Consider the following 52,651-nt stretch of genomic DNA (forward strand, 5'->3'; position numbering starts at 1 on the left):
GGCAGACAGATAAAGGACGTTCATGCCGGGTTTGCGGGCGCGCAGCTCCCATGCGATGGCGTGCATCAAGTGGGTTTTACCCAGACCTACGCCTCCGTATAGAAACAGGGGATTGAACGTGACGGGCCCACCTTCAGCTACACGGCGGGCAGCGGCGTGAGCGAGTTCATTGGGTTTGCCGACAACAAAGCTGTCAAAGGTAAATCGCTTGTCCAGCGCCGCGGCGGCCAATCCGGATGAAGAGGATTGGGCGGCAGGGGCTGTGGGCGCAGGCATAGGTTTGTCCAGTGCAGTTGGGCGGGATTGGGAGTTGGCGGCCACAGAAAAGCTGAGGCGGCGCACAGTGTCATATTCGGATTTCAATTCGTGCAAAATTAGATCTGAAAAGTTCTGGCTGACATAGTTACCCATGAAATTGGTCGGCACATCAAAGGTGACGATCCCGTCGCTCAATCCCCGAAATTCAAGCGGTTCGATCCACGTAGTATAATTGTTTTGACCTACAGTCTTAAGCAGCCGTTTTCTCAGCTGTCCCCATTCTTGTTGTGTCATATGCGCACTATAACCTTTCCGCCACCTCTGTCCGGCGATCATCGGCTCGCCGGGAATGCCCATCCCATGTTGTCACTCGAGGCAAACCGATTTGATTGCGCTGTATTGCTACAGCACATCGGTCCGGTTGGAATTTACAGTCTTTGCCCGCAACAGACCTCGATTTTTCGAGTGTCTTTCACGTGCCTCCTGCACACCAATCCATTTTCGACAGGTTCAGCAGCAGCACCACAGTGTGCACCAAAACACGAGGTATCCTCACAAAAGTCTATCCCCGATCCAGTCACAAGTGCACTGCAGTGTACACCCGTTTCCGGCCTGTTCCCCCAAGGCGATTCCTGATCGCATCTTCGGTGGTATCAAGTTCGCTCGCGGCCCGTCTACTTAACTTGATACTTGACTCGGGCTTTATCGAAAAAGAATCTGTCCGTGCCTTGTTTTCATAGGGAAAACGAAAAAGGCGCCGCAAATCGCGACGCCCCGTGTTTGCATGTGTGGGTTGCGTTAGCCCAGTGCTTTGACCCGAGCCGACAGCCGAGACATTTTGCGGGACACAGTGTTTTTGTGATAAACACCCTTTGTCACACCGCGCATCAATTCAGGCTGGGCAGCCTTGAGCGCAGCACCGGCTGCATCTTTGTCACCCGAGGCGATCGCCTCTTCGACATTGCGCAGGTAGGTGCGGATGCGCGACCGGCGCGCCTTGTTTACTGCAAAGCGTTTTTCGTTTTGACGGGCCCGCTTTTTGGCCTGAGGCGAATTTGCCATTTTATCTCGTCCCTATATAGGTGCGGTAGTTTCAGAAGAGGCGTCTTTAGGCGCGACTCGGATGCCTGTCAAGCAGGGCAGAGGACGCTCTGCCTCCGTCAACATTCACCCGCGGCATTTTTCACAAAAAAGCAACAGGGTCGCTTTGGCGGTATTACTTGTCGCGGAACTGTGCGGTGCGTTTTTCAAGGAAGGCTTCCATGCCTTCTTTTTGGTCTTCTGTCGCAAAGAGCGAGTGGAACACACGCCGTTCGAACACCAGACCTTCGCGCAACGGCACTTCGAAGGATTTGTTCACAGCCTCTTTGATTGCCATGGTCGAGATCATCGACTTTTCCGCGATCTTGTGGGCTGCGCCCATTGCTTCTTCCATGAGCTTTTTGGGTGGAACCACACGGCTGACCAAACCGGATCTTTCGGCTTCGGCCGCATCCATAAAGCGGCCTGTCAGGTTCATATCCATCGCCTTGGCTTTGCCCACGGCCTTGGTCAGCCTCTGCGTTCCGCCAATCCCCGCCATAACACCAAGGTTTACTTCGGGCTGACCGAACTTGGCAGTTTCAGACGCGATGATGAAATCGCACATCATTGCCAATTCGCACCCGCCGCCCAGCGCATAGCCTGACACCGCAGCGATGATCGGTTTGCGTACGCGGTTGATGGCGTCAATCTCGGGGCCAAACAGATCTTCGGTAAAGACTTCGACGTAGGTCTTGTCCTTCATCATCGCGATGTCGGCGCCAGCAGCGAACGCTTTTTCTGAACCCGTTAGAACGATGCACCGTACTTTACTGTCGGTCTGGGCCGCGGCCATCGCATCTGCCAGTTCTGTCATCAATTGATCGTTGATGGCATTCAGCGCGTCAGGCCTGTTCAGGGTGACTTTCGCGATGTGGTCTTCGACTTCGACGATGATCGTCTCGTAGGCCATAAGGATCTATCCAGTTGTTGCCGTTGAGAGGGGAGCAATACCATGGGTGGCTCGTGTTTCAAGCTAAGTTTGGCAAGACTTGCAGTAGAAAGAGGACCGACCTGACTGCACGATCCGCTGGATCGCACTGTTGCAATCCTGGGTGCGGCAGGGCTCGTTTTCGCGTCCATACACATCGAAACGATGCTGAAAATATCCAAGCTCTCCATCGGCTTGGCGGAAATCACGCAGGGAAGAACCGCCTGCCTCAATCGCCTCGCTCAGCACGTCCCGGATGATCGGAACAAGGGCGGCGACACGCGGTTTCGCGATCCGGCCCGCCTTGCGCGTCGGAGAGATGCCGCCACGGAACAAAGCCTCGCAGACATAGATATTGCCTAATCCCGCGACGATTCTCTGATCGAGGAGCGCGGATTTGATGGGTGAGTTCTTGCCATCGAAGGCGTCGATCAGGTGGGCCTCGTTGAATGCGTTACCCAGTGGTTCTGGCCCAAGAATGCTCAGCAGTTTGTGTTGATCTGCAGTCGCCGTATCCATGAGGTCCATCGCCCCGAACCGGCGCGGGTCGTTGAAGGTGATGCGTGCGCCATTGTCCATGTGCAAAACCACATGGTCGTGTTTTTCGGCCTGTGGGTGTTCGTGTGCGAATTGACCCAATGGGTCGCCCGATACCAGCATCCGCCCAGACATGCCCAAATGGATCAGCAGCGTTTCACCCCCGCTGAGGTCCGCAAGGATGTATTTCGAGCGCCGCCGCAGGCCCAGAACAGTCTGCCCTGTCAGCCGCTCTGCCATACCATCGGGGAACGGCCAGCGCAGATCGGGCCGGTTCACGTCAGCTTGGGCGATGACAGCTCCGGTCATGGCGGGTGCGAGGCCACGGCGGACCGTTTCGACTTCGGGCAGTTCGGGCATGCTAGATTTAATCCATTGTCAGGCGCCCACAGATAGTGCGCCCGAACTGGGGGTGCAATCACTGCCCGTTGGTATCCAGTCGTGCGATGATCAGCGCTTTGAACGCGTCATGTCCTTCGATGAATCGAGGTACAGAAATCTTGCGGTTCTTTGTGAAGTACAATGTGTACCCGTCTCGGGTCGTTTTGGCAGCCGTTAGATCCCAAAGGTCAAACTGTCGTTGGGTGAGCAGCGCGGATGTGCAGGACATGTCGTCAACATCGATCTCAAGCCGGAAAATCCACATATACGCGCCGGCCCAGATCAAAAACCCCACCATGATCAGGTAGTAAATTGCCGGGGTCTGTCCGGCCAGATGCGTTCCTGTTTCCAGATAGACTATGAAGCCGATGACAAACGGAATCAGCGCCAGATATCCGTATCGCCACCCAACAGTCGCACGAAAAACCAGAGTGTCGTCCACCTGCTGAGGTGTTTTGCGCCCAACTGAAAAGACGTTGCCAATCGCCTCTTCGGGATTGCCAATGGGCGACCAGAAACCAACGAGCGCGTTCAAAAGCCGCATCAGCATCGTTCGGTCTTCGCGAATGTCGTGCGGTCCGGTCAGTTTTCTTGCCAGGCGCCTGCTCAACAGGAACACTCCCAAAGATGTGGCGAGTACCAACAACGTAACGAGATTCATGCCTGCGACCTTTGCGCTGATTTGTCTGTTTGTCTCTTGTCCCCCGAGTCTTTAAGCACAAATGCGACACAACTGAGACGGACCCGGATCATTCGCATGACTGAAGCCTCTGAAAAGAAAACCCATTTTGGTTTCTCTGAAGTGCCCGAGGGTGAAAAGGCAGGCCGCGTGCAGGGCGTCTTCAACTCTGTTGCCTCCAAATATGACATCATGAACGATGTGATGAGCGTCGGCATCCACCGCATCTGGAAAGAGGCGATGATGGATTGGCTGGCGCCGCGCGCTGGGCAAAAGCTGCTGGATGTGGCTGGCGGGACCGGGGATATCTCGTTCAAGTTCCTCAAACGTGCGGGCCACGGACATGCAACGGTTCTGGACCTGACCGAACCGATGCTGGTGGAAGGACGCAAGCGCGCCGAAGCGGACCAGATGGCCGACAGCCTCGACTGGGTTGTGGGTGATGCGATGGCACTGCCGTTCGAAGACAACAGCTTTGATGTTTACACAATCAGCTTTGGCATCCGGAACGTCACTCGTCCTCAGGAAGCGTTGACTGAGGCCTATCGCGTGCTGAAACCGGGTGGCCGCCTCATGGTGCTTGAGTTCAGCCAACTGCCCAACGAGGGCATGCAAAAACTATATGATCTTTACAGCTTCAATGTCATTCCACGCATGGGACAGATGATTGCGAACGACCGCGACAGCTATCAGTACCTTGTGGAGTCCATCCGGAATTTCCCCGATCAAGAAACGTTTCTGGGAATGGTCCGCGCAGCCGGATTCGAACAGGCCAAGTACCGCAACATGACCATGGGCGTGGCCTGCCTTCATTCGGGGTGGAAAATCTAAACGATGCGCGGCCCTCACAACATCATACGGCTGATCCGCACTGGCGCGACGTTGGAACGTACGGGTGCGATGAATGTCGTGTTGGACGCGTTTGAGGCGCCGCCAGCGCTGCGGTTTGTCGCCAAGGCGCTGGGCAAGCCGTTTCAGTGGCTGGGTTATCAGGGTGACCCAAGCATGCCGCCCGCGACCCGCGCGCTTACCGCGCTTGGACCAGCCTACATCAAATTCGGTCAGGTATTGTCGACGCGGCCGGACGTGGTTGGGGATGAACTCGCCGTGCAATTGCGCGTCTTGCAAGACAAGCTGCCGCCCTTTCCTGTGGGGCAGGCCAAGGCCGAAGTGGAAAAGGAGTTGGGTCAACCGATTGACACGATCTTTTCCGTTTTCAGCGAACCGGTTGCCGCCGCTTCCATCGCGCAGGTGCACAAGGCTGAACTGGCCGATGGCGGGGACAGCGTCGCGGTCAAAGTGCTGCGGCCCGGCATCGAAAAAGCGTTCAAAAAGGATGTAGACGCGTTCTACTTCGCGGCGCGAATCGTAGAAATCTTTGCCCCGGGCGGGCGCAGACTGCGCCCGATTGAGGTGATCGAGCATTTTGACGGTGTGGTGCAGGGCGAACTGGATTTGCGTCTGGAATCCTCGGCTGCCGGGGAATTTGCCGCCAACACCAAGGATGATACTGGATTCGCTCTGCCCAAAATCAGATGGGAATATTCGGCCCGCCGCGTCATGACCTTGGAATGGGCAGACGGCGTGCCAATGGGCGAAAACGAAGCCATTGATGCCGCCGGCCACGACCGTGTCGATCTGTCTGAACGAGTGCTGAAGCTGTTCTTGCTGCACGCCCTGCGCGACGGGTATTTCCACGCTGATATGCATCAGGGCAACCTCAAGGTCGCACCCAACGGTGACATCATTGCCTATGATTTCGGGATCATGGGGCACATCGATGAATACACGCGCCGGGTCTATGCTGAAATCCTGTTTGGGTTTATACGCAAAGACTACAAACGCGTCGCCGAGGTGCACTTTGAGGCTGGGTACGTGCCTGCTGACAAGGATGTCGACGAATTCGCCCGCGCACTTCGTGCTGTCGGCGAGCCAATCTTTGGCATGGACGCCTCCAAAATCTCCATGGGCCGTTTGCTGAGCTACTTGTTCGAAGTCACTGAACGGTTCGGTATGGAGACACGAACTGAACTGATCCTTCTGCAACGCACCATGGTTGTGGTCGAAGGGGTCGCACGTTCGCTCAACCCTAACATCAACATCTGGCAAGTCGCATCCCCGATTGTGACCGACTACATCCAGAAATCGATTGGGCCCAAGGCGATTGTCACCGACCTTTATAAAACCGCGCGTGTCCTGACCCGCTTTGGCCCACGCCTGCCCGGATTGGTCGAGGCTGCGCTGATCGCACAATCCAACCCCCAACCGGAAAAACGGCGTGGCTTCTGGCGATGGATTGCGCTTGCAGGCTTGGTTGGCTTGTTGGCAGGCGGTGGTGTGGCACTGTTGATCGAAGCGCTGGCCTAGACTTCATATTGTCAGAAAATCTGTGGGGTCTGAGGTCGAACCTTAGGGCGTTCGATCCTCAGCTCATGCGCTCAATAGCAAGTGCGATGCCCTGACCGCCGCCGATACACATAGTGATCAGAGCCTTCGAACCGCCGATGCGCTCCAACTCATAAAGCGCTTTGATCGTGATGATTGCGCCTGTTGCCCCGACCGGATGGCCCAGCGCTATGGCGCCACCATTCGGGTTCACGCGGGCGGGATCGAGGCCAAGGTCTTTGGACACAGCGAGAGCTTGCGCTGCAAAGGCTTCGTTTGACTCCACAACGTCGAAGTCTTCTGCCGACAGGCCCGTACGCTCAAGCAGGTTGCGCACCGCTGGGATAGGGCCAATCCCCATCACCTCGGGTCGTACCCCGGCATGGGCATAGCCAAGCACCCGGGCGCGGGGCTTGAGTCCGGCCTTTTGCGCCGCCTCAGCCGTGGCAAGCACAACAGCGCCTGCACCATCATTTATGCCTGAAGCATTGCCTGCGGTGACGGAACCATCTTTCTGAAAGACGGGTCGCAATCCGCCCAGCGCCTCAAGGCTCGTGGCCTTTGGATGTTCATCGACTTCAAAGGCAACTGTGTCGCGTTTCACGCGCACCTGCACAGGCGTGATCTGGCTATCGAAACGCCCGTCAGCAATGGCCGCTGCTGCGCGTTCCTGGCTTTGCATAGCAAAGGCGTCCTGATCTGCGCGGGTTATCTGGTGTTCTGCGGCCACGTTTTCCGCCGTGACCCCCATATGCCCCGTTCCAAAGGGACAGTTGAGCGCGCCCAGCATCATATCAAGCGTGCGCACATCCCCCATCTTGGCGCCCCAGCGCTGGTCCGGAATGATAAACGGCGAGCGGGACATATTTTCGGCCCCACCGGCAAGGCCAAATTCCGCATCGCCCAGTATCAGTGACTGAATGACAGACACAATTGCCTGCACGCCTGACCCACATAGACGGTTCACATTCATCGCGGGTACGCTGTCGGGCACCCCGGCCTGCATTGCAGCGACGCGGCTGAGATACATGTCGCGCGGTTCGGTGTTGATGACATGGCCAAAGGCAACATGACCGATCTGGCCGCCGTCTACGCCTGAGCGTTCAAGCGCAGCTTTCGCGGCCACGGTGCCAAGGTCAATTGGCGTGGTCCCGGCAAGGGCGCCACCGAATGTGCCGATGGCCGTGCGTGCGCCGTCCAGAATGACGATGTCTTGGGTCATGGTGATCCTCCTGAGTTGGGGCCATGATGACGATGCGCACAGGGCAAAGGAACCCCCACACCTTGACACCGACGCAACGGCACGGGCATCTCTCTGTTATGACGGATGAAACCGACGCTATCTTATCCCTGTTGCCTGCCCGCCTGAAAGAGGCGCGGCGTGTTCAAGGTCTGTCTTTGGACGCGGTCGCTAAATTGTCTGGCGTCAGCCGGTCTATGGTCAGTCAGATTGAACGAGGCGAGTCTTCGCCTACCATCGCGACACTCTGGAACCTGACAAAGGCATTGCAGGTGGATTTTGCCGGATTGCTCGAAGAGCAGGGCAGCGCGTTTATCGAAGTGTTGCGCGCGGCTGACGTGCCGCAGATCGAAGCCCGCGGCACCGGGTGCGCCATTCGCATTCTCAGCGCCCCGGAAGACGCAGGCATGCACGAAGTCTACGAGCTACGCTTTGCGGATGGCGGTGTGCTGGACAGTCAGGCCCACAGACGTGGGGCCCGCGAACATTTGACGGTGATCGAAGGTGTGGTTGATGTCATGTCAGGAGAGTCTTCTGAACGAATTTCAGCAGGTGATACGGCGCGATATGCAGCGGATGTCGCGCATCGGATCAGTGCTGTGGGTGCGGCCAGGGCTTTTTTGATCGTGAAGAATGCCTAAGTATAGAAGATGTAGGCGGCTTTGATTGCAAAGGAGTTTACCCATGGCTGACGACCCAAACGGACTGGTTTTTCTTGACTTCAACGACCCGGATGCTGGCTTGCTCGCTTATGCGATTTACGGCGGCGATCTCGAACCGGAGTCGGTTCAACCCATATGGGATTGCATCGACGCAGCTCGGGAAAATGGCACCAAACTGCGCATTTATTGTGAATTACACGCTATGCCCAAACCGAACCTAAGCGTGATCGGCGACAAGCTGAAGCGACTGGGAACGATCTGGACACACATTGAACGCATGGCGATCGTCGGGGATCAGGCCTGGCTTGAATACTACGAAAAGATTGTCGATCCGATCACCCGTTTCGACGTTCGCTGGTTTCCGGTTGCCGATGCAGAAGAGGCGCGTGCCTGGGCGTCTGCGCCGCCCGCCATAGCCGCCGATCCGTAATCACGGATTTTTGTGCGGTAAGGTAGAATTCCTCTATTTAGGAATCATATCCGATATGTTAGAGATGCGGTAAAGGAGCCGCACCATGACCTCTGCCTTTCTCTCTCAGATCACTGACACGCTTGCCCAGATCGAAGCAGACGGGATGACCAAGCGCGAGCGCATGATCACCTCGCCCCAAGGGGGAACAATTTCGGTTGGGGATCGCGATGTTCTGAACCTCTGCGCCAATAACTATCTGGGTCTGGCCGATCACCCAGACCTTGTGGCAGCAGCGGGTGGCGCGATGCGAAGCCATGGGTTTGGCATGGCCTCTGTCCGGTTCATTTGCGGCACACAGGACCTGCACCGGCAACTGGAACAAAGGCTCGCTGGTTTTCTGGGCAAGGACGATGCCATCTTGTTTGCGGCCTGTTTTGACGCGAACGGAGGGCTGTTTGAACCTCTGCTGGGTCCCGAAGATGCGATCATATCGGATGCATTGAATCACGCGTCGATCATTGACGGCATCCGTTTGTGCAAGGCGCAGCGGTATCGGTACGCCAACAGCGACATGGACGACTTAGAGACACAATTGAAAGCCGCCCGCGCCGCTGGTGCGCGTCACATCATGATCGCTACGGACGGGGTGTTTTCAATGGATGGGTATCTGGCGAAGTTGCCTGAGATTACCGAACTCGCGGCGCGCTATGACGCTCTGGTCATGGTGGATGACTGCCACGCGACCGGGTTCATGGGACCAAAAGGAGCAGGCACCCCAGCCCATGCCAATGTCGATGTCGATATTCTGACGGGAACGCTGGGCAAGGCGTTGGGTGGCTCTATCGGTGGCTACATTGCAGGGCCACAACCTGTGATCGACTTGCTGCGCCAGCGTGCGCGACCCTATCTGTTCTCCAATTCATTGCCTCCGTCCATCGTTGCTGCCGGGATCGAAGCAATCCGGCTGGTCGAAGAGGGCGACGCGCTGCGCGCGCAATTGTTTGATAATGCGACCTACTGGCGGACTGGCCTGACCGACCTTGGGTTTGACCTGTTGCCCGGTGAACATCCCATTATTCCCGTGATGCTGGGTGAGGCTCAGGTGGCGCAGGACATGGCGGCGCGGTTGTTTGAGGAAGGCGTTTACGTGTCCGGCTTTTTCTTTCCTGTGGTGCCGCGTGGGCAGGCCCGCATTCGCACGCAGATGAACGCCGCGCTCACGCAAGACGACTTGGATCGGGGGCTTGCTGCCTTTGAAGTGGCAGGCCAAGCGGTTGGTGTCCTGTCATGACCAACGAAATGATCGCTCTCGAAAAAAGCCATCCGCGCGAAGGGTTGTGGCAAGTGACTGCTCCCGTACCTGAGATTGGTAGGGATGACGTGCTGATCCGGGTAAACAAGACCGGGATATGTGGCACTGATATTCACATCTGGAACTGGGATGAGTGGGCGGCAGGCACCGTACCGACTCCGTTGATCACCGGGCACGAATTTGCCGGAGAGATCGTAGAAATCGGCTCTGACGTTCAGGATTTGGTCCTTGGCCAACGCTGTTCCGGCGAAGGACATTTGATTGGCAAGACGTCGCGCCAGTCACGTGCGGGCAAATTCCACCTTGATCCTGCAACACGGGGGATTGGGGTGAACGAACAGGGCGCGTTTGCAGAATACTTGCGCCTGCCTGCCTTTAACGTGGTGCCTTTGCCGGACGAGATCAGTGACGATGTTGGGGCGATCCTCGACCCGCTTGGAAACGCTGTACATACCGCTCTTAGCTTTGACTTGGTGGGCGAAGACGTCGTGGTCACCGGTGCGGGACCCATCGGGATTATGGCCGCTGCCGTCGCCAGACATGTGGGCGCGCGCAACGTGGTGATCACCGATGTGAACCCTGATCGCCTTGCACTGGCCGCACGAGTGGCAGATGTGGTCCCAGTGAACGTCACTGATACAGATCTTGCCAGCATCATGCCGGGCTTGAAGATGAAACAGGGCTTTGACGTCGGGCTTGAGATGTCGGGCAATCAGGTTGCGCTGGATCAGATGGTCGAAGCGATGACAATGGGTGGGCGCATCGCGATGCTGGGCATCCCGCCGGGCAAAAGCCCGGTGGATTGGAGCCGCATCGTGTTCAAAGCCCTTACGATCAAGGGGGTCTACGGGCGCGAGATTTTCGAGACGTGGTACAAGATGATTGCAATGCTGCAAAACGGTCTGGATGTGTCGGGCGTGATCACGCACCGTTTCGCCGCGCGCGATTTTGCAAAAGGGTTTGCGGCGATGAAGTCAGGATCGTCAGGCAAGGTCGTGTTGGACTGGACCTAAGCGACGGCAGCGACACTGTTTATGGGTTGGCGGCCCTGTTCGGTCAGTATCCACGCGTCTTTGCCCTCGAACACGGCCGCTGTCAGCGGTTCACCATATCCGGCTGCGGTATCTAGATTGACCCGATTGCCATAGTGAGTTGCCTTTCGCACCGGCGTGTGGCCGTGCACGACAAGCTTGGGATGCGCGCCGGTAAAATCATGAAACTCGTTGCGTATCCACAGCATGTCTTCTTCGGTCTGTTTCTTGAGAGGGACGCCCGGGCGGATGCCCGCATGGACGAACAGAAGATCGCCCACAGTGTGGGACAGTTTTAGTCCTTCTAGAAAGGCCACATGCTCTTTGGGTACCGCTGCGTGCGCATCGGCCTGTACGTCCTTTTCCCGCCTCTGGGGCCCCGCATCGACACCGTAGGAGCCAAGCGTTGTATCTCCTCCAAGGCGCGGGTGCAGCCAGTAAAGATCAACCAGCATATAGGGATCATGAAGAGGCGGGCGCTGCATAAACCATTCAAACATGCGGTCATGATTGCCTTTGAGGAAAGTCCAGTTCCGCTTGGCCTGTTGCCCCGCCACTAGAGTTTCCAGAACGCCCTTACTGTCTGGCCCGCGATCCGCATAATCACCCAAGAATACCACTTGTGCGTCGATACCCCCATCATCTTCGATCAGATCAAGGACGCGGTGCAGTTCTTCGGTTTGTCCGTGGATATCGCCAATGGCGTAAATGGGGTCTGACATAATATTCCGGCAGCAAAATTGGATTGCTCACCGCCTACCGGGATTCGGTGGCAGATGTAAGGCGAAGGCATGGTCACAATTGAGTTGTCGTGGGCGTTGCCGCGAAATTAGGCAGTCCTTGCGCCGCAAAAGGACCTGAAAATATTGGCCTAACGCAAGCTGCGTTGAAACGTGAGGCAGAGGTGTCCCCCGCCTCACGCGCTTGCCGTTATCCCGCGACGTCGAAGGCCAGCGGTTTGACTTGGGTGAACATGCCAGTGTTTTCGAGTGTTTGAAGTACATCGTTCGGGATTGGATTGTCCACATACAGCAAGGCAATCGCCTCGCCTCCGACGGAGTTCCGCCCAAGGGTAAAGTTCGCGATATTGACGCCGTTCTTGCCCATCGTGTTGCCAAGCAGACCGATGATACCGGGCACGTCCTCGTTTGTTGTGTAAAGCATGTTTTGCCCGATCTCGGCGTCGATGTTGATGCCTTTGATCTGGATAAAGCGCGGCTTACCATCCGAGAACACGGTGCCCGCAACGGAGCGTTCGCGTTTGGAGGTCACCACGGTCACTTTGATGTAGCCATCAAACGTGCCGGATTTGTCCTGATTGGTGGTCGAGATCTTGATCCCGCGTTCTTTGGCGACAACCGGCGCGCTGACCATGTTCACGTCCGGGTTGGCCCGTTTCATGATGCCTGCGATCACGCCACAATTAAGGGCCTCGAGGTTCATCTCGGATACGACACCGTCATAAAGGATGTTGATCGCCTTGATCGGCTCGTCTGTCATCTGGCCGACAAAGCTGCCCAAGTGGCCTGCAAGTTTGACCCACGGACCCATCACTTTGGCCTCTTCGGCTGTTACGGATGGCATGTTCAATGCATTTTCAACGGCGCCCGTCAGCAAATAGTTCGCCATTTGATCGGCCACCTGAAGGGCAACGTTTTCCTGTGCCTCGGTCGTCGCTGCGCCCAAGTGCGGTGTCACGACGACGTTGGGCAAGTTGAACAGCGCGTTTTCCTTGGCGGGTTCTTCGGCGAACACGTCGAAGGCGGCACCCGCGACGTGGCCGGATTTAAGGGCTTCGGCTAACGCGGCTTCATCCACCAGACCACCGCGTGCGCAGTTGATGATCCGCACGCCGGGCTTCATCATCGCGATGCGTTCCGCGGTGATCATGTTGGCGGTCTGCTCGGTCTTGGGCACGTGCAAGGTGATAAAATCGGCGCGGGCAATCAGGTCGTCCAGTTCGACCTTTTCAACGCCCATCTTGTTCGCCTTGTCGGTGCTCAGGAACGGATCAAAGGCCAGCACTTTCATCTTGAGGCCACGGGCGCGATCGCACACGATTCCGCCGATATTGCCTGCACCGATCACACCCAGCGTTTTTCCGGTCAGTTCGGTGCCCATGAACTTCGACTTTTCCCATTTGCCCGCGTGGGTCGATGCAGAGGCTTCGGGGATTTGACGCGCCACGGCGAACATCATCGCGATGGCGTGTTCCGCGGTCGTGATCATGTTGCCAAAGGGTGTGTTCATGACGATCACCCCTTTTTTAGAGGCGGCTTCCTTGTCGATGTTGTCGGTGCCGATACCTGCGCGTCCGATGACTTTCAGGTTGGTCGCGTTTTTGAGGATCGTCGGCGTCACGCGTGTCGCTGAGCGGATGGCGAGGCCGTCATATTGACCGATGATTTCGGCCAGTTTGTCCTTGTCTTTGCCAAGGTCGGGTTGGAAATCCACCTCGATCCCGCGGTCCTTAAAGATTTGGATGGCGGCAGAGGAGAGTTTGTCAGAGATGAGTACTTTGGGAGCCATGTTGTTGGTCCTTTGATGTCGGGGTGGGCGGACGACACGTCCGCCTTACAGGTGTCGGGAAGGGGTAAGGTTCAGGTTTACTGCGCTGCGATTTCAGCCTGGAAGGCCCAGTCGAGCCAGGGCAGCATGGCCTCGATGTCCGAGGTTTCGACGGTGCCACCACACCAGATGCGCAGGCCCGGAGGGGCGTCACGATAGGCGCTGATGTCGAGGGCCACGTCTTCGTCTGCAAGCCGTTTGGCCACAGCCTTGGCAAATGCAGCACCGTCCTTGATCCGGTCGTCAGTGAATTTGAGGCACACGGACGTTGTCGATTGCGTTGCCGGGTCAGCGGCAAGGTTTGCGATCCAATCATGTGTCTCTACAAAGGCGGAAATGGCAGCAGCATTGGCACTCGCTCGTGTGATCAGACCCTGCAGACCACCAACCGAACGCGCCCATTCCAGCGAGAACAGGTAATCTTCAACCGCCAGCATGGAGGGCGTATTGATCGTCTCTCCGACAAAGATGCCTTCGATCAGCTTGCGACCTTTGGTGAGGCGGAAGATTTTTGGCATGGGCCATGGCGGCGTGTAATTTTCCAACCGCTCAACGGCGCGAGGTGACAAAATCAGCATCCCATGCGCGGCCTCGCCACCCAGCACTTTTTGCCAGCTGAACGTCGTCACATCCAGTTTGTCCCAAGGCAGGTCCATCGCGAATGCAGCAGAAGTTGCATCGCAAAGGGTCAGCCCAGCGCGATCCGCCGGGATGGCGTCGCCGTTTGGCATGCGCACGCCCGATGTCGTACCGTTCCACGTAAAACAAACATCGTTGTCGTAGTTCAGCGCGGCCATATCTACGATCTCGCCATATTCGGCGGTGTGAACGGTGTGATCGATCTTGAGCTGTTTGGCCACGTCGGTGACCCAACCTGCACCAAAGCTTTCCCATGCGACCATTTCTGCGGGCCGTTCGCCCAGCAGTGACCACATCGCCATTTCGTAAGCGCCGGTGTCGGAGGCAGGCACGATCCCGATACGGTAATCGTCCGGCACCCCAAGAATCTCACGGGTGTCTTCGATCGCCTTTTTCAGCTTGGCCTTACCAACGGCGGCACGGTGCGAGCGACCAAGGGGGGCGTCGGCCAAAGCGGTCAGGTCATGTGTGGGGGGTTTGGCACATGGGCCAGAAGAAAAGCGCGGATTTGCCGGGCGCGCGCCCGGTTGTGTCATAGTCATTTCTGCTATCCTTACAGATAATCGCCCTTCGTTGGGGAAGGGTGTCCCACCGCCGGACATACGCATCCCCAGTAAAAACAGCAATAGGCAAAGGTGTTTGCTTTGTAGGTAAATGCAGCCTTTTGCAGAACGATGCGGGAACGCATCTTTCCTATTGGCACAAATCTGACACAAGGAAATCTGGTTTCGTTCCGCTACGCCGAGCCGTAGATTTGGGCGGCAAGCCTCATGCAATCGGCCCAATTCTAGCAAGTCAGATGACGTCATGAGCGGCATGGCGTTGATCTGGGCCGCGAATGTCAAAGGACTGAAGCCTGCCGCCAAGATTGTTCTGATCCAACTGGCGGATTTCCACAACAAAGAATCTGGCCAGTGCAATCCAAGCGCAAAACGGTTGGCGAGTGAATGCGAGATGGGCCGCGCAACGCTGTTTCGGCACATGACGACGTTGGAGGAATGCGGGCTTGTCACGCGCCATGGGGCAGGTCTGGAACAACGTCATTGAGCGAGCGGGCATCGAAAAGCTCTCGCCCCACTGTTGCCGCCACGGATTTGCTACGTCGATGCTGCAGGCAGGCATAGATCCGAAGACTGTTGCGGTACGCGGCGGCTGGAAAGACGTTGGAACAGTTATGAAATTCTATTCCCACGCAATGGACGATCCGACCGTAACGGATGTGCTTTTTGGCACAAAATAGACACAAGTTCAAGTTGTCAAGCAATCAAGTAACTGTAAATAAAGGAAAAAATAACAATGACTCGGACCCTTCGTTGGGGAAGGGTGTCCCACGGACGCATCTACTGGCGTCGCCGGGGTGGTGCAAGCGGGGATTGGGGGCTATAGCCCGCCCCGGGCGTTTATTTGCGACAGGCCCGTCGCCTTTCGGAAACTCGGCTCATGTTCGTTTGCACCCTTTTGACTGATCCTGCCGCTCCGTCTTTGGACCCTGCATTGGTCGACAGTTTGCGCAATGCCTGGGGTGGCGGTGACGCTCAGTGGTTGGCACCGGATGAGGCGGCAGCGTTTTCTCTGACGTCTATTCCGGACAATCGGTGGGATGTCTGGGCGGATGTTCAGGGTCTGGGTGTTGATCTGGTGATCTTGCCGCTGGCAGGGCGGCGCAAGGCCATGCTGCTGGCGGATATGGACAGCACGATGATCCAGCAGGAGTGCATTGACGAATTGGCGGATGTTGCTGGCGTGGGCGCACGGGTCAAGGACATCACCGCGCGTGCGATGAACGGCGAGCTGGACTTTGAGGCTGCCATTCGCGAGCGCGTCGGGTTGCTGAAAGACCTGCCCGAGACTGTGATTGGAGAAGTGTTGGCCACGCGCATCAGTTACATGCCGGGGGGTGCAACCTTGCTTGCCACGATGAAGGCGCATGGGGCCTATGCCGCCCTTGTTTCGGGTGGATTCACGGCCTTTACCGCCTCTGTTGCGGACGCGTTGGGTTTTGATGAGAACCGGGCAAATACATTGTTGGCGGATGGTGGCGTTTTGACCGGAGAGGTCGGGACGCCAATCCTTGGGCAACAGGCCAAGGTGGATGCGCTGAATGAGATTACGGGTCGCCTTGGGCTGGAAGCGTCGGATGTGCTTGCCGTCGGTGACGGCGCCAACGACCTTGGCATGTTGCAGCGCGCCGGAATGGGTGTGGCCTTGCACGCCAAGCCAAGCGTGGCGGCCCAATGTGATGTGCGCATCAACTTTGGCGATCTGACGGCCCTGTTGTACTTGCAAGGCTATGCCCGGTCTGAATTTGTGAGCGTTTGAGGGGGCTCTGCCCCCGTCCTTCGGACTCCCCCGGGATTTTTTAAATCAGAGAAGTGGTGGACCTACGCGCTGTGGGGCCGCCGGGTAATGTGATATACTGCACATATTCAACACGGAGAGGGAGCCTTGTTATGCCGAAATTCGTTTTTGCCTATCACGGGGGCGGGATGCCCGAGACGCCGGAAGAGGGTGCGCGGATGATGGCCGCGTGGAATGACTGGTATGCTGCGATGGGGGACGCCGTCGTGGACGGGGGTGCACCGGTTGGTCAGTCCATGACAGTGTCGCAGGGCGGCGTGACAGGGGATGGGGGCGCCAACCCACTGTCCGGATATACAGTCGTCCAAGCCGATACGATCGACGCCGCCTGTGAGATGGCCAACGGATGTCCGATGATTGCCGATGGGTCCGGCACGGTCGAAGTGGCCCCTGTGATCGAAATGTAAGGCGAACACGTCGCCCACCACTACAGCAATGCCGGGGCCGCTCGCAGGTATCCGGTTTCAAGCCCGTCCCAGTTTTTGATCACGCCGTTTGTGTAGGCCAGTGCCTCTGGGTGGTTGGGATCTAGCGCGCCGAGTTTCACGAGGATTTGCGCCATAGCGCATTCGCTGGCCCGTGTCGCACCATCGGTGATCTTGAGCGCGACGCCCAGTTTTTGTTCGGGGAGGATGGCGATAAAGTACCCTTCGGCCCCAGTTTTTATCGCAACCTTTCCGCCCGCCGCGCGCATCAGGCGGGTACAAGCGCGCCCTTCTCCTGCCACCAAATCCGGATGCAGCGCCATGGCGTTGCGCAATTGGCCTTGGGGGCTGTCGTCGCTGGCGGCAGCATATGTTGCCATCGCACGGGCCATGCCGTGCATCGTGCAGGCAAAGTTCGGGGCAGAGCAGCCGTCGATACCGTGGCCGGCGGACGACTCCTGCGTCATTCGCTCGAACGCTTCGAGGCAGGCGGTTTGCACTGGATGATCCAGTGCGACGTAGTTTGGGCCTGCCCCCACATGCTTGGCCAAGGTGAGAAACCCCGCATGTTTGCCTGAGCAGTTGTTGTGAATGCGGCAGGGTTGTTCATGGGCCCGGATCATCGCAACCCGCAGATCGGGGTCGCGTGAAGTTTGAGGTCCGCAACAGAAATCATCATCGTTGCGCCCGATATGATCCAGCCAGGCGCCAACTTTTTCGACGTGGATTGGCGCACCCTTATGGGAGGCGCAGGCCAGTGCCAGATGTTCCGTGTTCAGGTCAAAAGCCTTTGCCGCGCCGCTTTCGATCAGAGGCAGCGCCTGTAGCATTTTGGAAGATGAGCGCGGCAGCACGATCGCCTCGGGCACACCCCAAGCATGTACGATCTGACCTGTCTCGTCACAGACGACGGCGTGGCCCTGATGGGCGCTTTCAAGAAAGGGTCCTCGCCACACTTCGGCCAGTGTGACAGCGCCATGGGCTGGATGCGTCATAATTTCCCTCACATCTGCGCGAAAACCTGCCAATTGCCCATTCCCGCGTCGCGCGTTTCGCGCTAATGTGCCACTTGTCGAGAAGAATTGCCGCCCTTGCAAGAGAATGCGCCGAAAATGGCGCGCCATGAGGAGCGGTGCAGTGATTGAGGTTTGGACAGCTTGGAGGCTGTAACAATGGGATTAAAGTTTAAGATCGCAGTTGGACTGGGCGCGCTGTCGCTTTTGGCCAGTGGTGCAATGGCCCAAGAGCAAAGCACGAACCGTGTGGCCGCCAAAACGGATTGGAGCGTCTTTGTCGAAGACGACCCAACAGAATGCTGGGGCGTGGCCACTCCGAAAGAGACGGTGAACACACGTGAAGGCCGGGTTGTCGCCGCGACGCGTGGGCAGATTTTGCTGATGGTGTTTTACCGCCCCAGTGCTGAGGCCAAGGGGCAGGTTGCCTTTACCGGCGGCTATCCGTTTCGGTCAGGATCCACGGTCAACATCAACATTTCGGGCAACGAGTTCGAATTGTTCACCGACGGCGAATGGGCCTGGCCGGCAACTCCGGCAGATGACAGCAAGATTGTGACTGCTATGAAGCGTGGCTCAGACGCCGTTGTGACGGGTGTTTCGAGCCGGGGAACAACGACGAAGGACACGTTTTCCTTGCTTGGCTTTACCGCAGCCGTTGAGGATGCCGAAGGCCGCTGCGGCGGCTAAGTCTTATCTGGCAAATCAAAAACAGGTGAGGGGTTGTGCGGATTTGCACGACCCCTTTCCTCTTTTGGAGAGTTGGGAACTGATCAGTCCCATATTAGGTGGTCTGCCATACAACCCCAAAAGGAATCTGACATGGTTACCACCACAGTTCATACACTCGACACTGCCCCTGAAGCGTCAAAGCCACTTCTGGAAAACTCGATCAAAGCCTTTGGACGCCTGCCCAGCCTGCATGGCGTGATGGCGACAAGCCCTGGTTTGCTGGAAGGCTATCAGCATCTGCACCGCCTCGCGATCCACGGCACCGCCTTTACCCCAGAAGAGCGCACCGTCGTTTGGATGACTGTCAACGTGGTCAACCGTTGTCACTACTGTGTGCCTGCCCACACTGGTATCGCGAAGATGGAAAAGATTGATGAAAGCATCGTGAATGCATTGCGTGATGAGACGCCGCTGCCTGAAAAGCTAGAAGCGTTGCGCACGTTCACTTTGGCCCTTCGCGACACCCATGGCCGCCCCGGAGCGGATGCAATTGCTGCCTTTGAGGCGGCTGGTTACGGCGAGCGGGCGATCCTCGACACGGTTCTGATCTATGGTCAGAAGGTGCTATCCAACTTTACCAACGCTTTGTTTGACGCGCCCACAGACGCGGCCTTTGTCCCGTTTGCATGGGAGCCCAAAGCCGTCGCGGCTGAATAAGAGGTCAAAGGGGCACTGCCGCCGCCCTACGGCTCCTGCGCAGTACTTCTCGCCAACAGAAGGCGCGGGCGAATCCTTTTGATCGCCCGCGCTTTTCCTATATAGGGGCACATCACCTTATCTGTTTGGACCTTTGCCATGGCTGACGCGCCGATTACGCAAGACGTATTGACGATCCCCCGGAAGTTGCCGGAGGGACCTGTGAACCTTGTTGGTTTGACCCGTGCGGCCATGCGTGAGGCGTTGATCGCCCACGGAACCCCAGAAAAGCAGGCCAAGATGCGAGTGGGCCAGATCTGGCAGTGGATTTACCAGTGGGGTGTTCGCGATTTTGATGTGATGACGAACTTGTCCAAAGCCTATCGCGCCGAACTGGCCGAAAAGTTTGTGATCGAGATTCCTGAAGTTGTTTCCAAACAGGTCAGCGAGGATGGCACGCGCAAGTGGTTGGTTCGCATTGCGGGCGGTCACGAGGTCGAGGTCGTCTATATCCCTGAAGAAGGGCGCGGGACCTTGTGTATTTCTTCTCAGGTGGGCTGCACGCTGACCTGTTCATTCTGCCACACTGGTACCCAAAAACTGGTGCGCAACCTGACGGCCGGAGAGATTATCGGGCAGGTCATGATGGCGCGCGACGATCTGGAGGAGTGGCCCGTTCCGGGCGCGCCCAAAGATGAGACCCGCCTTTTGTCCAACATCGTGCTGATGGGCATGGGTGAGCCGCTCTATAACTTTGAAAACGTACGCGATGCGATGAAGATCGCGATGGACGAAGAAGGCATTCAGCTCAGCCGTCGCCGCATCACTTTGTCGACCAGCGGAGTCGTGCCCGAGATCGAACGCACCGCAAATGAAATCGGCTGTCAGTTGGCCGTGTCCTTCCACGCGACCACGGACGAAGTGCGCGACAAACTGGTGCCCATCAACAAGCGTTGGAACATCGAGACATTGCTTGAGGCCTTGCGGGCCTATCCGCGTGGCCGCAACTCGGAACGCATCACGTTCGAATATGTGATGCTGCATGGGGTGAATGACAGCGACGAAGACGCCCACCGTCTGATCAAGCTGATTGAGGGCATCCCGGCCAAGATCAACCTGATCCCGTTCAATGAATGGCCGGGCGCGCCTTATACCCGCAGTTCGAACAACCGCATCCGCGCCTTTGCCGACATCATCTACAAGGCCGGTTATGCCAGCCCGATCCGCAAACCTCGGGGCGAAGACATCATGGCAGCTTGTGGTCAGTTGAAGTCTGCGACTGAACGCGCGCGCAAAAGCCGTGCGCAAATTGCGGCAGATGCAGGCCTGGGTTGAATCCGTTCAGATAGCGGCCACAATTGGTCCTAACAATTTCCAGATCGTGAACGATTGTCGCCATTCTACGTCGCGATGATCATCACATAGAATTTAAGAATCTGGAGAAAACCCATGTCGATCATTGTTGACCAAGACCAATTTGCAGAAGCGCAAATACTTGATTTTGTCATAGGCGAACGGAACAAGGCATTGTCGCGTCGCGAATGGAAACACCGTCTGGCCGGTTTTGGCTATAGCATCCGCGAAACGGAAGCCGGTGATATTGTCGAGACCATGCTGAACCGCGTCAAAGTGTGCGTTCTCCCGACCGAGGCATTGGCCTAAAGCATCAAGCCTCGGCGCTTTTGCTAGGCATCTCGTTTGGAACCTGAAGTGACCCACGTCCCAGAACACGCATCAGCTTGATCGTTCTGTGAGTTGGTAGATCGAGTTTCTGTACCCGCGCCGCGTCCACGATAACAGTCGAACCGGACCATGCTGACGGCGCGCCGGGCAGGAAAATAACGACCTTGGTGCCTTCGCGCTCGATCTCGAATGCGATTTGCTCATAGTCGTCGAACCGCACAACAACCGGGAGCAGCATGGCTGCCAAGTCTTCCTTTTTGGAGACACTGCCGAGTACGCCTTTGGCAACGGCATAGCCGGGAATTGTATCGGTCAGCAAACCATCAACCACTCCAACTTTTCCAGAAAGGAATGCGGTTTTTGCCAGCAAGCCTGCAACATAGCAGACGGCCAAGATTACAATGATTGCAAGGAAGTTGACGAACGCGACGCCCGCAACTCTGCTGATCGGAATGATCTGGTCGATTGGTTCCGCCACAACCATGCTGAGCTGAAAAATCTTGGCAAGAAGGATCGATATCACAGCGACTGGAATAAGAAATATGATGCCGCCAAGCATGGTCGTTTTCATTGTACGTTTCTCCGTATGTATTGCGCCCACCGATTTTAATCGGGTGAGATATTAGCGCCCCGGCACTTCGCCGCGTTTCTCGGTTGGACCCCAAGTGTCGATGATATCGATTGCCTGTTCGGCCGTTTCAACAAAGCGGAACAAGTCCAGATCGTCCGCCGATATGGTGCCAGCATCGGACAGGGCGTCCCAATTGATAATCCCCTCCCAGAACGCGCGGCCAAACAGCAGGAAAGGCACACGTTCCATGCGCCCGGTCTGGATCAGGGTCAGGGATTCAAAGAGTTCGTCCAGCGTCCCAAACCCGCCAGGAAACACACAGATTGCACGGGCACGCATCAAAAAGTGCATCTTGCGAATGGCAAAGTAGTGAAAGTTGAACGCAAGATCGGGTGTGACGAATGAATTCGGCGCCTGTTCGAATGGCAGAACGATATTCAGTCCTATGGAACGTCCACCAGCGTCGTACGCACCGCGATTGCCCGCCTCCATCACGCCGGGGCCGCCCCCTGTCACGATGATGTTTTCGGTTCCACCAGTGGCCACGGATTTTTCTGTCATCAGGCGCGCAAATGTACGCGCCTCGTCATAAAAGTGCGACAGATCTGCGAGCGTTTTTGTCCGTGCTGAATCCTTATCAACGGGGTCCGGGATGCGCGCACCGCCAAACATGACGATGGTCGATTCCACGCCTGCTTCGTTCATCATCAGTTCAGGTTTGAGCAACTCAAGCTGTAACCGGACGGGGCGCAATTCTTCGCGACACATGAATTCCTCGTCCGCGAAGGCGAGCGCATAGGCGGGCGAACGGGTTTGGGGCGTGTCTGGAACCCCTTCGGCGGCCGTACGATCTGTATGGGCGTCCCGAAACGGGCTGTGTCGGTCGTCTTTCATCAAGGCGTGCTCCTGTGGCCAGTATGCAGCGTAACTGGCGAACACGGGCTTGCCCAGATGTGATTGCAAGGTGCCTCGGATTGTTGTCTAAGCGCCGCGACCATTTGGGGAGACAACGCGATGTCCAACGCACAGCTTGAAACCGCAATCGAAGCCGCCTGGGAGGCGCGTGATACCATCACGCCTGCCACCACCGGAGAAACGCGCGAGGCGATCGAAGATACGTTGAACGCGCTGGACAGCGGTCAGCTGCGTGTGGCGGAGCGCCAAGACAACGGCGATTGGCACGTGAACCAGTGGGCCAAGAAGGCCGTGCTGCTGGGATTCCGCATCAAGGACATGGAACAGCAGGATGGCGGCCCGCAGGGCGGCGGCTGGTGGGACAAGGTCGATTCCAAATTCAAAGGCTGGGGCGATAACCAGTGGCGGACCGCTGGTTTCCGGGCTGTTCCCAACTGCGTTGTGCGCAAATCCGCCTTTATCGCGCCCGGCGTGGTGCTGATGCCATCATTCGTGAACCTCGGCGCTTATGTCGACAGCGGCACCATGGTCGATACATGGGCCACGGTCGGTTCCTGCGCGCAGATCGGAAAGAATGTTCACCTGTCAGGCGGCGTTGGCATTGGCGGCGTGCTAGAGCCAATGCAGGCGGGACCAACCATTATTGAAGACAACTGCTTTATCGGTGCGCGCTCCGAAGTGGTTGAAGGCTGCATCGTGCGCGAAGGGTCCGTTCTGGGCATGGGCGTTTTCATTGGGCAGTCGACCAAGATCGTAGATCGCGAGACCGGCGAATTCACTTATGGCGAAGTGCCCGCGGGATCGGTTGTTGTCGCAGGGTCCATGCCGTCCAAGAACGGTGTGAATCTGTACTGCGCGGTGATCGTCAAAAAGGTCGACGCGCAGACCCGCTCCAAAACATCCATCAACGAGTTGCTGCGTGACTGACACGGGTAAAAAGCCCAAGAAACCGTCGCGCCAGCAGGTCTATACCCTTGTGGTTCAGATCGGCCGCAAGACAGGCGACGGTCTGCCCGAAGGCGCGACCAGCGCGGCATTGATGTGTTTTGCCAGCGGCGTGGACGAGGCCGAGGCGGTGCGCGAAACCGTGGCCCTGCTCAAACAGGCAGACACCGCCCCTTTGGATGTGACGGGGTACGGCACTTTGGCTGATCGAGAGGCCGAGGGCCACGAGATTGGAGCGGATGAGCGCGAACTGATGCAGCGCGCTCTGGACGAAAATTCGGTCATCGTGGCTCAAATGACCCCGTTCTTTGGGGATGAACCTGATACGGACTAGGCGGCGCGCTGATCCAGCAAAGTGATCGCTTCGAACGGGCGCAGCACCTGATGGTATGGTTTGGCGTGTTCTGGCAGCAGACGGCTTGGCGCATCGTGTAAAACACTTGCGGCCAACCGCGGTTCATCCCGTCTGATCCGCCCGATATAGAGACTTTCTACCGCGCATCCGGCTGCTATCAGGACTTCATGCCCCGGCAGGACAACTTGGACGTAATCCACGAGTGCTCCGCTGGCGGCCCAAGTCGCGGCATAGCCGTTGACCACGTGACGTGCGGGGACAAGCACCGCCTCTTGCCCGAACATGTATTCCACTTCGGATCCGCGCAAAACCAGCTGTTGCTCCGGTGCAACGATGATGTCTTGGGTCAAGCCAAAGTAGGGCGCGCGCAGGTGCACAGGCGCAAAACTGCCCCGTGCGGGCACCCGAGTGCGCACCGCGTTCAATACTGGGACGATGGCACCAGTGTCTGTGATCACTGTGTCCCCACGTTGTAGACGTCCCGCGTCCTTGTATCCGCCGGGCGTCGCGATAGGCGTTGCAGGATGCAATGTCGGCATGGGTCCAATTGGGGTGATTTTGGTGGACACCCCGGCAAAGACCACATCTCGGGACAGAGTCCGTTCTGCCATGCCCAGCATCAAATCACGCGCGTCTTCGGTAAGCTGAGGGTGCGCCGCATGCACCGTGTTGGTAACCGTCTGCCCACCCTGGGGTTTCTCAAGTGCCAGACGACCCCAATTTATGCGCGTGTCCCATGAATAGGTCACACGCAAAGTATATGCCCGACCATCGCCCGACCATTTTAGTGCCGAATGGATCAAGTCATCCTTGTGGCGGTGCACCATAGCGACTCCGCCACCCGGAAGCGCGCTGAACATCAGGGCGCGTGGCCATGGAGAATGGTGTGTGATCCCGAAAAGGTCGTGCGGCCGTGTCTGTCCGGGGACATGTGTTTCAAACATAAACGTCCCGCGTTCAAGGCGTTTGGGCAGGTTCGCTTCGGTATGATCAAGGTCCAACCCCGACCGGGAAAAACGGCCGTCTTGATGGTCTGTCAGCCCGATCCAGCTCATGCGGCGGCCTGTGCTGAGCGCCACAACGTCGCCTCATACCCTTTGAGCATGCGGCGTGCCGCGGGGCTATAACCGTCGCCTGTATGTGGGTCTAATTCAGGGAAAATGGCGCAGATTTCATCAACCGCCTCAGCTTCCATACTTTTGACAGTCTGCGGCCCTGGCAGAAAGCTTTCGGTCGCAAGCCCATCTGAGTACACCACCTGATGCTTATCGAACATCAGATGGACGTAAGTGACTTCTCCGCCGTTACGGCGGATGACTGAATGATCGTTCACCAGGTCTTTGGCGGCGATAAGCACCTCTGCCTCGCCAAACAGCAATTCGGACAGGCTGTCGCGGATCAGTACACGGTGCAGCGGTGACACCATGACATCGCTATGGCCCCCAAATGTACCAGCTCGGATCAGGATGGGCGCAAAGTCACCTACAGCGGCAACCGTACGTGTGCCGACCCACCGCAAGGCTTGTGGGCCATCGTCCTGCGTCAGCACCAGATCGTCGGGCCGCAGATCCTCGACGAGGACATCACCGCACGGCGTGGCAATGCGAGTTCCGGCCACGAAACAGGGAATGGACGTGGCGTTGACGAACCCTGTGTCGGTGTTCACCCCATCCGAAATGGCATAGGTGAAGTTGAAATCCTCATCGTCGCCATCGCCCTCGATGGTCAGTTCACCGTTCTCGCCGACAATGACCTTCTGTCCGGTGGGCAATATGACTTCGCTGTTGAGGCTTACTGGTTGGCCGTTGACATGGGTAATAGTCAGTGTCGAATTTGACGGGCTGAGATCGTTATCAAGGACGTTGATGGTGTTGGACCCGTCCGGGTTCACGCTCACAGTGTCCGTTATGGCAACCAGTTCTGTTTGAACGGAATTGGCTGCGATCAGCAAGTTCGAGTCGAAAGAGCTGTCACCAACATCGGCAATGCCCAACCGGATCGTATTCAACTCTCCGGGTTTCACGACCATCGTCAGGCTGAGCGTTACGGTAAACCCGTCCATCTCTGTGTTGAAACCGTCGTTGGTGTTGTCGACATAGAGGTTTTCGTTTGTGGTGTTGTTGACGTTGCCCGGGTCGATGTCGCCATTGCCGACTTCCATCTCGACCAATTGCCCGTTGACCCAAACCCCGACAAGGTCCTGAAAGATCGAATTCTGGAACTCGGGGAATTCATCCGAACTGAACGTGAATTGCATGGTCATCACGTCGTGATCGGGTATGAAGTCGACGTCGAGATAGGACGCATCGTAGGTGCGCACGCCAGCTGCCGCGTTGAAATCACTGTTGTTGTTTTGGCCGCGGGTGTTTGTAGAGGTGAAATTTGACTGGTTCGCCTCGCCGGAGGAGTTGGTGTAGTCCTCAGCATCGCCAGTAGACAGAATAACGCCGGTTCTTCCCGGTGTTGCGCCCAAGGCGTCATCATTGTCCACGTCGAAGATACCAGCGCTGTCGACATCACCAGTGTAGGACGCAGACTCGACCGATACGCCATTCCCGAAAATGGCGTTTGCCATATCTTCAGCGCTGGTGCCTTCGCGCACGGTTGTTACGGGGATTTCTATTGCTGAAACCATGTTCTGCCTGCTTCAAGACCGAACGCAGAACAGACGCAGCGCACGCGGTTTTTTCGCGTGTCATATCGTGCAGATTTTGCACTTTGGTGTGGTCACACGTTGGCGACCGAACTGCTGTTACCCTGCCTCGGGCTGTATTATTATCCTTGGAGCCTAGCACAGGAGTTAACCTGTTGTTAACTGTCTTGTCATGCCAAGGCCCCGGAAACGCGACCTTTTCGCCACAACCTAAGGTAGGAAGTGCCAATGTCAGATATTGATCCGGTCGCGCTGACAGCCGATCTTGTGCGCTGTCCGTCCGTAACCCCTGCAGATGGTGGGGCGTTGGATGTTTTGCACGAACTGCTGAAGGCCGCAGGTTTCGAGTGCGCTTGGGCCGACAAGGGCGGTATCCGCAACTTGTTTGCCCGATGGGGCCCCAAGAGACACGCCCGCAGTCTCGGATTTAACGGTCATACAGATGTCGTGCCGGTGGGTGACGCGGCCGCTTGGTCCATGGATCCGTTTGGGGCAGTGGTACAGGACGGCATCATGTATGGGCGGGGCACGACGGATATGAAATCCGGCGTGGCTGCATTTGCTGCTGCCGCGGTGGATTTTGTCACGAACACGCCCCCAGACGGGGCCGTTATCCTTGCCATCACGGGGGATGAGGAAGGCGATGCAATCGACGGTACAACCGCGTTGTTAGATCACATGCGTGATGCGGACGAGGCGATGAGCGACTGTCTGGTGGGAGAGCCCACATGCCCCGAAACTATGGGCGAGATGATGAAGATCGGGCGGCGTGGCTCGATGACGGCGTGGTTTACGGTGACCGGCGTGCAGGGCCATTCGGCCTATCCGCATCGAGCTAACAATCCTTTGCCCCCTCTGATCCGGCTGATGGATCAACTTGCCAGCCACGAGTTGGATCAAGGCACCGATCATTTTGATGCGTCGACCTTGGCGATCGTCACCGTGGACACGGGCAATCCGGCGACCAACGTGATCCCAGCCGAGGCTCGCGCTGCCGTGAACATCCGTTTCAATGATCTCCATAGTGGGAACAGTCTTTCGGCTTGGCTCAATGCACAGGCCGATGCGATCGCGACCCAATATGGCGTCCAAGTTGACGTGCGCATCAAAGTGTCGGGCGAGAGCTTTTTGACACCACCCGGCCCATTGTCCGATCTTGTGGCGCGTGCGGTTGAGGACGAGACAGGCGTCGTTCCAGTCCTCAGCACCAGCGGCGGGACGTCAGACGCTCGTTTTGTCAAAAACCATTGCCCGGTCGTTGAATTTGGTCTTGTTGGCCAGTCGATGCACAAGGTTGATGAACATGTTCGTGTCGACCATATCCACCAGCTCAAGGTGATCTATGGGCGCATTTTGCGAGACTACTTTGCATGAATTGGACGATTACGCAGACTGAAGACGTGGCGACCTGTCTTTCATTGCGCCGCACCGTGTTCATGGAGGAACAGGGCGTAAGTCTTGCGGATGAAATAGACGGCCGCGACGAAGAAGCGTTGCATGTTTTGGCTACTGTGGACGGAAAGCCTCTTGGCTGCGCACGGATACTGATCGCTGAAAATGTCGCGGCGATTGGGCGCGTTTGCGTTTTGAAGGACGCGCGGGGCACGGGCCTTGGTGCAGCGATCATAATGGCGTGTCTTGAAATAGCGCGGCAGCAACCGGGACTAACACGGGCAAAGCTGGGTGCGCAGACACACGCAATGGCATTTTATGAGAAACTAGGGTTCGCAGCATTCGGCCCTGTTTATGACGATGCAGGAATCCCGCACCGCGATATGGACCGCGCTCTTTGAGACCCACTTTGGTGATCATGGTCAAGGTACCGCGTCCGGGTCGGGTCAAGACTCGACTGGGGCGCGACATTGGAATGGTTCCTGCCACGTGGTGGTTTCGTCATCAGGTTAGGCGTTTGTTGCGTCAGATTGAGGATCCTCGCTGGGATGTGGTTCTGGCGGTTGCGCCAGACATCGAAGGCGTTTCGTCACGCTGCTGGCCTGCACATTTCCCACGCTGGCCGCAGGGTCGGGGCAATTTGGGAGACCGGATGGTGCGCATGATGCGCTGTGCGGGTGGCCCGGTCTGTGTGATCGGGGCCGATGTTCCGGGCATTACACGTGCACATATCGCCGACGGGTTTGCAGCACTTGGGCGCCATGACGCAGTGTTCGGTCCGGCCCTGGATGGGGGATACTGGCTTATTGGGGCCAAGTTAGGCTCTCTTTTACATCCTCGTGCGTTGGATGGAGTGCGTTGGTCCAGCGAACACGCGCTGGCAGATAGCCGTGCGGCCCTTGCCGGGAAACGGATCGCTCTGATCTCAACGCTCGCTGATGTTGATACAGGCGACGATTTGCCATGACGTCATATGGCATGCGTGCTACCTGATCTGGCATGAGCCGCATCCCATCCAAGCCCGAGATCCTTGACTGGATCGCCGCAAATCCGACCCTGACAGCCAAGCGCGATATTGCCAAAGCCTTTGGCATAAAAGGGGCTGCGCGGATTGACCTCAAGCGCCTGCTCAAGGAACTGGCTGAAGAAGGCCATCTTGAAAAGCGCAAGAAAACCTATTCTGACCCGGACCGCCTGCCGCCAGTCAGCGTGCTGCTTGTGGCCGCCCCGGACGATGATGGCGATTTGTTCGCTCGGCCCATGGAATGGCACGGCACCGGGGTTGAACCCAAAGTGTTGGTGATCCCTCGTGCCTCCGACCCGGCTCTTGGCGAAGGCGACCGTATTCTGGCGCGTCTGACTTTGGTGCAAGCAGATGACCACCACTACGAAGCCCGCCTGATCCGGCGCATCGGTTCCAACCCAGCCCGTATTCTTGGTGTTTTTCGCCAAGGTGCCGAAGGCGGTCGGATCGTTCCGGTGAATAAGGGCAACCAGAACGAATGGTCTGTGCCCAGTGACGCGACAGGTGGGGCAAAAGACGGCGAATTGGTCGAAGCCGAGCAGGCCGGTCCAAAGGCGCGCATCGGGCTGCAACGCGCCCGCGTGGTCGAACGCCTCGGTAATCCGGGCGCACCCAAGGCCGTGTCGCTGATTGCGATCCATGAACACGGCATCCCGGATGCCTTTCCTGATGATGTGGTTGCCGAAGCAGATGCGCAAAAACCGAAAGGGTTGAAAGGGCGCACCGATCTGCGCGACATGCCCCTGATCACCATTGATCCGTGGGATGCACGCGATCATGACGATGCCTGTTACGCCCATGCCGATGACGATCCCAAGAATGAGGGCGGGCATGTCATCTGGGTCGCGATTGCGGATGTCGCGGCCTACGTCACGCCCGGTTCTGCGCTGGATCGCGAAGCCAAAAAGCGAGGAAATTCGACCTACTTCCCGGATCGTGTTGTGCCGATGCTGCCAGATCGATTGTCGGGTGATCTGTGCTCGCTGCACGAAGGCGTTCCGCGGGCATGTATAGCCGTGCATATGCAGATCGATGCACATGGGGAAAAGATTGGGCATGAATTCCACCGTGGCCTCATGCGTTCGCCTGCATCGCTAAACTATGAAGAGGTTCAGGCGGCCATAGACGGTACTCCGAACGCACGCACTTTGCCTTTGTTAGAGCCTGTTTTGAAACCACTCTACGCCGCCTACGCCGCGTTGCTTGATGCGCGTCACCGGCGACAACCGCTTGAGTTGGACCTGCCGGAACGTCAGATCGTGCTGGAGGAAGACGGCACGGTTTCATCTGTTGCGTTCAAGGATCGTCTGGATGCGCACCGCCTGATCGAAGAGTTCATGGTGTTGGCCAATGTCGCCGCGGCCGAGACGCTGAACGCGAAGAAATCACCCCTCCTGTTTCGCAACCACGAAGAACCTGCGCCAGAAAAGCTGGAAGCCTTGCGTGAAACTGCGCAGGCGGCTGGCCTCAACCTTGCCAAAGGGCAGGTCCTGAAGACGGCACACCTGAACCGTCTGCTGGGACAGGCGCGCGATACGGATGATGCGGAGTTGATCAACCTGTCCACTTTGCGTTCGATGACACAGGCCTACTACGGACCTGCGAACTTTGGTCACTTCGGGCTGGCATTAAAGAACTATGCGCATTTCACTTCGCCCATCCGGCGTTACGCTGACCTGATCGTGCACCGCGCGCTGATTTCGGCCCATGGCTGGGGCAATGACGGGTTGCGCGCCGAGGATGCGGACACGCTGGAAAAAACGGGCACGCATATCTCTGATACCGAACGGCGGTCTATGGCCGCTGAACGGGACACGACAGACCGGTATCTGGCCGCATACCTTAGCGAACGGGTTGGGGACGAAATGGAAGGGCGCGTGGCTGGCATCGCCAAGTTCGGCGTGTTTGTGAAGCTGGATGACAGCGGCGCAGACGGGTTGGTGCCCATGCGCGCCATCGGTGCAGAGTATTTCCACTTTGATCGTGAGGCGGGCACGCTAATGGGTGCAGACACCGGGTTGACGATCAGTGTGGGCCAACGCGCCACCGTCCGTCTGGCCGAAGCGGTGCCGGTCACGGGTGGCATTGCTCTCGAACTTTTGGCGCTAGATGGGCAATCGCTGCCCAAAGGCCGGACCAGCCCGGCGGGCCGCAGTCCGCGCCGCAAGGCCGTCAAGTCCAAGCGTCGCGGCGATAAGGTCAAACGCAAGATCAGCCGTAAGCGTTAGCGCATTCTTACTGCCATTTTCTGACAGGATGTATGGTAAGGTCATGTCATGACCCGTACCCATCGCCTGTTCCAATTGATGCAAACCCTTCGCCGACTGGCGCCACCCATTACGGCGCAGTCACTGGCTTATGAAATGGATGTGTCGCTGCGCACGATCTATCGCGACATCGACGAATTGCGCGGCCTTGGTGCGGTGATCGATGGCGAGGCTGGGTTTGGCTTCACCCTGATCGAGGATGCGACCCTGCCGCCGCTGGGCTTTGAGGATGACGAGCTTGAGGCGCTTGTGCTCGGGTTGCGGGATGTTGCTGCGATTGCTGACCCTACTTTGGCAAAAGCAGCAAGCTCGGCACTGGCCAAGATCCAAGCACGTGTGCCCCCGAAACAGGCCCATAGATTGCAGCATGCTGTGCTGGACGCGCGCCGGTACAGGCAGCGTCTAGAGCCGCGCATAGATGTCGCGGCCCTTAGGCAGGCGGCGTGGGATGAGGTTAGCGTGCGCTTTGCATATCACGATGCCAACGGAGTTGCGACGGAACGGGCGGTCAAACCGCTGGGCATCGTCTATTTCGACGAAACGAATGTGCTGCTTGCTTGGTGCCACCTACGGCAGGATTTCAGGATTTTCCGCCTCGATCGGATGGACGACCTGTCTGTGACCCAAGACAGCTTTCGCCCGCATCGCGTATCTCTGCTACGTGATCACCTTGCGCATCTGCGTGCCGAGGACGATCGGCGGGCAAGGGACCGCACAGGCACAGATTGAAGCCTTTCGCGACAGCGCTATTTTCGATACAATAACGGCAACGCGAAAAAGCGAACATGAGGCAAAAATGCGGTGGGCAGTCACCTTTGGGGCCATTGTTGGTGCCCTTTTGATTACGCAATCGGCGTTGGCACAAAACCTCAGCGGGTCGCTGAGACCTGAGGTGCGACCAAGAGGCGACGAGGTGAGCAGGGCCGCTTCGATTCCCATTCTTGTGGTTCCGGGTCCGTCCGTTTCGCGCCCCAAGTTGCGCCCATCGGCAGTTTCAGAAAAGGCGCCGCCCCAAGTTGCGCCCTCGGCCAAGGACGCTGGGTTTCAGGATTGGCGTGTCGGCTTGCGCGCCCGCGCACAAGCCCAGGGCATTCGCGGCGACGTGTTTGATGGTGCATTCCGGGGTGTGCACTATGACCCGGACGTGATCAAACGCGACCGCAACCAATCTGAATTTAGCAAGACGATATGGGAATATCTGGACAGTGCTGCTTCGAACACGCGGGTCGAAAACGGCCGCGCCGCGCTGCGTAAGCATCGCCGCGTGCTCGAGGCTATTGAGGCCCGTTATGGCGTCGATAAGGAAGTCGTTGTTGCCGTTTGGGGACTGGAAAGCAATTACGGGACGTTTCGCGGCCAAAGTGACGTGATCCAAAGCCTTGCCACACTGGCCTATGATGGTCGCCGTGGAGAGTTCTTTGAGCAGCAATTGATTGCTGCCCTCAGGATTCTGCAAAGCGGCGACACGAGCCCGCGTGAGATGACGGGATCATGGGCTGGGGCCATGGGGCATACGCAGTTTATTCCGACCTCATATCTCGACTATGCGGTGGATTTCACTGGCGACGGCAGGCGCGACATCTGGTCGGATGATCCGACCGACGCGCTCGCCTCAACCGCTGCGTATCTGGCGAAATTCGGTTGGGAAAAAGGTCAACCTTGGGGTGTTGAAGTCAAACTGCCGCGTAACTTCGACTACGCGCTGGCTATTCGCACGGTCACCCGGACACCTGCCCGCTGGGCGCGGATGGGGGTCGTGGGTATGGACGGAAAGGCAGTTTCGAACCATGGGCAAGCGTCGATCCTATTGCCAGCGGGCAGTCAGGGCGTTGCGCTGATGATATTTGACAACTTTGGTGTGATTGAGCGGTACAACGCGGCGGATGCTTATGTGATCGGTGTCGGGCATCTGAGTGATCGCATCGCAGGCGGATCAGAGTTCAAGGCCAGTTGGCCTCGAAGTGATCGCGCGCTCACCTTTGCCGAACGCCAAGAGATGCAGCAGCGTTTGAGCGCCGCCGGCTTTGATACCCAAGGTGTCGATGGCAGGATTGGGCCCAAGACGCTTGAAGCGGTACGAGGGTTTCAGCGCGCGCAAGGCATGACACCGGACGGCTATGCTTCACTCGAACTGCTGCAACGGCTGCGCTAGCGTTTGACGCTCATACATTGAACGTCACCCTCGGCCGGGTGCCGCATTGGCGAAGGTTTATGGCCAGATTGAGCCTAGTGAATGCCTGCCGCTATTGGCACCGGAGACAGGTCCGCCGCCAAGCATACGTCTCCACAGATAGCAAAGTTGCACAAACCCAGTTCGGGATAACAGTTTGGCGCTGCGGCCATCATCAAGACAATGACCAGCGCAATGAAGGGATTTAGGCTGGTTTACCCCGGGCTCATCCCGCGCAGCCGCTCCGAGCGGCGGCGCAACAGCTCGACCGTTGTGAGCAAGCCGATGGAAATTACCACGAGGATTGTCGCCACGGCCAGAATCGTCGGGCTGATCTGCTCGCGCAGGCCGATGAACATTTGCCATGGCAGTGTCTTCTGGCTGGCGGACCCCACGAACAGCACAACGACCACCTCGTCAAAGGATGTGATGAATGCAAAGAGACCGCCCGAGATGACGCCGGGCAGGATAAGGGGCATTTGCACGCGGAAGAACGTGGTGACGGGACCTGCGCCCATGTTGGCTGCAGCCCGTGTAAGGGAGCGGTCAAAGCCCACAAGCGTGGCCGTCACGGTGATGATCACGAATGGGATGCCTAGAACGGCGTGCGCAAGGATGACTTTGACATAGCCCACGAATCCTTTGTCGAGGCCCAGCGTATTTTCCATCCAGTTCCCGAGGGATGAATAGAAAAAGAACATGCCCGTGGCCGAAATGATCAGAGGAACAATCATCGGTGAGATCAGGATCGCCATGATCGTCCCTTTGAAGGGCACATGGGACTGCGAAAGCCCGATGGCGGCGAGTGTGCCGAGGCTAACCGAAATGATCGTCGCGATAGGCGCGATGATCAGCGAATTCTTCATTGCCAACTGCCATTGCGGGTTGGTGAAGAAGTCTTCGTAGTGTTTGAGCGAGTAGCCTTCGGGGTCCAGCCGGAGCATTTCCGGTGTGAAGGTAAAGAAGTCCTGCGCGTTGAACGACAGCGGCATGACAACGACGATGGGCGCGATCAGGAAGAAGAAGATCAGCCCGCAGATCACTCGAAAGCTGTAGTACCAGATCCGCTGACCTGTCGTGGCATATGGTGGAAGGCCCATGTTTCTTACCCCAGCTTCACGTTGTCGATGCCCACGATCTTGTCATAGGCCCAGTAGAGGATCAGCACCGCCACCAGAAGGATGGTGCCCAAGGCGGCTGCCAGCCCCCAGTTCAGCGATGATGAGATGTGGTAGGCGATCCGGTTCGAGATAAAGACGCCCTTGGTCCCGCCCACGATTTCAGGCGTGATGTAGTACCCAATGGCGAGAATGAAGACGAGGATCGACCCCGCCCCGATCCCGGGAATGGATTGCGGGAAATAGACCCGCCAGAAGGCTGTCCAGTTGGTCGCCCCAAGCGATTTTGCCGCGCGCAGATAGGTCGGTTGGATGGTCTGCATCACCGAATACATCGGCAAGATCATGAACGGCAGCAGGATATGCGTCATCGATACAATCGTGCCAAACTGGTTGTTGATAATGATCAATCGATTGTCGTCTGCCACAAGTCCGATCCAGACCAGCACGTCATTGATCACCCCTTGTTGCTGCAGCATCACCTTCCACGCGGAGGTACGCACCAGAAGGGACGTCCAGAACGGCAGCAGGACGAGGATCAGCAACAGGTTTGCTTGTCGCATTGGCAGATTGGCGAGCAACCACGCGATTGGATAGCCGAGCAGGATGCATGAACACATGATAAGCATGGACATCCAGATTGTGCGCCCGAACAAAGTGATCAGAATTTGCTTGTTTTCAGGCTGCCATGCCATGCCATCAGCGGTTTTCTGAGCGTCCACAGCGTTGAGGAAATAGCCGCTCGTAAACTTGCCCGAGTGGGTTTTTATGGTTTCCCATGGAACTCGTTTACCCCAGTCTTCATCGATTTCTGCGAAAGCGGCAGTGAAGTCAGGTGCAGGCAAATTGGCGTCTTGTGCAGCACGCAGCATATCTGCGGCAGGGCCGTCATATCCGCTCAGGTCCGCCGTTTGCAGGTCAAGAGCAAGAGCTGGTGCAATAGCTTCCCACGGATCGCGGGCAGCGGGGTCGCGCCCGTCTTGGGTGGCGACGTAAATGGCCCAAGCCGTGTATTCACGGGCTGCCAGCGGTAAGAGCGCCGCCACTTCGGCGTCTGGAGCGAAATTTATGTCGCCGAGCGTTTCTGAGTCGGTCAGACGTGCTACGCGTCCACGTTGTTCGGCCAAAAGGCTTTCATCGGTGCCATCACGCGCGTTCATCAGCGCGTACCAGGTCTCTCCATCGTCCCAGGCCTTATCGAGATCTTCGAGCGGTTCGTAAGAGACGTCCGCGATATCATCTAGCTTCCGACCGGATTGGCGAAAGAGCGAAGACAGGCCCGTGGTTTCGTAGTTCAGACGGGTGCCAAGGCGGGTGTGCCGCTTGGCCTCGGCGGCGATAAACATGTCAAAGAACATGGCCTGAAAGGTGTCTTCAGACGGCAAAGCGTCTTGCTCTGCATCCCAACTGGAAAGGGCTTGGACAGTGTATGGAAGTGTGTTGCTGACGATCTCGTTCTCGACGGAACGGAACAGCATGGAGCCGATGGGGATAATGAAAGTAATGAGCACAAAAAGTAACAGAGGGGCGATCAGGCCCAATGCGCGTATCTTTTGACGCCTCAGCGCGCGGGCAAGGCTGCGCTTGAGGGGCGTGCCATCAGCGGCAAGCATCACTTCAGCCATGGCTTAAACCCCCTCGACCACAATTATTGTACTGGTCGCAGAGCGGTGACGAATTTTGGCCACTTCCTGATATTCGGGGTCATTAAAGGCGGTCAGTGCCGCCTCATAAGACGGGAATTCAAATACGACGTGCCGGTTTTGCGTCTCACCTTCCATCACTTGTGCCTGTCCACCGCGCACGATGGGTACAGCGCCCATAGCCAGCAAGATCGGTGTGTCCCTTTCGATGTACTCTTTGTACGCCTCGGGATCGTTCACGGTGATGTGGCCGATGATGTAACCTTTGGGCATCGTCGTCTCCGGTATTTTGGGGTGGCAAGGCGATAAACGTACCGCCTTGCCAATAGGTTGTTGCGGTAGGGCGAGGTTACCTCTGCCCTACAGACTTATTGAGCCAGCCACGCCTGGAATTTGGCGTCGATGTCGTCACGGTAGTCAGCCCAGAACTCGTAGTTGTAGAGGAACGTGTTCTTTGCGTTTTCAGGGTCGGTTGGCATGTGTGGTGCCATATCGATACCCAGTTCCGCGTGCTGACCAACCAGTGGGGCCGAGGACAGGCGCGCAGGGCCGTAGCTGATGTACTTGGCCTGATCTGCAAGACGCTGTGTGTCTGTCGCGAACTTGACGAAGTCCAGTGCACGCGCTTCACGCTCAGGGCTCAGACCTGTTGGGATGATCCAACCATCAAGGTCAAACACCTGTGCGTCCCAAAGCATGCCGATGGGCTGGTCTTGCTCTTCGATTGCTGCGAACAGACGACCGTTATAGGTCGAACCCATGATAACTTCGCCATCGGCGAGCAGTTGGGGCGTATCCGCACCAGCAGACCACCAGATCACATCGTCTTTGATGGTGTCGAGTTTGGCCAGCGCCTGATCCTGACCTTCGGATGTCGCCAGAACGTCATAGACGTCTTCCTTGGCAACACCGTCACAGAGCAGGGCCCATTCCATGTTGTTAATCGGACGTTTTTCCAGCGAACGCTTGCCAGGATAGGCGTCTGTGTCGAACACGGCGCAGACTTCGGTTGGAGGCGTGTCGCCAACAAGGTCGGTGCGATAGCCGAAAGTGGTCGAATAAACGATCTGCGGGATGAAGCAGTCGGAGACCAAGAGGTCGCCAAAGTCGTCAGACGCAGATGTGCCATCGGGTGCGGCAGCCAGTTGTTCGTCCGCGTCGATTTCCAGCGCAAGGCCTTCGTCGCACAGGCGGATCGCGTCGGCAGCCACAACGTCAACGACGTCCCATGTGACGTTGCCCGCTTCGTTCATAGCGCGCAGTTTCGCCACAGCTTCGGCCGAGCTTTCGTCCCATACAGCTGTCACGCCTGCGTTCATTTCAACGTAAGGTGCCACGTATGCGTTTTGCTGGCTGGACTGGTATGCACCGCCCCAGCTGACAAGTGTCATTTCGCTGGCCATGTGGCCGTCGGCAAATGCAGTTCCCGAGGCGACGGTGAGTGCCGTCGTTGCCATAAGGGTCTTTGCGAGTTTCATTATGTTACTCCCATTGTTTAAGCCCGTAGTTGAGTGTGAAAGACCAGACGTCGGGCTTCGCCCCGGTCTTGTTACCTTGCTTAGGCGTCGAGCGCCCGGCAATCGTTTGGCATCCAGCCGATGTCGATCTGTGCGCCTGGTTGCAGGCGGATCTGATCGGGTGCGTTGCGTGTTTTAATGACGAAATCATCGCTGCCCGCGACACGCAGGCGCGTCCGGAAAATATCGCCCATGTAGATGAATTCGAGCACCTCGGCTTTGAGCGTGTGCGCATCCGGATTCAGTCTGGTCTTGTCCATCTCGACCCGTTCCGGGCGGATGGACACGCGCGTGCGCTGGCCTTTTTCAGTGACATTGATGGGTTTGGCATCAATCAGGCTGCCATCATCAAGGCGCACAACGCATGTTTCTCCGGCTATCTCGTCGATCACACCCATCAAGGTGTTATTCTCACCGATGAACTGCGCGACAAAACTGTTCTGTGGCTCTTCGTATAGCGTGTCAGGCGGCGCGAGCTGTTGGATTCGGCCGTCATCAAACACCGCAACACGATCGGACATGGTCAGTGCTTCGGTCTGGTCATGCGTGACGTAAACTGTTGTGATCCCGAGATCATGAGCAAGGCGGGTGATTTCGAACTGCAAGGTCTCGCGCAGTTGTTTGTCGAGCGCGCCCAGAGGTTCGTCCATCAAAACCAACTCAGGCTCAAACACGAGCGCACGCGCCAGCGCGATACGCTGCTGTTGGCCGCCGGACAGTTGCGCAGGGCGACGCCCGGCAAAGTCCTGCATCTGCACCATACCCAGAGCACGCATAACTTTTTTCTCGCGCTCGTCCTTGCCGATCTTGCGCACTTCAAGCGGGAAGCTGAGGTTTTCGGCGACTGTCATATGTGGAAACAGAGCGTAGTTCTGAAACACCATGCCAATGCCGCGCTTGTGCGGCGGGATGTTGTTGATCGACACGCCGTCCAATCGAATATCGCCATGCGTTGCCGTTTCGAAACCGGCTAGCATCATCAGGCAAGTCGTCTTGCCGGACCCCGAAGGGCCAAGCATTGTCAGGAACTCGCCCTTGGGCATGGAAAGGTTGAGGTCTTTGACGACGAGGTTCTCGCCATCGTAACTCTTCTGCACGCGTTCGAATTCAACGAACGCCTGGTCGGTTGCAGTATCGGCCAATAATTGGCTCCCCGTTATTGCTTTCGTGGTTACCCACTTGTTGCCACATGTAAATCCGGACCGGTCCCATCTTGCAACCAGCAAGCCCAGAAAATGAACCAAGTTGGGCCATTCTGGTCGATTTCACTGCAAAATTTCGGTTTTTTGGGCAAGTGTGCTGTCAGCTAGAGTGGGAAATGCAATGGGAATCAGGGAAGCGGCATTCGAATTGTCGGAATACAAACAGCGTTTAGCGCAGGTCAGGGCAGCGATGGCGCGCGCTGATCTGACCTGTTTGCTGATCACCGATCCGTCGAACATGTGCTGGTTGACGGGTTATGATGGCTGGTCGTTTTACGTGCATCAGGGTGTCGTTGTCACCCATGACGCTGATCCCCTGTGGTGGGGGCGTGCGCAAGACGTTGCGGGTGCTTTGCGCACAGCGTGGATGGCCCAGGATCGGGCGGTGGGATATCCTGAACACTATATCCAAACCCCGGATCGCCACCCGATGGAAGATTTGGCGACCTACCTTTCAGGCCGTGTCGGCGTGGAAATGGACAATTACTACTACTCGGCCAAGGCACACGCCGTGCTGGGGCAGACGGGTTTGGATTTGACCGATGCGACAGGTTTGGTGAACTGGTGCCGCGCAGTAAAATCTGAGTCTGAGATCGGATTGATGCGCAAGGCGGCGCGGATTTCCGAAGCGGTCGTGGATGGCATGGCAGCCCGGATTGAACCGGGTGTTCCCAAGAATGAGGTAGTGGCAGAGGCTTTCCGTGATGCCATTCAAGGTGTCGATGAGGCATGGGGAGATTACCCGGCCATCGTGCCGCTTGTTCCTTCAGGGGCGGATGCTTCGGCTCCTCATCTTACGTGGGATGGTCGTCCTTTTGAGAGTGGCGAAGCGACGACTATCGAAATCGCGGGCTGCTATCGCCGCTACCATGTCCCTTTGTGTCGTTCCGTGTTTTTGGGTGATCCGCCAGATGAGATGAAACGTGCCGAAGAAGCCTTGATTGAAGGGTTGGATGCCGGACTAGACGCCGCGCGGGCTGGCAATCAGACCCGCGACGTCGCCGCCGCATTGAACCGTTCGCTAAAGAAAGTTGGAATCGAACGGACAGCGAGGTGCGGCTATCCGATTGGCCTTAGCTATCCGCCTGATTGGGGAGAGCGCACAATGTCATTTCGGGCGGAGGACGACACGGTTCTTCAGCCCAATATGACGTTTCACTTTATGCCCGGCCTATGGATGGACGGCTGGGGCTTGTCCATTACCGAGAGCATCCGAATTACCGAAAATGGTGCCGCAGAGTGTTTTTGTGATCGACCCAGAGAAATGATCGTCAAGGCATGAGACCGGCACCCTAAACTGTCTCATTTAGCCGGAAACACTCTGGCGTGTGCGAGGGGCTTGGCCCCTCGCTCTGCATTACACAGGTCAGTCGGCTGGTTTGAGCATGTCATGCTCTTTCAACTGGGCATAGCACTCGTCCAGTGCGGTCCGCGCGCGTTTGCCAAGTTCAGTAATGTCTTCTGGGGTCATGACCAGAGGCGGTGACACGACCATGCGGTCATAGACGTGGCGCATGATTAGATTGTTGGCAAAAGACCGTTCGCGGCACATGAAACCGGCGGTCCCGGCGTCCATCGCGAACTTGGCACGGCTTTCCTTGTGCGGCGTCAGCGCAAGCGAGGCCATCATGCCGACAAGTGTCGTTTCCCCGACCAAAGGGTGATCGGACAAGCCGTGCCACGTCTCGGCAAGTGCAGGGCCGGCCACATTTTGCACGTGGCCCACAACATCTTCTTCTTCAAGGATACGTAGGTTTTCCAATGCAACGGCGCTCGCCACGGGGTGACCAGAATAAGTATATCCGTGATTGAACTCGTCCGAGCCGATCACATTGGCCACCTCGTCGCAAACGACTGATCCGCCAATGGGCTGGTAGCCCGAGCTTAGGCCCTTGGCGATTGTCATGATGTGGGGTTTGATCCCGACCGTTTGCGTCCCAAACCAGTTCCCTGTGCGACCAAAGCCACAGATGACTTCATCGGCGATCAACAGAATCTCGTACTTGTCACAGATACGCTGGATTTCGGGCCAATAGGTGTCGGGCGGAACGATGACGCCACCTGCGCCTTGGATCGGTTCAGCGATAAAGGCCGCGATGCGGTCCTCGCCATGTTCAAGAATCGCCTCTTCCAACTCTTGCGCGCGGGCCAGCCCAAAGGCGTCGCGGTCCATACCGCCACCTTCGGCCCACCAGTTGGGTTGGTTGATGTGAAGAATGTCAGGGATCGGCAATCCGCCTTGCGCGTGCATTGGGGCCATCCCGCCCAGACTGCCCGACCCGACGGATGAGCCGTGGTAAGCATTCTTGCGGCTGATTATGATCGACTTGGTCGGTTTGCCCTTGAGCGCCCAGTAGTGGCGCACCATGCGGATATTCGTGTCGTTCGCCTCGGACCCTGACCCGGCAAAGAACACGTGGTTCAGGTCGCCGGGGGCGAGCTCCGCGATCTTTTTGGCCAGTGCGATGGCGGGTACGTGTGTGGTTTTGAAGAACGTGTTGTAATACGGCAGTTCGCGCATCTGACGCGCGGCTGCATCGGCCAGTTCGTTGCGCCCATAGCCGATGTTGACGCACCACAGGCCGGCCATCCCGTCCAGAATCTTGTTTCCGTCGCTGTCGTGCAGGTAAACGCCATCCGCCCGGGTGATCACCTTGGTGCCTGTTTCAGCCAATTCTGTGTTGGCAGTGAATGGGTGCATATGATGCGCGGCATCCAGCGCCTGAAGCTCAGCGGTGGGTAGGTGATTGGTGATAGCGGGCATGAAAACCTCTGGGTTTGAAGATGTGCCGAGAATATGGGCATTGCCCGCGCCGTCAATGCGGCATGTGCAATCGCGCTGGACGAGTCTGTTAAAAGTTGTTTTCATAACCGCTGACCCGGCAAACGGGCGATTTACGGGAGTACACAATGAAAAATCTAATGCTGAGCACGACGGCTGTCGTCGCCCTTGCGGGTGCCGCACTGGCTGACGAAGTGCGCGTTTACAACTGGTCCGACTACATCGACGAAGACTTGTTGACCAAGTTCGAGGAAGAGACCGGCATCGACCTGATCTATGACGTATTTGACAGCAACGAAGTGCTGGAAACCAAGATGTTGGCCGGATCTTCGGGCTATGACGTCGTGGTGCCCTCAGGCACGTTCCTGCAACGCCAGATTAGCGCGGGTGCGTTTCAGAAGCTCGACGTAAGCAAGCTGCCTAATGCTGAAAACCTGTGGGATGTTGTCGAGGCGCGCACGGCGCAATACGACCCCGACAACGCATATTCCATCAACTACATGTGGGGGACCACGGGCATCGGCGTAAACGTCGGTAAGGTGCAGGAAATCCTTGGTGAGGATGCGCCGATGGGTTCGCTTGAACTCGTCTTTAACCCCGAGAACATGGAAAAGCTGCAAGCTTGCGGTGTCCACTTCCTTGATGCGCCGACCGAGATGATCCCAGCTGCGCTCAAATTCATCGGCGAGGACCCGGACAGCCATGATCCAGATGTGATCGCCAAGGCAGAACCGATCCTGTTGGGTGTTCGTCCATACGTGACCAAATTCCACAGCTCGGAATACATCAACGCGCTGGCCAATGGTGATATCTGCGTGGCCTTTGGATGGTCCGGCGACATTCTACAGGCACGCGACCGCGCCGCCGAGGCTGAAAACGGCGTGGAGATTGCCTATAATGCGCCAAGTGAGGGTGCGCTGATGTGGTTTGACCAGATGGCCATCCCTGTTGACGCTCCGAACCCCGAAGCGGCGCACGTGTTCCTGAACTTTATCATGGACGCGCAAAACATGGCGCAGGCGTCGAACTATGTCTATTACGCCAACGGCAATGAAGCTTCCAAAGAGTTTTTGGTTGAGGATGTGATCGGCGATCCGGCGATTTACCCGGATGAAGCGACGCTGGAAAACCTCTATACCACAACGCCCTATCCGGCCAAGGTTCAGCGGACAGTGACCCGTATGTGGACCAAGGTGAAATCGGGCACCTAAAGCCTGACTAAATGGGCGCGGGGTTCCCTCGCGCCCATCTCAATTTTTGATCGGACTTTCCCTTGGCAGAGACTGTATTCGCCCCCTGGGACGACCCGGAACAGAAACCTCTGATCCGCTTTCGCAATGTGACCAAACGGTTCGGTGATTTCACCGCCATTGACGATCTGACCCTCGATATTTTTGAGCAAGAGTTCTTTGCCCTGCTGGGCCCGTCGGGCTGCGGCAAAACGACGATGATGCGGATGCTTGCGGGCTTTGAAAATCCAACCAGCGGGGCCATCGAACTGGCGGGGCAGGACATCGCCGGGATCCCACCGAACAAGCGGGCTGTGAACATGATGTTCCAGTCCTATGCGCTTTTTCCGCATCTTTCGATTTGGGACAACATTGCCTTTGGACTGCGCCGCGAAAGCAGCGACAAGGCGGCGATTGCAAGCCGCGTCGAAGAGATGCTGAAGCTGACCCGGCTGGAAAAGTTTGCACGCCGCAAACCGCATCAGATTTCGGGCGGCCAGCGGCAACGCGTCGCCCTTGCCCGTTCGCTGGCCAAGGCGCCCAAACTGTTGTTACTCGACGAACCACTTGGAGCGTTGGACGCCAAACTGCGCGAGGCCACGCAGTTCGAGTTGATGGACATTCAGGAAAAGACCGGAACCACCTTTGTCATCGTCACGCACGATCAGGAAGAGGCGATGACTGTCGCCAGCCGCGTGGCCGTGATGGACGAAGGCCGTGTGATGCAGGTGGCGACGCCCCAACGCATTTACGAAGCACCCAATTCGAGCTACGTGGCGGATTTCATTGGGGATGTGACACTGATTGAAGGGACGGCGCGCGCACGAGCACAAGCGCCTGAGGCGCCAAATACTGCCGTCCCGCAATCAAGCGCCCCGCGTGGACCAAGCCCAAACGCTCTTGGGGTTTGGTTGCATGACAAGGTGCTTGCCCCTGTGATCGGAACACGCACAGACACCCAACTCCAGTTGCCGCCGCCAGACAAAAGCGACACCACCCTTTCCGTTTTGTCCAGGGACATACCTGAAGGCGGAATCGACATTGCCTGGAGCGACAGCCAACCGCCGCTGATCGCCTTGGATGCGGACGCCGCCCTTGATGGCGCGCAAGTGACTCTCGCACTGCGTCCCGAAAAGGTGAGCATTTCCAAAACCCGGCCAGACGGGGCCGTGAATGCCCTGAAAGGGACGGTGATCGACATTGCGTATCTCGGCAATCTGTCCACTTACCATGTGGAATTGGCAGGCGGGGTGATGATCAAGGCACAGACTGCAAATACGCGGCGGGTGTCGCGACGCGAGATTACCTGGGAAGACGAGGTCTGGGTCAGCTGGTCAGGCACGGCAGGCGTGGTGCTTAGCACGTGAGACGCAGGCTCCTCATAGCTGTGCCTTACGTCTGGCTGCTTGCGCTATTCCTGATCCCGTTTGCCGTAGTCTTCAAGATTTCGCTTTCAGACATCGCGCTGGCCATTCCGCCCTACACGCCGACGGCGAAGGACGGAATCTGGAACATGCTGACAGGGCTCGATTTCGAGAACTTCGTGTTCCTGAGCGAGGATGACCTTTACTGGAAGGCGTATCTGAGCTCTCTGCAGATCGCGTTTATTTCGACGTTGCTGACGCTGTGCGTCGGATACCCGATGGCCTATGCCATGGCCCGCGCACCCGAGCAGTGGCGTCCGACGCTGCTGATGTTGGTGATCCTACCGTTTTGGACGTCGTTTCTGATCCGCGTGTATGCGTGGGTGGGTATTCTGTCTGGTGAGGGCTTTCTGAACCAGTTCCTGCTGTGGATCGGCGTGATTTCAACGCCTCTGACGATCCTGAATACCAACACGGCCGTCTATATCGGGATCGTTTACACCTATCTGCCGTTCATGATCTTGCCGATCTATTCGGCGTTGGACCGTCTGGATGGATCGCTGATCGAGGCGGCCGAAGATCTTGGATGTTCACGAATCAAGGCGTTCTGGCTGGTCACGATACCGCTGTCCAAGAACGGCATTATTGCAGGGTGTTTTCTGGTCTTTATCCCGGCGCTGGGCGAATTCGTAATCCCATCTTTGCTCGGTGGGTCCGGAACGCTGATGATTGGGAAGGTTCTGTTTGAAGAGTTCTTCTCTAACCGGGATTGGCCGGTGGCATCGGCAGTGGCCGTGATCCTGCTGCTGATTCTGATAATCCCGATCGTATTGTTCCAACGGAATGAACAGCGGCAGGCGGAGGCTGAGAAATAATGCGCCTTAGCCCCTTCAATGTCGTTTCGCTGACCCTTGGATTTGTGTTCCTGTACCTGCCGATGCTGATCCTCGTGATCTACAGTTTCAACGCGTCCAAACTGGTGACAGTCTGGGCCGGGTTCTCAACGAAATGGTATGGCGAATTGCTGTCCAACGACGCCTTTCTTGATGCGGCGTGGGTGACGTTGCAGGTGGCCGTTCTCTCATCAACGCTCGCTACCGTTCTGGGGACGATGGCGGCCTATGTTCTGGTGCGGGGCGGGCGGTTTTTTGGACGGACGCTGTTTTCAGGGATGATCTATGCGCCGCTGGTGATGCCCGAAGTCATCACCGGTCTGTCGCTTTTGTTGCTGTTCATTGGCATCGGAATGGATCGTGGCGTGCTGACCATCGTTCTGGCGCACACCACGTTTTCGATGTGTTTTGTGTCTGTTGTCGTGTCTTCAAGGCTGATGACGTTCGATCAGTCACTGGAAGAGGCCGCCCTTGATCTGGGGGCATCGGCGTTTGAGGCATTCCGGTTGGTCACCCTGCCCATCATCGCGCCTGCGGTGATCTCGGGTTGGCTGCTGGCCTTCACCCTCAGTTTGGATGATCTGGTCATTGCATCTTTCACCTCTGGGCCCTCCGCCACCACATTGCCAATGAAGATCTGGTCGTCTGTGCGCCTTGGGGTCAGTCCGGAGATTAACGCGCTGAGCACAATCCTGATCGGGTTGGTGACCGTGGGCGTCATTGCCGCCTCTATCGCCAGCAAACAATCGGCGCTTCGGGCAAAGCGTGACGAACAGGCCGCCGCGCGCGCGCAATGAAGCGTATCTTTTCCCAGTTCGCTTACAGTGATGACCCACGTCAGGGTTGCTGGTGGGATTCAACTGTCGAGATTGGACAAAACCCCCGTCTTCAGGGTGACGTCACCTGTGATGTGGTGATCGTCGGGGCGGGATTCACGGGTCTTTCTGCAGCTTATCACCTTGCGCGATCTGGTGCTTCTGTTGTGGTACTAGAGGCAAATGCCGTTGGTTGGGGCGCTTCGGGGCGCAATGGCGGATTTTGCTGTCTGGGCGGCGGAAAGGCGTCTGATGCGACGCTGGACAAGAGGGTCGGGCGTACAGGTCGTCTGGAATGGAGGCTTGCCGAGAAGGCAGCCGTGGAGCTTGTTGACCAACTGCTCACAGAATTGAACCTTGATGTTGATCGGCATTCGACCGGCGAAACCTGTCTGGCGCACCGTCCAAAGGATGCACGCGGTTTTGAGCGCGCCGCCGCGACGGTAGAAGAGAACTATGGCGTTTCGCCGGAGGTTCTGACCGACGCTCAGTTGGGTGCCGCAGGAATGGCAGGGCCGTTTCATGGGGCGATGACGGTGCCGATTGGCTTTGCGCTGAACCCGCGCAAATTTGTGGCCGGGCTTTATGCTGCCGCGACCGAACTTGGGGTGCAGTTTTTCGATCAGAGCGCCGTAACGGACATCAACGAAGCGGACGTTTCAACCGCCTCCGGGCGCGTCTTTTCGGATCGCGTTATCGTAGCCACGAACGGATATTCCAGTGAGGATATTCCGCATTGGATGGCAGGGCGATACATGCCGACGCAATCCACGGTGATCGTCACGCGACCACTGATGCCAGATGAATTGTCTGCTCAAGGATGGACGAGCACCCAAATGGCCTATGACAGCCGGCATCTGCTGCACTACTTTCGGCTGATGCCAGACAATCGTTTCCTGTTCGGGATGCGCGGTGGGATCTTTTCGTCCAAGACTGCCGAGGGGGTTGCACAGGCTCGCGTGATCCAGGATTTTCGCAAAATGTTTCCAGCCTGGGCGGGCGTTGAAATTCCGCACGCTTGGTCTGGCATGGTGTGCCTTGCCCGTGATTTGGTCCCGTTTGCCGGTGGGGTGGCGGGTGCGCCCAATGTGCTTGCCGGGTTTGCCTATCATGGCAATGGTGTCGCGATGGGGACATTCACGGGTAAAACCCTCGCCCAACTGGCTCTTGGTCAGGCCCCAGCCCTATATCCAGCTGCAATGCGCAATCCGGCACGAAAATTCCCGTTTGGGTCTTTGCGGCGCTCTATCATGCCGCCGCTCTATGCGGCTTATCATGTGGACGACATGCTTTAGGCCAGCGAAACAATATGGTTTTTGGCTTCAGTTAGGGGAGACGCATGTGTGGTGGACAGGGCGAGGACCATCGCCCCTTGTAAAGTCCCGACAACGACGCTGGGCGTCAGGTTGGTTTCGGACAGGGAAAGAGCGGTACGGACCCAATCCTGAAGCTGTGCGAAGTAGGCCCGAACTTCCTTTGATGTTTCGTCTGGGAGATGGTTCACCACCGACCCAAGAACGGCGCAAAGGCATGTGGATGTGTCCTGTTTGTATGCCTCAATGTACCCATCTGCGAGACGCCGCATGCGGTCAGAAGACGTTTCAGATGGGTCACTTGCTGATCCAAGTGCCTCGATAAAGCGGTTTGCATACCGGCGTGTCACTTCTGCGCCAAGATGTGCCTTGGTCGGAAAATGGTAATGGACTGATGCGCTTTTGACGCCAATGGCATCGGCGATGTCGCGGAAGCTGACGCCGTCAAAACCGTTCTTTCTAATTTCGCGCTCAGCAAAATCGAGTATCTGCTCGTTTCGGTCCTTCGGCACGTCCTATCTCCTTGCGCTATCAACCAGCTGAAAATGGTTAGAGTTCAGAGTGGATGCTGCAGCCTCAGCGGCTTCCAAAGCGCCCTCCAGATATCCACCAAATTGGCTTGCGACTTCGGTGCCTGCAAAAACGATCTGCCCGTCCCACAGATTTTGGAGTGAAGACGGGAGCCCGTAGCTTGGGTGGCTGAACAAAGGTTGGCGGTCTTGTTGGGTGGCCGTATGCGGGTCGAATGCCCAGTCTTTGACCAGGAGTTCGATGGGCTCAGCGGCGGCTGGGCCAAACAACCGTACAAGTTGCGCCAGTATATGTGCGCGTAAGGCTTCTTTGTTCTGGCGTTGATCGGGCGGCACACCGATGAACCCGAAAAGAGCGCCGCCCGGGCTGGACGCAGGTGACGCATCATGGATTTCGACTATAGGCCCATGACGGCTCATAGCATCTCCGGAAAGACCCTCTGCGCGCCAAAAAGGTTTTTCATAAACGGCAAGTGCCTTGGCCTGGCCAGCCATCCAGGTTGGAGTCGCGGACATTGCCTGCATCGCCTCTGTCTTTAGCGCAGGTGCAAATTCAATGGACTGTGCGGCCAAGCGTGGCGGGATCGCGAGCGCTATGCGGTGCGCATAGACTTCCGTTCCATCGTTCAGCATTGCGGTGACGCCGTTGGCAGAATGTTCAAGCCGCATCACCTTTGTGTTCAACCGTTTGCGGTGTTCAGGCAGCATTGCCGCCAAGCCTGTGATCAACTGTTGCAGGCCACCGTCCAGCCGCCATGACCCCTGCATTGATGCGTATCCCCGGCCACGTTCAACGCGACCTGACTCGTCCTCAAAACTCAGGATGCCTTCATAGTGCTGGTCAAACCGGCGTAGGCCGAGGCGGTTGATCAAATGTGCGATGCGGGGTTGGCCGGGCCAGAACCATGCGGGTCCCATATCGTAGTACCCTTCACCGACCACCTCGGTCTTGATCCGTCCCCCAAAACGATCGCGTGCTTCCAGCAACAGGAAATCTGTTCCCGCCCGTTGAAGCGCGTCTGCGAGGGCCAGTCCGGCCAGCCCACCGCCTATGATCAGCACGTCTGTTTTCACCTCAGAACCCTTCTGTCGCCGGTCGCAGGTCCAGTTCATGCGTCCATGTGGACTTTGCTTGGTGCGCAAGAGTCCAATAGGCCTCGGCGATATCGAGCGGCTGCATCATTTTCGCGGGATCCAGACTGTGCAGATCGCGCGAGCGGGGCGTGTCGATGATCCCATCGAGGATGGCATGGGCGACGTGGACGCCTTGTGGCTGGAATTCACGTGCCAGCGATTGCGTCAGACCCCGCAAGGCAAATTTGGCGCTTGCGAATGCCGAAAACCGGGCACCGCCGCGCAAAGACGCGGTTGCGCCTGAAACTATGAAGGTGCCTCCTCCGTTTTGCACCATGGGGTGCAACGTGGATTGAGCCAATAACACCGCACTTTGAACCATGGAGGCCCACGTGCGTTGGTAGTCTGTGAGGGACGTGTCGGAAAAGGAAGAGATCACAAGTTCAGCGACATTGTGGATCACAACTTGGGGCGGCCCTGCGTCGCGCAAAATATTGGTGATACAATCTGGCACCTGATCCGGATCGGACAGATCGAGAGTGTGAAAGTCCCCATCCGTTTTCTCTGGTCGGGTTCGACCAAGACCCACAACCCGGTAACCACCCGCTTCAAAGCGCGAAAGCAGGGACTGACCAAGTCCTGCGCCAGCGCCAGCCACAACAATAAGCGGTTTTTTAGATGTCATTGCTTATACCGCCGGCGGCTGTGCAAAGGGCAGGTGGCCCGTTTTGATCCAGACCTGTGCGCCATCTTCGCCCGCAACTGCGGTCAGACTTTGGTTCTCTGGTATGCGCAACCAAGACCCTTTGCGGAGCATATCACCTTTGGTGGTCATGCTGCCTGAAATCATCAGCACCTCAATCCCGCCCGCGGCTGTTATGTCCAATATGGAACCCGCATCCATGTGATGAAACGATACCGTTTCACGTTCATCTTTGTGCAAGATCGCGCTGCCAACTCCGTCGACTTTTGCGCCCAATTCCTCTGCCATGTTCTTGCGGAACTGGTTGCGGTCATCCATGTCGAATTGCCACAGCTTGACGAAGATTGTGCAGCCCGGTTTTGAACCCGGTGTATGTTTGGTGGTGGGTGGATTGCGCACGTAGGTGCCTGCCGGATAGTCGCCATGTTCATCCTGAAACACTCCGTCCAGCACGATAAACTCTTCACCACCGGTGTGCGTATGTGCTGAAAAATGACTGTCCTGTGCATAGCGGACAATCGTTGTCGCGCGGGCCACTTCGCCCCCAATCCGGTCGAGCATGCGCCGGTCAACGCCCTTCATGGGCGAGGCTTGCCACTCAAGCGCATCTGAATGGACAATTACCCGTTTGGAAAAGTCCGCATTAAGTTCCATATCAAAAGGTCCTTTTCAAACGTGTGACTGATAATGGTGGCGCACCGTGTTGGGGCGATCGCCCATTCATGCCGGGGATTCTCACAGCAAATTCGTCAGACTATCTATCACTAGATAGATGGATTGTCAAGAATCTGGCCAACCTGACCTTTGGCTGCAAACGGATGCGCTTTAATCGGTCCCAAGTATTTCGGGCTTCAGACACCTGAAATGCCACACCCTTTTGGGCGTCCGGTTAACTTCGCTTCAAGGGGTATGCCTGTGAAGGCATGCTCTGATTGGCACGACCGGTAAAGCCAATAGAGCCGCCGGTGAACAAGTCTGACCTGCCCAAAAGGCGAAGAACTTGCCCTGACCCCAGCATGGATGACTTCAGACAGGCTCGCGCAGACCAAGTACATTGGTTGCAGCAATCAAGTAACCGCTGTCCAGAACCAAAAGGGTTTCCCCACCTTCAACGCGCGCTTCGGTCACGCGCGTGTAGACCAAAGCCGGATCGACGATCAAGACTTCGCCATTTGATTTGCTTTCAATTTCAAAGCTGTATTCCCCGAACTCCAACAATGATCCATCCGCCGCGAGTCCGTCCCATGTGAATGGTTCCGCCCCAAGCGGCATCGTATGTCGTTGCACTTCGGTGCCTTGAGCGTTCGTCACGATTAGTGTGACTTCATCGGCGGTGATTGGTGGATTGGGAGCAATGGTGACTGGGGAACCGTCAAACAGTGCAGGGCCCTCTACCAACGCCTCCTTCCCGATCCAATTGGCGGCACTTACCATGTCATTTGCGCCGAGGGCAGACAGCATCTGCTGAATGAGGTCGTTCGTAGTGACCTGCTGTTCAACCATTGAGAACTGGGCGAGTTGCGCCGCGTATTCGGAGTTATCAATCGGCTCCAGCGGGTCCTGGTGTTCAACCTGCGCAGTCAGCATCTGAAGGAACACGTCGAAATCAGAAGTCAGCACGGCACTGTCTGTGGTGCTGTTTGTTGTGGCGGTCGTTGCCGTCGCTGTCGTCGTTGGAGCAGGAAGAATATCCATGTCTGTCAAAGCCTCATGTCTACGCCATCTGGCGCAATCACCAGTTGGGGTGTTGGGATTATGGGAATTGTAGGTTCACCCGAAACGTCTGGTTCGCCTGACATACCGTCGTGTGCGTCGCCTGACTGTTTCGCGGAGTCGTCAGTCATCTGATCATTCTGATCAAACGAAAAAGAGATGTCTTCATACCCAAGATCCGCAAAAGACTTGGCCAGATCATCGATATTGCGGCGCATCAATTCCAGCGTCTCTGGGCGTTCAGCTAGAATACTCAATGTAACCCCGGCGTCCGACGGGCTGAGAACCATGCGCACTCGGCCCAATTCTTTTGGATTGAGTGCAATCTCAACCGATCTGTCCAAGGCAACTCGTATCGCCTCGGCCATCTGATGTGATATGTTCGCCGCCAGTTCGGGTCGCACGGCGATTGGTGTACCGGCAGCGACACCGGTGGACGCAGTGCCCGGGCGGAGATCCCAGACCGCTTCCTGTGGCATGTCACCCTGTGCCGCGTTTGGTAGCAAATCTGCGTTGGACTGGCTCGCCATCAATCTTTGCGTGGCTTGTGCTTTTGCCAGATCAGTCAATCCGTTTTGCGGCAGTGCCGCTGTGCTTCCATTCTTTGCGTGGATAAGGTTGCCGGCTTGTTGAACACCATGTGCTTCCATCTCATGCGAAGCCGCCGTTGATTGACTATTTTCAGGAAGAAAGCGGACAGCATGTCCACCAAGGTGCCTTTCCAACAGGGACATGGTTGCCACAGTGTGTGGTTTTGGTGACTGACTATTGAATGTATTCGGATCACCTGCCGCGGCGGGGGGCTGTGCAGTTTCGGCTGGTGCAATAAGTTGGCCTTCGGCGGCAGTTTTACTCGCGATTTGAGGCGCTTTGGGGTCCGGCAAATCGATGCCGTGCGGCGCCGGGCCAGCAGGGGTTTTCGTTGGCGTCTCAGGCATGCCAATCGTGAGTGGAGGCCCCGATGCATTGTCCTCCACTCTTGCCAGACCGTTTCCACCGACGTTGGAAGTGTCAGGAACTTGACCGGTTCCATCCGGTCCACCGGGTTTGACCACAAGGTCGTCGGGTGAACCGGACGCCATTGAAGTGCGCACAATGCTGTTGTCATCCGACGGCACCGAACCCAGGGCGCCACCCTCAGCAGTATCCAGCGACGTTTCGGGCCGGAGTGTCCGTCGTCAGGGTTTTTGGAACCAATGGCGGCTTGAACTAAGAGAGAGTTTGGCTCATCTGGTTGGTTGCATTATGCGGCGCGTTGTCCGTGATGCAAGCGCCGCGCTTCGAGTGTCTTTCGTTTGATCCTTTCTCTTTCCTGTAGAATGGCTTTGTCCCTGCCGAAGTAGACGTTGGCGGGCGTGACGTTGTTCAAGCTTTCATGGTAGCGTTGGTGATTGTAATGATCGACGAAGGTTTCGATCTGGGCTTCGAGATCACCCGGTAAGAAGTAGTTTTCTAGCAGGATGCGGTTCTTCAGGGTCTGATGCCACCTTTCGATCTTGCC

54 protein-coding genes and 1 pseudogene (1 of these 55 running past the window's edge) are annotated in these 52,651 nt (G+C 57.1%); 28 read left to right on the plus strand and 27 right to left on the minus strand.

What is annotated here, in order from left to right; all coding sequences use genetic code 11:
- The 5 genes from dnaA to DHN60_RS08700 all read right to left on the minus strand — a co-directional run.
- On the minus strand, window positions 1–552 hold the 5' end (the start) of the coding sequence (dnaA, locus tag DHN60_RS08680; protein WP_108836965.1) for a chromosomal replication initiator protein DnaA. It extends 810 nt beyond the left edge of the window; 552 of the gene's 1,362 nt are visible here — the first part of the coding sequence; its start codon is at window positions 550–552; the stop codon falls past the left edge of the window.
- Window positions 553–1,056: 504 nt separating this feature from the next.
- Complete coding sequence (gene rpsT, locus DHN60_RS08685; RefSeq protein ID WP_108836897.1) at window positions 1,057–1,320, minus strand: 30S ribosomal protein S20; 264 nt, start codon at window positions 1,318–1,320, stop codon at window positions 1,057–1,059.
- A 154-nt stretch (window positions 1,321–1,474) separates the two neighbouring features.
- Window positions 1,475–2,251 (minus strand): enoyl-CoA hydratase, encoded by a 777-nt coding sequence (locus DHN60_RS08690; RefSeq protein ID WP_108836898.1) that lies wholly within the window; start codon window positions 2,249–2,251, stop codon window positions 1,475–1,477.
- Window positions 2,252–2,314: 63 nt separating this feature from the next.
- Complete coding sequence (gene mutM, locus DHN60_RS08695; protein ID WP_108836899.1) at window positions 2,315–3,166, minus strand: bifunctional DNA-formamidopyrimidine glycosylase/DNA-(apurinic or apyrimidinic site) lyase; 852 nt, start codon at window positions 3,164–3,166, stop codon at window positions 2,315–2,317.
- Between the two features lie 58 nt (window positions 3,167–3,224).
- The gene (locus DHN60_RS08700) at window positions 3,225–3,797 is read right to left on the minus strand and encodes a hypothetical protein (RefSeq protein WP_159089157.1); all 573 of its coding nucleotides are present in this window, start codon (window positions 3,795–3,797) and stop codon (window positions 3,225–3,227) included.
- A gap of 147 nt (window positions 3,798–3,944) precedes the next feature.
- On the opposite strand from DHN60_RS08700, the gene ubiE reads away from it, so the two are divergent.
- Both ubiE and ubiB read left to right on the plus strand, forming a co-directional pair.
- On the plus strand, window positions 3,945–4,697 hold the full coding sequence (ubiE, locus tag DHN60_RS08705; RefSeq protein WP_108836901.1) for a bifunctional demethylmenaquinone methyltransferase/2-methoxy-6-polyprenyl-1,4-benzoquinol methylase UbiE: 753 nt from the start codon (window positions 3,945–3,947) through the stop codon (window positions 4,695–4,697).
- Between the two features lie 3 nt (window positions 4,698–4,700).
- Window positions 4,701–6,233, plus strand: a complete 1,533-nt coding sequence (gene ubiB / locus DHN60_RS08710; RefSeq protein ID WP_108836902.1) for a 2-polyprenylphenol 6-hydroxylase — start codon at window positions 4,701–4,703, stop codon at window positions 6,231–6,233.
- A gap of 58 nt (window positions 6,234–6,291) precedes the next feature.
- On the opposite strand, the gene DHN60_RS08715 is transcribed toward ubiB, so the two are convergent.
- Window positions 6,292–7,473: an acetyl-CoA C-acyltransferase family protein gene (locus DHN60_RS08715; RefSeq protein ID WP_108836903.1), complete on the minus strand. Its 1,182-nt coding sequence runs from the start codon at window positions 7,471–7,473 to the stop codon at window positions 6,292–6,294.
- A gap of 98 nt (window positions 7,474–7,571) precedes the next feature.
- Here DHN60_RS08715 and DHN60_RS08720 point away from each other — a divergent pair, with 98 nt between their 5' ends.
- The 4 genes from DHN60_RS08720 (at window position 7,572) to tdh (ending at window position 10,890) form a co-directional block, all read left to right on the plus strand.
- Entirely contained in the window at window positions 7,572–8,132 is a 561-nt protein-coding gene (locus tag DHN60_RS08720) for a helix-turn-helix domain-containing protein (protein WP_108836904.1), read from the plus strand.
- Between the two features lie 43 nt (window positions 8,133–8,175).
- Complete coding sequence (locus tag DHN60_RS08725) at window positions 8,176–8,583, plus strand: STAS/SEC14 domain-containing protein (protein WP_108836905.1); 408 nt, start codon at window positions 8,176–8,178, stop codon at window positions 8,581–8,583.
- An 85-nt stretch (window positions 8,584–8,668) separates the two neighbouring features.
- On the plus strand, window positions 8,669–9,856 hold the full coding sequence (locus DHN60_RS08730) for a glycine C-acetyltransferase (protein WP_108836906.1): 1,188 nt from the start codon (window positions 8,669–8,671) through the stop codon (window positions 9,854–9,856).
- The gene (tdh, locus tag DHN60_RS08735; protein WP_108836907.1) at window positions 9,853–10,890 is read left to right on the plus strand and encodes an L-threonine 3-dehydrogenase; all 1,038 of its coding nucleotides are present in this window, start codon (window positions 9,853–9,855) and stop codon (window positions 10,888–10,890) included. The genes DHN60_RS08730 and tdh overlap by 4 nt, the downstream gene beginning before the upstream one ends.
- Here the strand turns inward: tdh and DHN60_RS08740 are convergent.
- The 3 genes from DHN60_RS08740 to DHN60_RS08750 form a co-directional block, all read right to left on the minus strand.
- Window positions 10,887–11,630 carry a metallophosphoesterase family protein gene (locus DHN60_RS08740; protein WP_108836908.1) on the minus strand — a complete coding sequence of 248 codons (744 nt, stop codon included), beginning with the start codon at window positions 11,628–11,630 and terminating at the stop codon, window positions 10,887–10,889. The two genes, tdh and DHN60_RS08740, sit on opposite strands and share 4 nt — an antisense overlap.
- A gap of 208 nt (window positions 11,631–11,838) precedes the next feature.
- A complete protein-coding gene (gene serA, locus DHN60_RS08745) occupies window positions 11,839–13,437 on the minus strand; it encodes a phosphoglycerate dehydrogenase (protein ID WP_108836909.1) in 1,599 nt (532 codons plus the stop codon).
- Window positions 13,438–13,514: 77 nt separating this feature from the next.
- Window positions 13,515–14,657: a phosphoserine transaminase gene (locus DHN60_RS08750; RefSeq protein WP_108836910.1), complete on the minus strand. Its 1,143-nt coding sequence runs from the start codon at window positions 14,655–14,657 to the stop codon at window positions 13,515–13,517.
- A 265-nt stretch (window positions 14,658–14,922) separates the two neighbouring features.
- Between DHN60_RS08750 and DHN60_RS08755 the strand changes: the two genes are divergently transcribed.
- The 4 genes from DHN60_RS08755 (at window position 14,923) to DHN60_RS08770 (ending at window position 16,880) form a co-directional block, all read left to right on the plus strand.
- Window positions 14,923–15,162 (plus strand): helix-turn-helix domain-containing protein, encoded by a 240-nt coding sequence (locus tag DHN60_RS08755; protein WP_234423580.1) that lies wholly within the window; start codon window positions 14,923–14,925, stop codon window positions 15,160–15,162.
- Window positions 15,134–15,355: a tyrosine-type recombinase/integrase gene (locus DHN60_RS08760; protein ID WP_108836911.1), complete on the plus strand. Its 222-nt coding sequence runs from the start codon at window positions 15,134–15,136 to the stop codon at window positions 15,353–15,355. The genes DHN60_RS08755 and DHN60_RS08760 overlap by 29 nt, the downstream gene beginning before the upstream one ends.
- 200 nt (window positions 15,356–15,555) lie before the next feature.
- Window positions 15,556–16,434 (plus strand): phosphoserine phosphatase SerB, encoded by an 879-nt coding sequence (serB, locus tag DHN60_RS08765; protein ID WP_108836912.1) that lies wholly within the window; start codon window positions 15,556–15,558, stop codon window positions 16,432–16,434.
- 131 nt (window positions 16,435–16,565) lie between these two features.
- A complete protein-coding gene (locus DHN60_RS08770; protein ID WP_108836913.1) occupies window positions 16,566–16,880 on the plus strand; it encodes a YciI family protein in 315 nt (104 codons plus the stop codon).
- Between the two features lie 20 nt (window positions 16,881–16,900).
- Here DHN60_RS08770 and DHN60_RS08775 read toward each other — a convergent pair whose 3' ends face one another.
- Entirely contained in the window at window positions 16,901–17,893 is a 993-nt protein-coding gene (locus tag DHN60_RS08775; protein ID WP_108836914.1) for an asparaginase, read from the minus strand.
- Window positions 17,894–18,070: 177 nt separating this feature from the next.
- On the opposite strand from DHN60_RS08775, the gene DHN60_RS08780 reads away from it, so the two are divergent.
- From DHN60_RS08780 to DHN60_RS08795, 4 genes are all read left to right on the plus strand, one after another.
- Window positions 18,071–18,601 (plus strand): invasion associated locus B family protein, encoded by a 531-nt coding sequence (locus DHN60_RS08780; protein ID WP_108836915.1) that lies wholly within the window; start codon window positions 18,071–18,073, stop codon window positions 18,599–18,601.
- A gap of 132 nt (window positions 18,602–18,733) precedes the next feature.
- A complete protein-coding gene (locus DHN60_RS08785; protein ID WP_108836916.1) occupies window positions 18,734–19,300 on the plus strand; it encodes a carboxymuconolactone decarboxylase family protein in 567 nt (188 codons plus the stop codon).
- Between the two features lie 138 nt (window positions 19,301–19,438).
- Complete coding sequence (rlmN, locus tag DHN60_RS08790; RefSeq protein WP_108836917.1) at window positions 19,439–20,614, plus strand: 23S rRNA (adenine(2503)-C(2))-methyltransferase RlmN; 1,176 nt, start codon at window positions 19,439–19,441, stop codon at window positions 20,612–20,614.
- A 114-nt stretch (window positions 20,615–20,728) separates the two neighbouring features.
- Window positions 20,729–20,941, plus strand: a complete 213-nt coding sequence (locus DHN60_RS08795; RefSeq protein ID WP_108836918.1) for a hypothetical protein — start codon at window positions 20,729–20,731, stop codon at window positions 20,939–20,941.
- Window positions 20,942–20,945: 4 nt separating this feature from the next.
- Here DHN60_RS08795 and DHN60_RS08800 read toward each other — a convergent pair whose 3' ends face one another.
- A complete protein-coding gene (locus DHN60_RS08800; RefSeq protein ID WP_108836919.1) occupies window positions 20,946–21,533 on the minus strand; it encodes a hypothetical protein in 588 nt (195 codons plus the stop codon).
- 51 nt (window positions 21,534–21,584) lie between these two features.
- Entirely contained in the window at window positions 21,585–22,427 is an 843-nt protein-coding gene (locus tag DHN60_RS08805) for an LOG family protein (RefSeq protein WP_108836920.1), read from the minus strand.
- Between the two features lie 120 nt (window positions 22,428–22,547).
- Between DHN60_RS08805 and dapD the strand changes: the two genes are divergently transcribed.
- Together dapD and DHN60_RS08815 are read left to right on the plus strand one after the other, a co-directional pair.
- Window positions 22,548–23,375: a 2,3,4,5-tetrahydropyridine-2,6-dicarboxylate N-succinyltransferase gene (gene dapD / locus DHN60_RS08810; protein ID WP_108836921.1), complete on the plus strand. Its 828-nt coding sequence runs from the start codon at window positions 22,548–22,550 to the stop codon at window positions 23,373–23,375.
- The gene (locus tag DHN60_RS08815) at window positions 23,368–23,727 is read left to right on the plus strand and encodes a hypothetical protein (protein WP_108836922.1); all 360 of its coding nucleotides are present in this window, start codon (window positions 23,368–23,370) and stop codon (window positions 23,725–23,727) included. The genes dapD and DHN60_RS08815 overlap by 8 nt, the downstream gene beginning before the upstream one ends.
- Here the strand turns inward: DHN60_RS08815 and DHN60_RS08820 are convergent.
- Window positions 23,724–24,803, minus strand: coding sequence for a Hint domain-containing protein (locus DHN60_RS08820; RefSeq protein ID WP_108836923.1), 1,080 nt, complete (start codon window positions 24,801–24,803; stop codon window positions 23,724–23,726). The two genes, DHN60_RS08815 and DHN60_RS08820, sit on opposite strands and share 4 nt — an antisense overlap.
- Complete coding sequence (locus DHN60_RS08825; RefSeq protein WP_108836924.1) at window positions 24,800–26,383, minus strand: Hint domain-containing protein; 1,584 nt, start codon at window positions 26,381–26,383, stop codon at window positions 24,800–24,802. Before DHN60_RS08825 ends, DHN60_RS08820 begins: the two co-directional genes overlap by 4 nt.
- A gap of 246 nt (window positions 26,384–26,629) precedes the next feature.
- On the opposite strand from DHN60_RS08825, the gene dapE reads away from it, so the two are divergent.
- The 6 genes from dapE (at window position 26,630) to DHN60_RS08855 (ending at window position 33,236) form a co-directional block, all read left to right on the plus strand.
- Entirely contained in the window at window positions 26,630–27,775 is a 1,146-nt protein-coding gene (gene dapE / locus DHN60_RS08830; protein WP_108836925.1) for a succinyl-diaminopimelate desuccinylase, read from the plus strand.
- Window positions 27,772–28,194: a GNAT family N-acetyltransferase gene (locus DHN60_RS08835; RefSeq protein ID WP_108836926.1), complete on the plus strand. Its 423-nt coding sequence runs from the start codon at window positions 27,772–27,774 to the stop codon at window positions 28,192–28,194. The genes dapE and DHN60_RS08835 overlap by 4 nt, the downstream gene beginning before the upstream one ends.
- Window positions 28,191–28,760 carry a DUF2064 domain-containing protein gene (locus DHN60_RS08840; protein WP_108836927.1) on the plus strand — a complete coding sequence of 190 codons (570 nt, stop codon included), beginning with the start codon at window positions 28,191–28,193 and terminating at the stop codon, window positions 28,758–28,760. Before DHN60_RS08835 ends, DHN60_RS08840 begins: the two co-directional genes overlap by 4 nt.
- Window positions 28,761–28,792: 32 nt before the next feature.
- Window positions 28,793–31,045: a ribonuclease R gene (rnr, locus tag DHN60_RS08845; protein WP_108836928.1), complete on the plus strand. Its 2,253-nt coding sequence runs from the start codon at window positions 28,793–28,795 to the stop codon at window positions 31,043–31,045.
- Between the two features lie 48 nt (window positions 31,046–31,093).
- A complete protein-coding gene (locus tag DHN60_RS08850; protein ID WP_108836929.1) occupies window positions 31,094–31,813 on the plus strand; it encodes a YafY family protein in 720 nt (239 codons plus the stop codon).
- Window positions 31,814–31,880: 67 nt separating this feature from the next.
- On the plus strand, window positions 31,881–33,236 hold the full coding sequence (locus tag DHN60_RS08855; protein ID WP_108836966.1) for a lytic murein transglycosylase: 1,356 nt from the start codon (window positions 31,881–31,883) through the stop codon (window positions 33,234–33,236).
- Between the two features lie 233 nt (window positions 33,237–33,469).
- Here DHN60_RS08855 and DHN60_RS08860 read toward each other — a convergent pair.
- The 5 genes and pseudogenes from DHN60_RS08860 to DHN60_RS08880 all read right to left on the minus strand — a co-directional run.
- Window positions 33,470–34,348: pseudogene (locus tag DHN60_RS08860) on the minus strand (ABC transporter permease); the annotation flags it as partial.
- Between the two features lie 11 nt (window positions 34,349–34,359).
- On the minus strand, window positions 34,360–35,997 hold the full coding sequence (locus DHN60_RS08865; RefSeq protein ID WP_108836931.1) for an ABC transporter permease: 1,638 nt from the start codon (window positions 35,995–35,997) through the stop codon (window positions 34,360–34,362).
- A gap of 3 nt (window positions 35,998–36,000) precedes the next feature.
- The gene (locus tag DHN60_RS08870) at window positions 36,001–36,288 is read right to left on the minus strand and encodes a DUF1330 domain-containing protein (protein WP_108836932.1); all 288 of its coding nucleotides are present in this window, start codon (window positions 36,286–36,288) and stop codon (window positions 36,001–36,003) included.
- A 95-nt stretch (window positions 36,289–36,383) separates the two neighbouring features.
- Window positions 36,384–37,493 (minus strand): extracellular solute-binding protein, encoded by a 1,110-nt coding sequence (locus tag DHN60_RS08875; protein WP_108836933.1) that lies wholly within the window; start codon window positions 37,491–37,493, stop codon window positions 36,384–36,386.
- An 80-nt stretch (window positions 37,494–37,573) separates the two neighbouring features.
- Complete coding sequence (locus DHN60_RS08880; RefSeq protein WP_108836934.1) at window positions 37,574–38,674, minus strand: ABC transporter ATP-binding protein; 1,101 nt, start codon at window positions 38,672–38,674, stop codon at window positions 37,574–37,576.
- Window positions 38,675–38,855: 181 nt separating this feature from the next.
- On the opposite strand from DHN60_RS08880, the gene DHN60_RS08885 reads away from it, so the two are divergent.
- Entirely contained in the window at window positions 38,856–40,016 is a 1,161-nt protein-coding gene (locus DHN60_RS08885; RefSeq protein WP_108836935.1) for a M24 family metallopeptidase, read from the plus strand.
- A gap of 84 nt (window positions 40,017–40,100) precedes the next feature.
- Here DHN60_RS08885 and DHN60_RS08890 read toward each other — a convergent pair whose 3' ends face one another.
- Window positions 40,101–41,498, minus strand: coding sequence for an aspartate aminotransferase family protein (locus tag DHN60_RS08890; protein ID WP_108836967.1), 1,398 nt, complete (start codon window positions 41,496–41,498; stop codon window positions 40,101–40,103).
- Between the two features lie 146 nt (window positions 41,499–41,644).
- Between DHN60_RS08890 and DHN60_RS08895 the strand changes: the two genes are divergently transcribed.
- The 5 genes from DHN60_RS08895 (at window position 41,645) to DHN60_RS08915 (ending at window position 47,112) form a co-directional block, all read left to right on the plus strand.
- Entirely contained in the window at window positions 41,645–42,727 is a 1,083-nt protein-coding gene (locus DHN60_RS08895) for a polyamine ABC transporter substrate-binding protein (protein ID WP_108836936.1), read from the plus strand.
- Between the two features lie 62 nt (window positions 42,728–42,789).
- The gene (locus DHN60_RS08900; protein ID WP_108836937.1) at window positions 42,790–44,112 is read left to right on the plus strand and encodes an ABC transporter ATP-binding protein; all 1,323 of its coding nucleotides are present in this window, start codon (window positions 42,790–42,792) and stop codon (window positions 44,110–44,112) included.
- Complete coding sequence (locus DHN60_RS08905) at window positions 44,109–44,984, plus strand: ABC transporter permease subunit (protein ID WP_108836938.1); 876 nt, start codon at window positions 44,109–44,111, stop codon at window positions 44,982–44,984. The genes DHN60_RS08900 and DHN60_RS08905 overlap by 4 nt, the downstream gene beginning before the upstream one ends.
- A complete protein-coding gene (locus tag DHN60_RS08910; protein ID WP_108836939.1) occupies window positions 44,981–45,799 on the plus strand; it encodes an ABC transporter permease subunit in 819 nt (272 codons plus the stop codon). The genes DHN60_RS08905 and DHN60_RS08910 overlap by 4 nt, the downstream gene beginning before the upstream one ends.
- Window positions 45,796–47,112, plus strand: a complete 1,317-nt coding sequence (locus DHN60_RS08915; RefSeq protein WP_108836940.1) for an FAD-binding oxidoreductase — start codon at window positions 45,796–45,798, stop codon at window positions 47,110–47,112. The genes DHN60_RS08910 and DHN60_RS08915 overlap by 4 nt, the downstream gene beginning before the upstream one ends.
- Here DHN60_RS08915 and DHN60_RS08920 read toward each other — a convergent pair.
- The 7 genes from DHN60_RS08920 to DHN60_RS08950 all read right to left on the minus strand — a co-directional run.
- Window positions 47,109–47,642 (minus strand): TetR/AcrR family transcriptional regulator, encoded by a 534-nt coding sequence (locus DHN60_RS08920; protein ID WP_108836941.1) that lies wholly within the window; start codon window positions 47,640–47,642, stop codon window positions 47,109–47,111. The genes DHN60_RS08915 and DHN60_RS08920 overlap by 4 nt on opposite strands.
- Before the next feature lie 3 nt (window positions 47,643–47,645).
- Window positions 47,646–48,773 (minus strand): FAD-dependent oxidoreductase, encoded by a 1,128-nt coding sequence (locus DHN60_RS08925; protein ID WP_234423581.1) that lies wholly within the window; start codon window positions 48,771–48,773, stop codon window positions 47,646–47,648.
- Window positions 48,736–49,419, minus strand: coding sequence for an SDR family NAD(P)-dependent oxidoreductase (locus tag DHN60_RS08930; RefSeq protein ID WP_108836942.1), 684 nt, complete (start codon window positions 49,417–49,419; stop codon window positions 48,736–48,738). The genes DHN60_RS08925 and DHN60_RS08930 overlap by 38 nt, the downstream gene beginning before the upstream one ends.
- Window positions 49,420–49,422: 3 nt before the next feature.
- The gene (locus tag DHN60_RS08935) at window positions 49,423–50,091 is read right to left on the minus strand and encodes a cupin domain-containing protein (protein ID WP_108836943.1); all 669 of its coding nucleotides are present in this window, start codon (window positions 50,089–50,091) and stop codon (window positions 49,423–49,425) included.
- A gap of 372 nt (window positions 50,092–50,463) precedes the next feature.
- A complete protein-coding gene (locus tag DHN60_RS08940) occupies window positions 50,464–51,132 on the minus strand; it encodes a flagellar hook capping FlgD N-terminal domain-containing protein (protein ID WP_108836944.1) in 669 nt (222 codons plus the stop codon).
- Between the two features lie 5 nt (window positions 51,133–51,137).
- Window positions 51,138–51,800 carry a flagellar hook-length control protein FliK gene (locus DHN60_RS22280; RefSeq protein ID WP_159089158.1) on the minus strand — a complete coding sequence of 221 codons (663 nt, stop codon included), beginning with the start codon at window positions 51,798–51,800 and terminating at the stop codon, window positions 51,138–51,140.
- A 593-nt stretch (window positions 51,801–52,393) separates the two neighbouring features.
- Window positions 52,394–52,651, minus strand: a 258-nt coding sequence (locus DHN60_RS08950; RefSeq protein WP_159089159.1) for an integrase core domain-containing protein, incomplete at its 5' end; no start/stop codon positions are given.

Origin of the sequence: Tateyamaria sp. Alg231-49, assembly GCF_900143535.1 — a bacterium.
In the GTDB taxonomy this organism is placed as follows: domain Bacteria; phylum Pseudomonadota; class Alphaproteobacteria; order Rhodobacterales; family Rhodobacteraceae; genus Tateyamaria.

Coding starts and splice junctions, on each gene's coding strand:
- rpsT (WP_108836897.1), bottom strand. CDS start 1,320: ATGGCAAATTCGCCTCAGGCCAAAAAGCGGGCCCGTCAAAACGAAAAA.
- DHN60_RS08690 (WP_108836898.1), bottom strand. CDS start 2,251: ATGGCCTACGAGACGATCATCGTCGAAGTCGAAGACCACATCGCGAAA.
- mutM (WP_108836899.1), bottom strand. CDS start 3,166: ATGCCCGAACTGCCCGAAGTCGAAACGGTCCGCCGTGGCCTCGCACCC.
- ubiE (WP_108836901.1), top strand. CDS start 3,945: ATGACTGAAGCCTCTGAAAAGAAAACCCATTTTGGTTTCTCTGAAGTG.
- ubiB (WP_108836902.1), top strand. CDS start 4,701: ATGCGCGGCCCTCACAACATCATACGGCTGATCCGCACTGGCGCGACG.
- DHN60_RS08715 (WP_108836903.1), bottom strand. CDS start 7,473: ATGACCCAAGACATCGTCATTCTGGACGGCGCACGCACGGCCATCGGC.
- DHN60_RS08720 (WP_108836904.1), top strand. CDS start 7,572: ATGACGGATGAAACCGACGCTATCTTATCCCTGTTGCCTGCCCGCCTG.
- DHN60_RS08725 (WP_108836905.1), top strand. CDS start 8,176: ATGGCTGACGACCCAAACGGACTGGTTTTTCTTGACTTCAACGACCCG.
- DHN60_RS08730 (WP_108836906.1), top strand. CDS start 8,669: ATGACCTCTGCCTTTCTCTCTCAGATCACTGACACGCTTGCCCAGATC.
- tdh (WP_108836907.1), top strand. CDS start 9,853: ATGACCAACGAAATGATCGCTCTCGAAAAAAGCCATCCGCGCGAAGGG.
- DHN60_RS08740 (WP_108836908.1), bottom strand. CDS start 11,630: ATGTCAGACCCCATTTACGCCATTGGCGATATCCACGGACAAACCGAA.
- serA (WP_108836909.1), bottom strand. CDS start 13,437: ATGGCTCCCAAAGTACTCATCTCTGACAAACTCTCCTCTGCCGCCATC.
- DHN60_RS08750 (WP_108836910.1), bottom strand. CDS start 14,657: ATGACTATGACACAACCGGGCGCGCGCCCGGCAAATCCGCGCTTTTCT.
- DHN60_RS08755 (WP_234423580.1), top strand. CDS start 14,923: ATGAGCGGCATGGCGTTGATCTGGGCCGCGAATGTCAAAGGACTGAAG.
- DHN60_RS08760 (WP_108836911.1), top strand. CDS start 15,134: ATGGGGCAGGTCTGGAACAACGTCATTGAGCGAGCGGGCATCGAAAAG.
- serB (WP_108836912.1), top strand. CDS start 15,556: ATGTTCGTTTGCACCCTTTTGACTGATCCTGCCGCTCCGTCTTTGGAC.
- DHN60_RS08770 (WP_108836913.1), top strand. CDS start 16,566: ATGCCGAAATTCGTTTTTGCCTATCACGGGGGCGGGATGCCCGAGACG.
- DHN60_RS08775 (WP_108836914.1), bottom strand. CDS start 17,893: ATGACGCATCCAGCCCATGGCGCTGTCACACTGGCCGAAGTGTGGCGA.
- DHN60_RS08780 (WP_108836915.1), top strand. CDS start 18,071: ATGGGATTAAAGTTTAAGATCGCAGTTGGACTGGGCGCGCTGTCGCTT.
- DHN60_RS08785 (WP_108836916.1), top strand. CDS start 18,734: ATGGTTACCACCACAGTTCATACACTCGACACTGCCCCTGAAGCGTCA.
- rlmN (WP_108836917.1), top strand. CDS start 19,439: ATGGCTGACGCGCCGATTACGCAAGACGTATTGACGATCCCCCGGAAG.
- DHN60_RS08795 (WP_108836918.1), top strand. CDS start 20,729: ATGTCGATCATTGTTGACCAAGACCAATTTGCAGAAGCGCAAATACTT.
- DHN60_RS08800 (WP_108836919.1), bottom strand. CDS start 21,533: ATGAAAACGACCATGCTTGGCGGCATCATATTTCTTATTCCAGTCGCT.
- DHN60_RS08805 (WP_108836920.1), bottom strand. CDS start 22,427: ATGAAAGACGACCGACACAGCCCGTTTCGGGACGCCCATACAGATCGT.
- dapD (WP_108836921.1), top strand. CDS start 22,548: ATGTCCAACGCACAGCTTGAAACCGCAATCGAAGCCGCCTGGGAGGCG.
- DHN60_RS08820 (WP_108836923.1), bottom strand. CDS start 24,803: ATGAGCTGGATCGGGCTGACAGACCATCAAGACGGCCGTTTTTCCCGG.
- DHN60_RS08825 (WP_108836924.1), bottom strand. CDS start 26,383: ATGGTTTCAGCAATAGAAATCCCCGTAACAACCGTGCGCGAAGGCACC.
- dapE (WP_108836925.1), top strand. CDS start 26,630: ATGTCAGATATTGATCCGGTCGCGCTGACAGCCGATCTTGTGCGCTGT.
- DHN60_RS08835 (WP_108836926.1), top strand. CDS start 27,772: ATGAATTGGACGATTACGCAGACTGAAGACGTGGCGACCTGTCTTTCA.
- rnr (WP_108836928.1), top strand. CDS start 28,793: ATGAGCCGCATCCCATCCAAGCCCGAGATCCTTGACTGGATCGCCGCA.
- DHN60_RS08850 (WP_108836929.1), top strand. CDS start 31,094: ATGACCCGTACCCATCGCCTGTTCCAATTGATGCAAACCCTTCGCCGA.
- DHN60_RS08855 (WP_108836966.1), top strand. CDS start 31,881: ATGCGGTGGGCAGTCACCTTTGGGGCCATTGTTGGTGCCCTTTTGATT.
- DHN60_RS08865 (WP_108836931.1), bottom strand. CDS start 35,997: ATGGCTGAAGTGATGCTTGCCGCTGATGGCACGCCCCTCAAGCGCAGC.
- DHN60_RS08870 (WP_108836932.1), bottom strand. CDS start 36,288: ATGCCCAAAGGTTACATCATCGGCCACATCACCGTGAACGATCCCGAG.
- DHN60_RS08875 (WP_108836933.1), bottom strand. CDS start 37,493: ATGAAACTCGCAAAGACCCTTATGGCAACGACGGCACTCACCGTCGCC.
- DHN60_RS08885 (WP_108836935.1), top strand. CDS start 38,856: ATGGGAATCAGGGAAGCGGCATTCGAATTGTCGGAATACAAACAGCGT.
- DHN60_RS08890 (WP_108836967.1), bottom strand. CDS start 41,498: ATGCCCGCTATCACCAATCACCTACCCACCGCTGAGCTTCAGGCGCTG.
- DHN60_RS08895 (WP_108836936.1), top strand. CDS start 41,645: ATGAAAAATCTAATGCTGAGCACGACGGCTGTCGTCGCCCTTGCGGGT.
- DHN60_RS08915 (WP_108836940.1), top strand. CDS start 45,796: ATGAAGCGTATCTTTTCCCAGTTCGCTTACAGTGATGACCCACGTCAG.
- DHN60_RS08925 (WP_234423581.1), bottom strand. CDS start 48,773: ATGAACTGGACCTGCGACCGGCGACAGAAGGGTTCTGAGGTGAAAACA.
- DHN60_RS08930 (WP_108836942.1), bottom strand. CDS start 49,419: ATGACATCTAAAAAACCGCTTATTGTTGTGGCTGGCGCTGGCGCAGGA.
- DHN60_RS08935 (WP_108836943.1), bottom strand. CDS start 50,091: ATGGAACTTAATGCGGACTTTTCCAAACGGGTAATTGTCCATTCAGAT.
- DHN60_RS08940 (WP_108836944.1), bottom strand. CDS start 51,132: ATGGATATTCTTCCTGCTCCAACGACGACAGCGACGGCAACGACCGCC.
- DHN60_RS22280 (WP_159089158.1), bottom strand. CDS start 51,800: ATGGAAGCACATGGTGTTCAACAAGCCGGCAACCTTATCCACGCAAAG.